Below are 57671 nucleotides of genomic sequence, written 5' to 3'. Positions count from 1 at the left end.
GCACATCCTGGCGCTCTCCGACGCCGAGCCGGGGTTCGGCCCGCGCATCGGCGAGTCGATCCTGCGCGACTCCTTCGTCGACGGCTGGGAATTCGAGGACCTGAGCACCACCACCTATCGAGGCAGGGTCACCGATCTCGTGGCGCGGGAGGCCGAGCGCTACCACCTGCCCACCGAGGGGCTGATCGATACCGCCGCATGGCCGGCCCGCATCCGCCGCCGTTGAGCTCCACCGGTCTCTGCAGGTCGACACATCGACCGGCACACCGCGGCCCGGCGACCGCCGGAAAACCCGAGCGGATAACGATTCGACAACGAGGCAGGCGCTTCGCAACCTGTTCGTTATCCGATAGCGATGGCACATCATCCGTAGTCACAGGTCCTGGGCTCGGCGCGTGTACGGACAGATGCATGGTTCGCTCGCAAGTGCAGCAGCGAGGGCGCCGGGATGCCTGCGCCGTCCGGCTGTGGCAGCATCCTCGTCGAGGCCGGGGTCCGAGAAATCAGGCGGGCATCGGTTGGTTGGGCCGGCGGCGGCTCCGGGTTCGCCCGGAGCCGCCCCACCGATACCGACCATCACCGCGACGGACCGGCCGACCGCCCCGTCAAGCGAGCGTGGCCTTCTCCGAGTCGTCGTTCCCGGTTCGCAGCCGCACGGCTGCCCGTTCACCGGCACTCGCCTCATCCGCGGGCGATTCGCTGTCGGGCGCGACTACGTCGGGCCGGATGCCGACCGTCACAGCGTTCCGGCCGGGCGCCCAGACACCGAGCAGGACAGCGGCCGTCAGTGTCACGACGCCGAGCGCGAGAGCGGCGTTGCCCGCACCGTGCATGAAGGCGGACTGGGCGGCGTCGACGAGTGGATCGGCCTGCGGCCCGGCCTCCTCGGCCACTTGCATGGCGGCGGCCAACGATCCTCCGACAGGTTCGCGGGCCTGCTCGGGGAGCTGCGGCAGAATCGGGGCGATCCGGTCGGTGTAGCCGGCGGCCAGCACGCTGCCCGCGATGGCGATGCCGACCGCAGCGCCCACTTCGCGAGCGGCGTCGTTGACCGCCGAGGCGACACCGTGTTTGGCGGCGGGGGTGTTGGCGATGATGGCCGCGGTGGCGGGCGGCGAACTCAACCCGAGCCCGCTGCTCATCACCAGCAGCGGCCACAGCAGGTCGGTGTAGCCGCTGTCGGGCGTGAGCCGGGACAGGCCGAGCAGCGCGATGCCGATCATGCCGACGCCGATCAGGGTCGGCAGGCGCAGCCCGAAACGCTCGGCCAGGTACGGGGCGACCATCGCCAGTGCGATCATCGGCACGACCATGGGCGTCAGCGCCACCGCCGATTTCAGCGCGCTGTAGCCGAGGAACAGCTGCATGAACTGCATGATCAGCAGGAAGGTGCCGAACGCGGCCAGGAACTGCATCCCCACGGCCACCGATCCGCTACCGAAGCCGCGCACCGCGAACAACCGCACATCCAGCAACGGACGCCGCACCCGCAGTTCGACGAACACGAAGCCGAGCCCGGCGAGTACGGCGCCCGCCAACGCGAACAGGACGAGCGGGTCGGTCCAGCCCCGGACCGGCCCCTCGATCGCGCCGACCACCAGCAGCCCCACCGCGGCCGCCGAGCACACCGCGCCGAGCGGGTCCATGGCCGGACGGGTGTCGTCGGTGGAATCGATGACCGTGCAACTTGCCACCGCCAGCACCGCGCCGGCCGCGGCCATACCGGCGAAGATCGAGAGCCAGGAGTAGAACTCCAGCAGCAGACCGGAGCCGAGGAAGCCGACCACCGCGCTCACACCGGTGACACCGGCCCAGATCGCGATAGCAGCCGAACGACGGGACTCGGGGAAGTTGGCGGTGAGCAGCGACAACGTCGAGGGCATGACCAGCGCCGCGCCGACGCCCGCGAGCGCCCTGGCGATGATCAGCCAGGTGGGCGAGTCCAGCGCCAGCGGCAGCGCGGAGGCGACCGAGAACACCACCAGCCCCAGAACGAGCACCAGCCTGCGGCCGTAGCGGTCGCCGAGCGCGCCGCACGGCAGCACCAGGCAGGCCAGCATGAGCGTGTATCCGTCGATGATCCAGGTCAGCTGCTGCTGCGTCGCGCCGGTATCGGCGGCGATCTCGGGCAGGGCGGTGTAGAGACCGGCCATCGCGGCGACGACCAGCGCCACCCCCATACAGGCGACGGTCAGCAGCCACCACTGTCTGCCGGACAACCGAACCGCGGTGGTATCCATTTCGCCTCCCCGAGAAACAGTACTATGAGTATCGTTACGCTACCAGCAGTAGCATACGGGGGCCGGTTCGCGACAGGCCCGGGGAGCGGAAAGGACAGCACCGACCATGACCACCGGCGCCGACGACACCGAGGCCGACCCGCGCACCACGCGCTCTCGCCGGCGATTGCTGGACGCGGCCGCCACCCTGCTCGAATCCGGCGGGCCGGAGGCGGTCACGATCGAGGCGGTCACCCGGCTGTCCAAGGTCGCGCGCACCACGCTGTACCGGCACTTCGCCAGCGCGAGGCAGTTGCGGGCCGCCACACTGGAGCGATTGCTGCCGCCGGCCATCGAGACCGCGCCGCCCGCCGGGTTGCGCGAGGGCCTGATCACCTCGCTCGTCCGCCAGGCCGCCATCATCGACGAAGCGCCGCTGCACATGAGCATTCTGGCCTGGCTCGCCACCGCCGACCGGGACTCCGGCGCCGACGGCGCCGCCGCCAACTCACTGCGCGCCCGGCTGATCGAGCAGTACCGCGCGCCCTTCGACCGCGTGCTCGAAACCGCGGAAGCCCAGGCCAGATTGGGCGATTTCGACCGCACCCGAGCCCTGGCGCAACTCCTGGGCCCCGTCGTCTTCGCCAAGCTCGTCGGTTTGGAGACCACCACCCCGCAGGACTGCGCCCGGCTCGTCGACGACTTCCTCACCGCCCGCGACGCCGAACGCGAGCGAGAGCGCCGGTCCTCGGCCTCGTGAGGGTGCTCTCGGTGCACAGATGCCGCGGCCTCTACCGCGCAGAGCGACAGGCTCGGCGCGATCGCCCGGATCGACGGCGGGCGGCGCGGCACGACGGGCTCGCTCAGCCCAGTTCGGCCAGATGCGCCGTGATCAGAGCGTTCACCTCGCCCGCCCGTTCGAGCGGAAGCAGATGACCCGCACCGGGCAGCGCGGTGACCGTCCGTAGTTCAGGCACGGACGCGCGCATCACTGCGAGCGGGTCACGTCCGCTGAATCCGGCCATGTCCGGATCGTTCTCGCCGTAGACGAAGTAGGTCGGCACTCGCACAACGGGGTCGAGGTCGGCGCCCAGTTCCCAGTTCCGGTCGAAATTGCGATACCAGTTGAGCCCGCCGGTGAAGCCGGTGCGCTCGAATTCGGCAACCAGGGCGTCGAACTCGGCAACCGACAGCCACGACCACGGCAGCGCGGGCGCCTGCGGAAGCACGTCGAGATATCCGCACCCGGGCGGATGACGCCAGGTGTCCAGGTAGCGGTAGTCGCCGCTGAGCGCGTAGTACACCCGGGCGAGGAATTCGCGCGGAGCGGCGTCGAGTTCGCGGTCGGCGATGCCGGGGCGCTGGAAGTAGTCCAGATGCAGGAAATGCCGTTGCGCCGCCTTGGCCCACAGTTGCGACGGCGGACGCGGCGGACGCGGCGTGTACGGATTGTTCAGCACGATCATGCCGCGCACCCGCTCCGGCGCGCGCTGGGCCAGTTCCCACAGCAGCGCGGCGCCGAAATCCAAACCGACGAAGACCGCCTGCTCGGCGTCGATGTCGTCGAGCAGCGCCAGCAGGTCGCCGATGACCGCGAGATTGGTGTAGTCCGCGGGATCGGCGGGCGCGTCGGTGCGGCCCGCGCCGCGCAGGTCGGGGGCCAGCGCCCGGTAGCCCGCGGTGGCGATCGCCGCGAGCTGCCGGTGCCAGATCAACCCGGTGTGCGGAAAGCCGTGGCAGAAGATCACCGGCCGGCCGGAGCCACGCTCGGTGACGTGCATGCGGATTCCGCCACCGGTCACGAACCAGGACGCAGGGGGTTCGGTCGCCGTCACTGTGCTCGCCTCATCGCCACCTCGTCGTCACGGAGACGCATCTTCGCGAACTCCACCTCGAAACTTAGAACACGTTCTATGTTTCACGGTAATGTCCGACAGTCGTGAGCGGAATACCTGGGCAACTACGTGATCGCGTCGCGGTCGTCACCGGCGCGAGCCGCGGCATCGGCAAGGGCATCGCCCTGGAGCTGGGTGCGGCGGGCGCCACCGTCTACGTCACCGGCCGTTCGGTCACGCCGGGCAGACTGCCGGGCACGGTGCACGAGACGGCCGCGCGCATCACCGAACTCGGCGGCGTCGGCGTGCCGATGGTGTGCGACCACCGCGACGACGACGCGGTGGCCCGACTGTTCGAGCGGATCGCCGAGGAACACGGCCGCCTCGACATCCTGGTCAACAACGTCTACAACTCCCCCGCCGCGGCCCGTTGGCTCGGCAAACCGTTCTGGCAGGTGCCACCCGACGCCTGGGATCAGACCTTCGATGTCGGTGTGCGGTCGCACTACGCCGCGGCGGTGTTCGCCGCGCCGCTGCTGATCAACTCGGACGGTCTGCTGGTCAACATCTCCTCCCCCGGCGCGATCCGCTACATGCACAACGCCGTCTACGGGGTGGCCAAGGCCGCACTGGACCGGCTCACCGCCGACCTCGCGCACGACCTCGCGGAGACCGGTGTCACCGTGGTCTCGCTGTGGCCGGGCATCGTGAACACCGAACTGCTGCAACTGGTTCCGGCGGACGACCAGGGCAGGCGGCTGGTGACCCTGCCCGGCGAGGGCACCTTCGATCTCGGCGACGCCGAATCCCCGCACTTCGCGGGCCGGGCGGTCGTCGCGCTGGCCGTAGCCCCGGACCGGCGCGCGCACACCGGCGCGGCCAGGCGGGTACACGAGCTCGCCGATCGCTACGGATTCACCGACATCGACGGTCGCGTCCCCCGCAACGATTGATCATCGGCGCTGGACAGGGTGTTCCGGGGCCGGGATGATCGGCACCGATGACCACCGTCGGCCCGACCCTGCTCACCCCACGGCTCCGAATGCGCCCGCTGCGCGCTTCCGATGCCGAACGCCTGCACGAGCACTGGAACGATCCCGGCATCCGCCGCAACCTCTTCGACGACGAACCGGTGATCGCGGCGATGGTGGTGGCGCTCACCCAGCGCAGCGACCTCGATTTCGCGATGCGCGGCTACGGTTTCTGGACCCTCGTGCCCCGCTCGTCACGCAACGGCGGCGAACTGCTCGGCGTCTGCGGATTGCGCTGGAGCAGAGACGGCATCCGGATGATCTCGAGTGTCGAAGAGGGCCATCGCGGCGAGGGCCTGGCGCTGGAAGCCTGCCGCGCCGTGCTGGACTACGCGTTCGGCACGCTCGGCCTGGACCGGGTGGTCGCGGCCGCGGACGAGAACGCCGAGTCCTCGATCCAGCTCTGCGAACGGCTGGGCATGGTCCGTACCGGGACCGTCGATCACCTCGCGCACTTCGAAGCCCGGCCGGTCCCACCCGAATAGCGGGCGCGGGGGCCGGGCTGCGCTGGTGCGATCAGGAGAACTTGATCTCCAGGCCGATGCCGAGAATGGCGATGAGCCAGATGAGGCCGGTGAAGATGGTGACGCGGTCGAGGTTCTTCTCGACGACGGTGGAACCCGACAGGCTGGACTGGACGCCGCCGCCGAAAAGGCTGGACAGACCCCCACCCTTGGCGCGATGCAGCAGCACCAGCAGCACCAGCAGCACACTGGTGACGATAAGGAGGATATCCAGGAACATCCGCATGCCGGTCAGTCTATGGGGTGGAGGCTCGTCCACCCCAATCGGGCGCCGGGACGCCGCGTGCGAGGCCGGTCAGCGACGCTGCGGATCGAACGCGACCAGGTGGCTGACGCGCGGCCGGCCCGCCTGGAACTCGCTGACCGCCTGCGTCCGCATCCGATCCAGCGCGGTGAGCCGCACCTGGTGTTGATGCATGTGCTCGGCCCAGGAGCGCACCACGAACGCCTCCACGAAACGATCGACCACCCCCACGTCACGATAGAGCCGCCACTCCATCGCCCCGGTGCGTTGCGTCGATCGGCCGACGAACACCATCGCCGCGAAGAACTCCTCGGTCCGCTCGGCGGGCACATCGTAGTACCGCAACACCAGCACCGGACCGTCGTCGGGATCGGGCTCGATCACGAGTTCGGGCTCCGGCCAGAACGCCGCCGGGGTCAGATCGAGTTCCTCGGCATCGTGCCGGATCGGCAGCCACACACCGACCACCGCACCACAGCCGAGCAGCCCGGCCGCGATCAGCAGCGCCGTCGCCGGCGAGGTGAGCCCGGCCACCAGTCCCCACAGCAGCGAGCCCATGGCCTGGCCGCCCATGAACACCAGCATGTACACCGACAGCCCCCGCGCCCGTACCCATGCCGGCAGCAGCAACTGCATCGTCGCGTTCATCGTCGACAGCGCGAGCAGCCACGCCATGCCCGCGCCGATCAGCAGCACCAGCACCGCCACGACGCCGGGCAGCAAGGCGGCGCCCGTGGCGGCCAGTCCGAACACCACCGAGGCGATGGTGAGCCGCTGCGTCGGGGTGAGCTTCGCCCGGATGCGCGCCAGCGCCAGCGCCCCCGCGACCGCGCCGAGCCCGAGAGCGCCCAACATGAGGCCGTAGCCGGACGAGCCGAGCCCCAATCGGTCGCGCGCGATCACCGGCAGCAGTGCCCAGACCGCGCTCGCCGGACCGACGAACAGCAGGCAGCGCACGAGCACCCGCCGGATCGCGGGCGCGGCGCGAATGAACCGAGTGCCCGCCTGCAGAGCGGCCAGTGGGCGTTCCGAGGGCAACCGGCGATCCTCGGGTACGCGACGCCAGAACAGCAGTACAGCGACGATGCCGACGAAGGACAGCGCGTTCAGGCCGAACACCAGGGTGGGCCCGGACACCGCCACCAGCACACCCGCGATCGCGGGCCCCACCGCGCGGCCGATATTGATGTTCATGCTGCCCAGCGCGGCGGCCGAGGGGATCAGGCGGCGCGGCACCAGTTCCGGCTGGATCGCCTGCCAGGACGGCGCGGTGATCGCCTGGCCGCAGCCGAGCAGGAACAACAGGATCAGCAGCACGCCCGGCGTGGTGTGCCCGGTCGCGGTGGCGATCGCCAGCACGGTGGCCAGCGCGGCCATCGTCGACTGCGCGCCCAGCAGCAGCCTGCGCCGGTCCATCAGATCGGCCAGCACGCCCGAGGGGATCGACAGCAGCATCACCGGCAACGTGATCGCGGTCTGCACCAGCGACACCAGCGTCGCCGCGTTCGGCTCGTCCACCAGCAGCCACTGCGCACCCACCGTCTGCATCCAGGTGCCCAGGTTGGAGACCAGCTGCGCTGTCCACAGCGCCCGATAGATCGGGGAGCGCAGCGGCGCCCAGGTGGACAGTGGTTGCGCGGCATCGACGGTGCTCACCGGGCCGAGCTTATCGGCGTGGCATCGCGGCATGTCGCCCCCGGGTCGTCGACCCGCCACTGCGGCGCGAACGAACGCGAAACGACTCGGTCCGGTACTCCGTTCGCACGGAATACCGGACCGATGTTCGTCGCTCGGCCGATCAGGGCAGCGGGCCGCCCGCGGCGATCGCCGACAGGGTGGCGAACTCGTCACCCTTGAGCGAGGCGCCGCCGACCAGCGCGCCGTCGACGTCGGTCTGGGCGACCAGTTCCCCGACGTTCTTGGCGTTCACCGAGCCGCCGTAGAGGACACGCACCTGTGCGGCCACCTCCGGCGAGGCCAGTTCGGCCAGCTCGGCGCGGATCGCGCCGCAGACTTCCTGCGCGTCGGCCGCACTTGCGACCTTGCCGGTGCCGATCGCCCACACCGGTTCGTAGGCGATGACGACCTTCGAGATCTGCTCGGCCGACAAGCCTTTCAGCGAACCACGCAGCTGCTCGAGGTTGTACTCGACATGCGTGCCCGCCTCGCGGACTCCGAGCCCTTCACCGATGCAGACGATCGGGGTGAGACCGTGCTCGAGGGCCTTCTTGGCCTTGCCGAGCACCGTGGCGTCGTCCTCGTTGTGGTACTGACGACGCTCGGAGTGTCCGACGACCACGAAGGTGCAGCCCAGCTTGGCGAGCATGCTCGCGGCGATCTCACCGGTGTAGGCGCCCGATTCGTGCACCGAGACGTCCTGCGCACCGTAGGTGAGCAGGAGCTTGTCGCCCTCCACCAGTGTCTGCACGCTGCGCAGATCGACGAACGGCGGGATCACCGCCACGTCGACCTTGTCGAAGTACTTCTCCGGCAGCGCGAAAGCGATCTTCTGCACCAGGGCGATGGCCTCGAGGTGGTTGAGGTTCATCTTCCAGTTGCCCGCGATGAGCGGCTTACGTGCCATGGATCAGGCCTCCAGAATGCTGATGCCGGGCAGTTCCTTGCCCTCCAGGTATTCCAGCGACGCGCCGCCGCCGGTGGAGATGTGCGAGAAACCGTCGTCGGGAAGTCCGAGCGCCCGCACGGCGGCGGCGGAATCGCCACCGCCGACGACGGTGAACGCGCCCTTGCCGGTGGCGGTCACGATCGCCTCGGCGACACCGCGGGTGCCCGCGGCGAACTTCTCGAACTCGAACACGCCCATCGGGCCGTTCCAGAACACCGTCTTCGCCTCGGTCAGCAGCGCGGCGAACCGCTTCACCGACTCCGGGCCGATGTCCAAACCGAGCCAGCCGTCCGGGATCTCGTCGGCGGCGACGATCGTCGACTCCGCGTCGGCGGCGAACTTGTCGGCGACCACCACGTCGCGCGGCAGATGGATGACATCGCCGTAGCGCTCGAGCAGTTCCTTGCAGGTGTCGATCATCTCTTCCTGCAGCAGCGAAGCGCCCACCGAAAGACCCTGTGCGGCAAGGAAGGTGAAGCACATGCCGCCGCCGATCACCAGGGTGTCGACCTTGGGGGCCAACGCCTCGATGACGGCCAGCTTGTCGGAGACCTTCGAGCCGCCGAGCACCACGGCGTAGGGCCGCTCGGTGTTCTCGGTCAGTTTCGCCAGCACATCGACTTCGGCGGCGACCAGCGTGCCCGCGTAGTGCGGGAGCAGCTTGGCCACGTCGTACACCGAGGCCTGCGCGCGGTGCACCACGCCGAAGCCGTCGGAGACGAACGCGCCGTCTTCGCCGACCAACTCGACCAGGGCCGCGGCCAGCTTGGCTCGCTCTCCCTCGTCCTTGCTGGTCTCGCGGGGATCGAAGCGCACGTTCTCCAGCAGCAGGACGTCGCCGTCGGTGAGGCCCTCCGAACGCGAGAGCGCGTCGTAGCCCACCACGTCGCCGGCCAGCTGGACATTGCGCCCGAGCAGCTCGGCCAGCTTCACCGCGACCGGGGCGAGCGAGAACTTCGCGTCCGGCTCGCCCTTGGGACGGCCCAGGTGCGCCGTGACGACGACCTTGGCGCCCGCCTCGACCAGCGCCTTCAGCGTCGGGATCGAGGCGATGATGCGACCGGGATCGGTGATCTGCCCGTTGTCGTCGAGAGGGACGTTCAGGTCGGAGCGCACGAGCACGCCCCGACCTTCGACACCCTCGTTCAGCAGATCCTGGAGTGTCTGAACAGTCATGCGATCAGAGGGACTTCGCGACGAGACCGATGAGGTCGGCCAGACGGTTGGAGTAGCCCCACTCGTTGTCGTACCAGGACACGACCTTCACCTGGTCGTCGATGACCTTGGTCAGCGGCGCGTCGTAGATCGACGAGTGCGGGTCGGTGACGATGTCGCTGGAGACGATCGGGTCGGTGTTGTACTTCAGAATGCCCTTCAGCGGCCCCTCGGCGGCGGCCTTCATCGCGGCGTTGATCTCCTCGACGGTGGCGGACTTGGCCAGGTTCGCGGTCAGGTCGGTGACCGAGCCGGTCGGGACCGGAACGCGCAGCGCGTAACCGTCGAGCTTGCCCTGCAGCTCGGGCAGCACCAGGCCGATGGCCTTGGCGGCGCCGGTGCCGGTGGGCACGATGTTCAGCGCGGCGGCGCGGGCGCGACGCAGGTCGCTGTGCGGGCCGTCCTGCAGGTTCTGGTCCTGGGTGTAGGCGTGGATCGTGGTCATCAGGCCCTTGACGATGCCGAACTCGTCGTTGAGGACCTTGGCCAGCGGGCCCAGGCAGTTCGTGGTGCACGAGGCGTTGGAGATGATGTTCTGGCTGCCGTCGTACTTGTCGTCGTTGACGCCCATCACGATGGTGATGTCCTCGCCCTTGGCCGGGGCGGAGATGATGACCTTCTTCGCGCCCGCGGCCAGGTGACCCTTGGCCTTGGTGGCGTCGGTGAAGATGCCGGTCGACTCGACCACGACGTCGACGCCCAGGTCGCCCCACGGCAGCGCGGCGGGGCCTTCCTTGATCGCCAGCGCCTTGATCCGCTGGTCGCCGACCACGATGGTGTCCTCGCCGTCGAGCGAGACGTCCTTGGGCAGCCGGCCCAGGATCGAGTCGTACTTCAGCAGCGTCGCCAGACTCGCGTTGTCGGTGAGGTCGTTGACCGCGACGATCTCGATGTCGGTGGTGCCCAGCGCCTTCTGCGCCTCCACCGCCCGGAAGAAGTTGCGTCCGATACGACCGAAGCCGTTGATGCCTACCCGGACAGTCACGTTATCGCTCCTCAGCTTTCAAGCGGATAAATTCCGATGCGCCACCCACCCTAATCGCAGCGCCGGACCTCTCCGACACGCGCCTTGGATTCGTGAGCCGGGACCGGATCCGTTCAGGCGTCGTCGAGCAGTTCCGCGGTGACCGCCGACTCGGTGTCGGGCACGCCCAGTTCCCTGGCGCGCCGATCGGCCATCGACAGCAACCGCCGGATGCGTCCGGCCACCGCGTCCTTGGTCATCGGTGGATCGGCGAGCTGACCGAGTTCCTCGAGGGAGGACTGCCGGTGCTCCACGCGCAGCTTGCCCGCCGCGGCCAGATGATCGGGCACCTCGTCGCCGAGGATTTCCAGCGCCCGCTCCACCCTGGCCGCCGCCGCGACCGCGGCGCGCGCCGAGCGACGCAGGTTGGCGTCGTCGAAGTTGGCCAGCCGGTTCGCCGTCGCGCGCACCTCGCGGCGCATCCGGCGTTCCTCCCAGGTCAGCCGGGTGTCCTGAGCGCCCATCCTGGTCAGCAGGGCACCGATGGCCTCGCCGTCGCGCACCACCACCCGGTCGGTGCCGCGCACCTCGCGCGCCTTGGCGGTGATACCGAGCCTGCGCGCCGCGCCGACCAGCGCCAGCGCCGCCTCGGGGCCGGGGCAACTGACCTCCAGGGCCGAGGAACGGCCCGGTTCGGTGAGCGAGCCGTGCGCGAGAAACGCTCCGCGCCACGCCGCCTCGGCGTCGGCGATGCTGCCGCCGACCACCTGGGCGGGCAGCCCGCGCACCGGACGGCCGCGCACGTCGAGCAGGCCGGTCTGACGCGCGAGCGCCTCGCCCTCCTTGGACACCCGCACCACGTAGCGCGAGGTCTTGCGCAGCCCGCCGACGCCGAGCACGTGCACGTCGGACCCGTAGCCGTACAGCTCGAAGATCTCCCGGCGTAGCCGCCGGGCGATGGAACCCATGTCCACCTCGGCCTCGACGATCACCCGCCCGCCCACGATGTGCAGGCCGCCCGCGAAACGCAGCAGAGCCGACAGCTCCGCCTTGCGGGAACTGACCTGCGACACCGAGAGCCTGCTCAGCTCGTCCTTCACCTCGGCTGTCATCGCCACGAGACGCGCTCCTTTCCACCCAACCCGGACCGCACATCCGCGCCCATGTGCCGTCCCTCGACTCGAAGTCCTGCCGGCTGCGGCCGAGGTTGCCGGATCAGCTGATCCAGGGCGGCGGCGAGCTTGCCGGGATGATGCCGATCGGTCCCCGTTTCGGCGACATCGGAGAACGTTACCCGCGCGCGCAGTTGTTCGGCGGCTCTTGCGACATGTTCGCGCTCCCGGCCCGGCGGAACCGAGCCGGAGTCCACCAGAACCTCGTCTACGGTGAATTCCGGTGCGTGCTGTGACAATACGTGCAGATGCCGCTCGGCCGAGAAGCCGGCGGTCTCGCCGGGCTGCGCCGCCAGATTCAGCACCAGGATCTTGTGCGCCCTGGTGTAGACCAGCGCGTCGCGCAGTCCGGGGACCAGCACGTGCGGAATCACGCTGGTGAACCACGACCCTGGACCGAGCACCACCACGTCGGCGTGCTCGATCGCCGAGGTGGCTTCCGGACTGGCGGGCGGATCCGACGGGATCAGCCGCACCCGGCGCACCTTGCCGGGTGTGGTGGCCACCGCGACCTGGCCGCGGATGCACCGGCTGACCCGCGGATCGGATTCCAGGCCCGAGACGTCGGCCTCGATGTCCAGCGCGATCGGCGACATGGGCAGCACCCGGCCGGTCGAATCCAGCATCGCGGCGACCTCGTCCAGCGCCGCCACCGGATTGCCGAGCACCTCGGTCAGGCCGGCCAGGATCAGATTGCCCACCGAATGCCCTGCCAGCGCGCCCGAACCGCCGAAGCGATGCTGCAGGGCGCGAGCCCAGACACCGTCCGGGTCGCCGGCGAGCGCGGCCAGCGCCATGCGCAGATCACCCGGTGGCAGCATCCCCAGTTCGGTACGCAACCGGCCCGAGGAACCGCCGTCGTCGGCGACGGTGACAACCGCGCAGATCCGGCGGGTCAGCCTGCGCACCGCGCTCAGGGTCGCGTAGAGGCCGTGCCCGCCGCCGAGCGCGACGACAGCCGGGTTCGTTTCCCACTCCGTCATTCGCGCCCCAGATCCCGATGCACGATCCGCACCTGCTCGGCCGAACCCGCCGCTGTGCCCGCGCTGATCAACTCCCCCAGCGCCTCGGCGATCGCCACGCTGCGATGTCTGCCACCCGTGCAGCCCACTGCCACGGTCATGTATCGCTTCCCCTCTTGGCGGTAGCCACCGGTGGTCAGGTCGACCAGGTGGTGACAGGTGTGCAGGTAGTCCATCGCGCCCGGGCGCGACAGCACGTACTCACTGACCACGGTCTCCTGTCCCGAATGTTCCCGCAGTTCCGGTATCCAATGTGGATTGGGTAGAAAACGCACATCCAACACCATGTCGGCGTCGAGCGGAACCCCGTACTTGAAGCCGAAGGACTGCACCGTCAGCTGCAACGCCGCGGGCGCGCCGTTGCCGTAGGCCTCCTCCAGCTTGCGATGCAGTTGGTGGATCGACAGCTCGGTGGTGTCGATGACCAGATCGGCCGCGGCCTTCACTCCCGACAACCGCACCCTTTCGGCCGCGATACCCGAGGACAGCGTGCCGTCCGCGGTCTCGCTCTGCAGCGGATGCCTGCGCCGGGCGAAGCCGAACCGCCTGATCAGCACGTCGTCGGACGCCTCGAGGAACAGTACCCTGGTGCGCAGGCCGAGGGCGCGCAGTTGTTCGGTGACCACCGAGAGCTCGCCGGTGAAGAACCGGGAACGCACATCCATGACCAGGGCGAGGCGGGTGATCGGGGGGTCGGCGGCGGCGCCGAGCTCGACCATCCGCCCGATCAGTTCGGGCGGCAGGTTGTCGGCGACGTACCAGCCCAGATCCTCGAGGACCCTGGCCGCGGTGCCACGTCCCGCGCCGGAGAGCCCGGTGACGATGACGACCTCGGCCTGCTGTTCGCCCCTGCCGCCGCTCGGCCGACCGGCCGGGCTCGCAGTGGTGTTCGATTCGACGTTGTTCGATTCGACGCGTGTCATGTCCTACCGGGTTCGTGTCAGAGTGCCTCTTTCGATCATCGCGCACCGGAATGAGGATCGGGCGCCGACACTCAACGTACGCGACGCCGAACTCGAGCTCCCACGCAGTTCACGGCTTCTCCCCCGCGGTCCGCCCGCTACGACTCCGTGTGCAGCGCCGCGAGCACGGCCTTCGCCGTTGCCACTCCGATGCCGGGCACCTCGGTGATCTGCTCCACTGTCGCCTCTTTCAGCTTGGCGACCGAACCGAAGTGGGTCACCAGCGCCGTGCGCCGCGCCGCGCCGAGACCGCGCACCGAGTCCAGCGCCGAGGCCGTCATCCGGCGTGAACGTTTGCTGCGGTGGAAGTTGATGGCGAAGCGGTGCGCCTCGTCGCGGATGCGCTGCAGGAGATACAGCGCCTCGCTGTTGCGCGGCAGGATCACCGGATCGGGTTCGCCGGGCACCCACACTTCTTCCAGGCGTTTGGCCAGGCCGATCACCGCGACATCGGTGATCCCCAGTTCGTCGAGTACCTCCGCGGCGGCCGCCACCTGCGGCGCGCCGCCGTCGACGACGTAGAGATTGGGCGGATAGGCGAACTTGCGCGGGCGGCCGGTGCGCGGATCGATCCCGGGGCGCGTGGCCGGCTCCTCCTCGCCGTCGACCAACGGCAGGCCCGGGGCGGTGCCGTCGAGTTCCCCACGCTCGGCCTCGTCACGTTCCTTGCGCAGCCGATGGAAGCGGCGGCGAGTGACCTCGGCGATGCTGCCGACATCGTCGGAGCGGCCCTCGCCCGCGGCCTCCTTGATGGCGTAGTGGCGGTACTCCGAGGAACGCGCCAGCCCGTCTTCGAAAACCACCAGCGAGGCGACCACGTCGGTGCCCTGCACATGGCTGATGTCCACGCACTCGATGCGCAGCGGCGCGGTGTCCAGGTCCAGCGCGTCCTGGATGTCCTGCAGTGCCGCCGAGCGCGCGGTGAGATCGCCCGCGCGCTTGAGCTTGTGCTGGGCCAGTGCCTCTTTCGCATTGCGTTCGACCGTCTCGGCCAGCGCCTTCTTGTCCCCACGCTGGGGAACCCGCAGTCGCACCGCCGAGCCGCGCAGGGTACTCAGCCACTCCTGGACCTGCTCGTGGTCGACGGGCAACGCGGGGACCAGCACCTCACGCGGCACCACCGTCGCGGGCTGTTCGGTGGGGTTCTGATCGGCGTAGGCGACCTGCTCGCCGTAGAACTGGGTGAGGAACTGTTCGACCAGCGCGCCGGTCTCGTCCACCCCGGATGCCGTGCCCGCCTCGGCTGCGCGGTCCGCGCCCGCGCCGGCGGCGGGGAGATCGACCGCGTCGCCGGATTTGTCCACCACCCAGCCGCGCTGGCCGCGCACCCGGCCGTCGCGGACGTGGAAGATCTGGACCGCCACCTCCAATTCGTCGGTGGCGAAGGCGATCACGTCGGCGTCGGTGCCGTCGCCGAGTACCACCGCCTGCTTCTCCAACGCCCGGCGCAGCGCCTGCACATCGTCGCGCAGCCGGGCGGCGTTCTCGAAGTCCAGTTCCTCGGCGGCGGTGTGCATGCGACGTTCCAGCTCACGCACCATGCGGTCGGTGCGACCGGCGAGGAAGTCGCAGAAGTCCTCCACGATCGCGCGGTGCTCGGCCGCGTCGACCCGTCCGACGCACGGCGCCGAACACTTGTCGATGTAGCCGAGCAGGCACGGGCGCCCGATCTGGTTGTGCCGCTTGAAGACCCCGTTCGAGCAGGTGCGCGCGGGGAAGACGCGCAGCAGCAGGTCCAGGGTCTCGCGGATGGCCCAGGCGTGCGCGTACGGGCCGAAGTAGCGCACGCCCTTCTTGCGCGCGCCGCGGTACACGAACAGCCGGGGGTACTCCTCGTTCATGGTGACCGCGAGCACCGGATAGGACTTGTCGTCGCGGTAGCGCACATTGAAGCGCGGATCGAATTCCTTGATCCAGTTGTATTCCAGCTGCAGCGCCTCCACCTCGGTGGAGACGACGGTCCATTCCACGCTCGCCGCGGTGGTCACCATCTGCCTGGTCCGCGGATGCAGCGAGGCGACGTCGGCGAAGTAGGAGTTCAGTCGCGAACGCAGGCTCTTGGCCTTGCCGACGTAGATCACCCGGCGGTGCGAATCCCGGAATTTGTAGACGCCCGGTTCGACGGGGATGGTGCCCGGCGCGGGCCGGTACGTCGCTGGATCTGCCACATCGTCAGCCTATCGACCGGCTCCGACACCCTCCGCCGGCACTCAGCGCGGGACGGCCAGGCCGTGCGCGCGCAGTGCGTCGATCAGCGCGTCGGGGCGCTCAGCCGTGGGCAGCGGGTCGACCAGCGCGAACCGGCAGCCCAGTTCGGTGGCCCCGCCGTCGGTGACGGCGCTGTCGCCCACCATGAGGGCCGCACCCGGGTCGACACCGAGCGCGGCCAGCGCTGCCTGGAAGATGCGCGGGTCCGGCTTCCCCGCGCCGACCTCGTGGGACAGCGCGAACGCGGCGACGCGGGAGTCCCAGCCCTGCCTGGCGAAGGCGGGCCGAGGGTCGAAGGCCAGATTGCTCACCACGCCCACCGGGATGCCGTGCGCGGCAAGGAAGTCCAGGACCGCGCCGACGTCCGGGTACGGCGTCCACCCCGCCGGATCGATCTGCTCGGCGGCCGAGGCGCGACCGTCCGCGCCGACGAGATCCGCACCCCACGGCGGAAGAGCCTCCCACCGGAAGAGCGTGCCGGAGAAGTCGAACAACACCGCTTCGATCGCCACCGGGCCAGCGTACCGATCATCGAGTTCACAACGCGGCGCCGCGTGTCGCGACACGATCGGGCAACATTTCGGTTCACCTCGAGCGAAACTCTGTGACTTATCTGCGAGGGTTGCCTAACGTCTGTGCCCATGACAGTTGATCCGGCCGAGCAGGCCCGCGAGTGGAGCTTCGAAACCAAGCAGATCCATGTCGGTCAGGTGCCCGACGGCACCACCAACGCGCGAGCGCTGCCGATCTACCAGACCACCTCCTACACCTTCCGCGACACTGCGCACGCGGCGGCGCTGTTCGGTCTGGCCGAGCCGGGCAACATCTACACCCGCATCATGAACCCCACCCAGGACGCCGTCGAGCAGCGCATCGCGGCCCTCGAGGGTGGTGTCGCCGCACTGCTGCTGGCTTCCGGCCAGGCCGCGGAGACCTTCGCGATCCTGAACATCGCCGGCGCCGGTGACCACATCGTCTCCAGCCCGCGGCTCTACGGCGGCACCTACAACCTGTTCCACTACACCCTGCCCAAGCTGGGTATCGAGGTCTCCTTCGTGGAGGACCCCGACGACCTCGAACAGTGGCGCGCGGCGATCCGCCCGAACACCAAGGCGTTCTACGGCGAGACCATCTCCAACCCGCAGAACCACATCCTCGACATCCCCGGCATCGCCGCGGTGGCGCACGCCGAGGGCATCCCGGTCATCGTGGACAACACCGTGGCCACCCCGTATCTGATCCAGCCGTTGAAGCACGGCGCCGACGTCATCGTGCACTCGGCGACGAAGTATCTCGGCGGCCACGGCGCGGCCATCGCGGGCGTGATCGTCGACGGCGGCGGCTTCGACTGGACCCAGGGCCGTTTCCCCGGCTTCACCGAGCCGGACCCGAGCTACCACGGCGTGAAGTATGCCGACCTGGGCGCGCCCGCCTTCGCGCTCAAGGCCCGGGTACAGCTGCTGCGCGATCTGGGCGCGGCGCTCTCGCCGTTCAACGCCTTCCTCATCAGCCAGGGCCTGGAGACGCTGAGCCTGCGCATCGAGCGGCACGTACAGAACGCGCAGGCGGTGGCGGAGTTCCTGGCGGCGCGCCCGGAGGTCACCGCGGTGTTCTACGCCGGTCTGGAGTCCTCGCCGTGGCACGAGCGCGGCCGCGAGCTGGCACCCAAGGGCACCGGCGCGGTCATCGGCTTCGAACTGTCCGGCGGGGTCGACGCGGGTAAGCGCTTCGTGGAGGCGCTGACCCTGCACAGCCATGTCGCCAACATCGGTGACGTGCGCTCGCTGGTGATCCACCCGGCCTCGACGACGCACTCCCAGCTGACCCCCGAGGAGCAGCTGAACGCCGGTGTCACGCCGGGTCTGGTGCGCCTCGCCGTGGGCATCGAGCACATCGACGACATCATCGCCGATCTCGAAACCGGTTTCGCCGCCGTCAATTCCTGACGCTCCGACGACACACCCGAAACGGGCTGCCGCGCACTGCGGCAGCCCGTTTCGCGTTTCCGCGGCCGCCATCGGGGTTACTTTCTTGTGATGGTGGCGCACAGGGGACGGCTCTGGAGTGGGGTGGCCGCGGCCGCACTGCTCGCTCTCGGTTCGGTGACCGGATGTACGACCTCGACACGGGACGACGCGGGACCCACCGCGAACGCCTGCGCGGTGGCCGACGACGCCGCAGCACTCACCGGAACACCGTCGGGCGCCCCGGACCCACAGCGCACCTCCGCGCCGCGTGATCTCAGCCTGAACCCCGAGATCGCCTCCGGCTACCGCAGCGGCATGACCCCGGTTTCCACCAGCTCCTACGCGGTGTCGACCGCCAATCCGATCGCCACCGAGGCGGCCTGCGCGGTGCTGCGCGAGGGCGGCACCGCGGCCGACGCGCTGGTCACCGCTCAGCTCGTGCTCGGCTTGGTGGAGCCGCAGGCCTCGGGCATCGGGGGCGGCGCCTTCCTTCTGTACTACGACGCCGCATCCGGCGCCGTCGAGGCCTACGACGGCCGCGAGACCGCGCCCGCCGCCGCGACCGAGAACTCTCTGCGCTGGATCAGCGATACCGACCGCACCCCACCGCAGCCCGACGCCCGCGCCAGCGGCCGGTCCATCGGCGTCCCCGGAGTGCTGCGCATGCTCGAGCTGGCCCACCGTGAGCACGGGAAGACCGAGTGGCGGGAGTTGTTCGATCCGGCCATCGCCCTGGCCGACCGCGGTTTCGCCATCAGCCCCCGGCTGGCGGGCCAGATCGCCGAGTCCGCGGCCGAACTCGCACTCGACGAGAACGCGCGAGCATATTTTCTGCAACCGGACAGCACACCCAAACCGGCGGGCACCGTCCTGACCAATCCGGCACTGGCCAAGACCATGAGCACCCTGGCGACCGACGGCGCGGACGCCTTCTATACCGGGGTTGTCGCCGAGAACATCGTCGCCGCAGCGGGTTCCACCACCGGTGGACGTACCCCCTCGCTGCTGAGCACCGCCGACCTCGCGGGATACGAACCGGTTAAACGCACCACGCTGTGCGACGGGTATCGCGCCTACGAGGTCTGCGGGATGCCCGCACCGTCCTCGGGCGGCAGTACGGTCGCCGCGACGCTGGGCATACTGGAGAACTTCGACCTGGCCGCGCTCGCACCGCAGCAGACCGACCTCGACGGCGGCACACCGCGCGCCGAAGCGGTGCACCTGATCGCCGAAGCCGAGCGACTCGCCTACGCCGATCGCAACAAGTATGTCGCCGATCCCGAATTCGTTGCGCTGCCGGGCGGTTCGCCCCAGGCCATGATCGCCCCGGACTACCTGCGCGAGCGCTCCGCGCTGATCGATCCGGGCCGCAGCATGGGAGAGGCGCGGCCGGGCGATCTGGGTCCGATCCCGCTCGGGCTCGGCCCACAGCCGCCCGAACACGGCACCAGTCACATCAGCGTGGTCGACCGCCACGGCAATGCCGCTGCCATGACGACCACCATCGAATCCGCCTTCGGCTCGTTCCACATGGTCGACGGCTTCCTGCTCAACAACCAGCTCACCGACTTCGCCGCCGAACCCGCCGCACCCGACGGGACACCGGTGGCCAACCGCCTCGAGCCGGGCAAACGCCCGCGCAGTTCGATGGCGCCCACTCTGGTGTTCGACCGCGCCGCAGACGGCGAGCGCGGCGCCCTGGCTTATGTGACCGGATCACCGGGCGGCGCGGTCATCATCCAGTTCGTCGTGAAAACCCTGATCGGCATGCTGGACTGGGGCCTGGACCCGCAGCAGGCGGTCTCGGCGGTCTCCTTCGGCGCGGGCAACAGCCCGGTCACCGGCGTCGGCGGCGAGCATCCGGCGATCGACACCACCGACGACGGCGCGCACGATCCGCTGGTGCGGCGACTGCGCGAACTGGGCCACCAGGTCTCGGTCGCACCCCAGACCAGCGGACTCAGCGTGCTGCGCCGCGACGGTGACGAGGGCTGGACCGGCGGCGCCGACCCCCGCCGGGAGGGCGTGGTGCTCGGCGACACCCGCTGAGCCGACGCCGACCCGTTGGGGCGGGAACTACTTCTTGTCGGACGCGGTGTACCGGGCGCCCAGCTCGCGCAGGCCCTCCACGGCCAGCGCGGCGTGCTCCTTGTCGTTGGCACGGACGGCCAGCAGCGGCACGTAATCGTCGTCGACGAGTTCCAGGCGCGCCCACGACTTGCGGTCGGGGAAGCTCACCCCGCGCACCTGATCCCAGCCGAACAGGGTCTCCCCCAGCACGCCGCGCACCTGGACGCCCTCGGCGCCCGCACGTACCCGGGGCCGGGTGAGCAGCAGCACGCCGCTCGCGATGAGCGCGCCGATGGCCACCATCGCGACCTGATCCACCACCCGGAAGTTCACCCCGGTCGATCCGCTCCGCAGGAACACTCCGCCGACGGTGAACACCGCGAGGATGATCACCGCGACGATCCACGCGGTGCGCACCGCGCGCCTCGGCCTGACCTCCAGCTCCCACTCCGCCACGACGTCAGCCCTCGGCGCGCAACGCGCGCAGGGTCAGCGCCGCGTCCAGCGCGGCCGCACACGCCTGTTCGCCCTTGTCCTCGGCCGAGCCGGGCAGGCCGGCTCGATCCAGCGCCTGCTCTTCGGTGTTCGTGGTGAGTACGCCGTTGGCCACCGGAGTGGACTCGTCCAGCGAGACCCGGGTCAGCCCGGCCGTCACCGCGTCACACACGTACTCGAAATGCGGTGTGCCGCCGCGGATCACGACACCGAGCGCGACCACCGCGTCGTGCGTGCGAGCCAACTGCTGCGCCACCACGGGCAGCTCCATCGCGCCCGCGCAGCGCACCACCCGCACATGCCGCACGCCCGCTTCCTTCGCGACCCGCTCGGCATTGGCGACCAGGGTGTCGCAGATCTGCGTGTGCCAGCGCGAGGCGACGATCGCCAGGCGCAGATCCTTCGCGTCGGACAGTTCGAAAGTGGGGACTCCGGTGCCGCTCATCTCCGAGATACCTTTCTCACGACCGCCGCAATACCTTTCCCGTGACCGCCGCTCACTGCGCGGTCTCTCCCAGATCCAGATCGTCGAGACCGACCAGGTCGTGGCCCATCCGGTCGCGCTTGGTGCGCAGATAGCGCAGATTCTCGGCATTGGCGCGCAGGGGCATCTGCACCCGGTCGGTGATGGTCAGGCCGTAGCCGTCCAGGCCGACACGCTTGGCCGGATTGTTGGTCAGCAGGCGCATGGAACGGATGCCGAGGTCGACCAGGATCTGCGCGCCGGTGCCGTAGTCACGCGCGTCGGCGGGCAGCCCGAGGTCCAGGTTGGCGTCCACGGTGTCGCGACCGGAGTCCTGCAGCTGGTAGGCCTGCAGCTTGTGCATCAGCCCGATGCCGCGACCTTCGTGACCGCGCATGTACAGCACGACGCCACGGCCTTCCTGGTCCACCATCTCCAGGGCGGCGTCGAGCTGGGGGCCGCAGTCGCAGCGCAGCGAGCCGAACACATCGCCGGTCAGGCATTCGGAGTGCACGCGCACCAGCACGTCCTCGCCGTTGCCGATGTCGCCACGCACCAGGGCGACGTGTTCGACATCGTCGTAGAGGCTGGTGTAGCCGACCGCGGTGAACGAGCCGTGTGCGGTGGGGATCCGCGCCTCGGCGACCCGGACGACCTGCTTCTCGTGTTTGCGCCGCCAGGCGATCATGTCCGCGATGGAGATCAGCGCCAGATCGTGGTCGTCGGCGAAGACGCGCAACTCCTCGGTGCGCGCCATGTGACCCTCGTCCTTCTGGCTGACGATCTCGCAGATCACGCCCGCCGGTGCCAGACCGGCCATCCGCGCCAGATCCACCGCGGCCTCGGTGTGGCCGGGCCTGCGCAGCACGCCGCCCTCCTTGGCGCGCAGCGGGACGACGTGACCGGGACGGGTCAGGTCGTCGGCCTTCGCGTCGGGCGAGGCGAGCAGGCGCATGGTCGTGGCGCGGTCCGCGGCGGAGATACCGGTGGTGATGCCCTCGCGCGCGTCCACCGACACCGTGTAGGCGGTGCCGTGCTTGTCCTGGTTCGTGGCATACATCGGCGGCAGGCCGAGCCGGTCGCAGTCGTCGCCGACCAACGGCACACAGATGTAACCGGAGGTGTATCGGATCATGAAGGCGACGAGTTCGGGGGTCGCCTTCTCCGCCGCGAAGATGAGATCGCCTTCGTTCTCGCGGTCCTCGTCGTCGACGACGACAACCGCCTTACCGGCGGCGATGTCGGCGACTGCGCGCTCGATGGTGTCGAACCTGGTCACGTCTGCTGCGCTCCATCTATGAAGAGGTCTAAACAGTATCGCCGCTGTCCGCCCGGCCGCGGCTCGCGGCCCCTGCCACGGGGCAGGCCCGCAACGGGGACACCGGCTCTACCGTTCGAAGAGTCCGGGGACGAGCCGGCCGTCCTCGGGGTGGGTCCGGGGCGATCAGCCCCGCTGCTGAAGGCGCTCGACGTACTTGGCGATCACGTCGACCTCCAGGTTCACCCGGGTGCCGACAGCCGCGGTGCCGAGATTGGTCATCGCGAGCGTGGTGGGGATCAGCGAGATCTCGAACCAGTCGTGATGGCCGTCGGCGGCGGGCGTGTCGTCGCGGCCGAGACCGGAGACGGTCAGCGAGATGCCGTCCACGGTGATCGAACCCTTCTCCACCACATACCGGGCGATGGCGTCGGGCAACGAGATCCGCACCACCTCCCAGTTCTGCGACGGTGTGCGGGCGAGCACGGTACCGGTGCCGTCCACGTGTCCCTGGACCAGATGCCCGCCCAGCCGGCTGTCGATCGCGGCGGCACGCTCGAGGTTCACCCGGGAGCCCTCGGTCAGTCCGCCGATGCTGGAGCGATCGAGGGTCTCCTGCATCACGTCGACGGTGAAGGAGTCGCCGTCGATCACATCGTCGACGACGGTCAGGCAGACGCCGTTGACCGCGATGGAATCGCCGTGCCCGGCATCGGAGGTCACGAGCTTTCCTCGAATCGTCAGCCGGGCGGCGTCGTCCAGCCGTTCCACGGCGACGACCTCGCCCAGTTCCTCGACGATGCCTGTGAACATCCCTGACTCCTTGTCCGTCCTGATACCAGCGGGAACAGCGCGTCTTCGGACGCTATTCCCCACCACCGGTCCCCCACCACCGGTCTAGCGGTCAGCCTAACGACGCACCTCACCACCCACGGCGGCACCGTCGCATTCAGCGGGAGAACCGGACCGGAAAGCCGGACGAAAACAGGGCGAGGGGTTTCTTTACCGTATTCGCTGCGGGTGAGTCCAGTACGGATGCAGAATCGTTACCGAGTCGTCGCCACACCTCGGCGAACCACGTCGTCATCGGACCGGAGAACCGGATGAGCACCCTGCTGGAAACGAGATCCCCCCACCCGAGCGAGCCCCCGGCGGCCGCGCTGGCCACCCGGTGCGATCGCTATCGGCGCGAGCACGACCTGCGCGCCGAGGTCGACGATCGCGCCCGCCATATCGTCCTGCCGATCGGCGCCGAATACCGCGCCGTCACCATGCCCGCCCCACTCGGCGAACAGGTACGCGAACGGCTCGCGAGCAGCGGGATCGCCACGCCCGTCGTCGAGCATCGGCGCTCGCAGCGCTGGACCTTCCTCACCGGCTCGGCGGGCGCGGGTTCGCTCGGAACCGCCGAGTCCGCGCACCTGTTCCGGATGTTCGCGACGGTGGCCTCGACCGGCAGCGATGTCGTGCTGCCCTCACCCGAGGACGAACGCACCGGCTATCGGACCTGGGTCGAACCGCCGGCCGAACGCGTCGCGCTCCCTCCGCTGAAAGCGGTCGTCGATGCCACGCTGGCCCTCGGAACGCCGGGGCCGCGCCGAGCGCGATGAGCGGGTCAGCCGCGGGCGGCGGCGGCCTGCCTGCGGAGTTTCTCGACGGTGGCGCCGGGATCGTCGGTGTTGTAGACGGCCGATCCGGCGACGAAGCAGTCGATGCCCGCCGCGGCCGCCTGCTCGATGGTGTCGGCGTTGATGCCGCCGTCGATCTCCACCACCAGTCGCAATTCACCGGAATCGACCAGTCTGCGCACCGTGCGGGCCTTGTCGAGCACCTGTGGGATGAACGACTGGCCGCCGAAGCCGGGTTCCACGCTCATCACCAGCAGCGTGTCGAAATTCTTCAGGATCTCCAGGTACGGCTCGATCGGGGTGTTCGGCTTCACCGACAGCCCGGCCTTGGCGCCCGCCGCCCGGATGTCGCGCGCGACCGCGACAGGATCGTCGGTGGCCTCGGCGTGGAAGGTGACGTTGTACGCGCCGGCCTCCGCGTACGGCGGGGCCCAGCGGCCCGGATCCTCGATCATGAGGTGGCAGTCCAGCGGGATGTCGGTGGCCTTGAGCAGGCTCTGCACCACCGGCAGGCCGAGTGTGAGATTCGGCACGAAATGGGCGTCCATCACGTCGACGTGCAGCCAGTCCGAACCCTCGACCCGGCGCGCTTCGTCGGCCAGGTGCGCGAAGTCGGCGGATAGGATGGACGGTGCGATCATCGGCTCGGCGGGCCGGGAATACGTGGACACAAGGCGCGAGTGTAGGCGAGTGGACCTGATCCGATTGGCAGGGGGCGGGAATGGGTAGCCTGGGCAGGGTGATCAACATTTCGGCGGAACAGGGGTTGTTCAGCACCCCGGTGGAGATTCGGGTGGCCGCATCGGTCACACAACTGCCCATCGTGCGTGGGCTCGCCGAAACATTGGTCCTTCTCAGTGATTTCACTCTGGACGAGGTGGCCGACATCCGGCTGGCCGTCGACGAGGTGTGCTCGACGCTGATCGCGGTCGCCGCGCCCGGCAGCAACCTGGATTGCTGGTTCAGCATCGGGGACCGCGAGTTGCTGGTGCGCGTCACCGGCCTCGCGTCGACGGAAGGTCTGCCCGATCAGCACAGCTTCGGCTGGCATGTGCTGCGCACCCTCACCGATTCGGTGGAGGTGACACAGGATTCGCACGACCCGGCACTCTCCGGATATCCCACGACGGTCACCTTCCGTCGGGTCCGGGGGAAAGCGTAGTGGTGGCCGCTGAACACTCCTCCGGCCCGAAATACCACCGCACCACTACCGCCGATGCCGATGGCGCGGACGATCCGGTGAACCCCGCGGACGACGCCCTGGAGCCCGGCACCGACGTGGACGCCGACGCGGAAGCCGAGGCCGACGCCGAGGTAGCCGCGGAAACGGTCGCCGAGGCCGGCTCCGCGGGCGGCTACGACGATCTGACCGAGCTGTTCGAGCGCATGGCCGTCGCCGCGGCGGGCACACCGGAACGCCTCGCCCTGCGCGAGGAACTGATCCGCAGGTGCGTGCCGCTGGCCGATCACATCGCCCGCAAGTTCAGCGGCCGCGGCGAACCCTTCGACGACCTCACCCAGGTCGCCCGGGTCGGGCTCGTGCACGCCGTCGACCGTTTCGATCCGGCGCGCGGCTCCAACTTCCTGTCCTTCGCGGTTCCGACCATCATGGGCGAGGTCCGTCGCTACTTCCGCGACCACACCTGGGCCATGCGGGTGCCGCGGCGGGTCAAGGAGACACACCTGCGCATCGGCGCCGCGATCGACACCCTCTCGCAGTCGCTGGGCCGCTCCCCCACCGCCAAGGAGATCGCCGCCGAACTCGGCGTGGATCCCGACGAGGTCACCCAGGCGGTCATCGCGGGCAACGCCTACCAGCCCAGTTCCATCGATGCCGCCTCACTCGGCCGCGAATCCGACGCCTCGCTGCTGGACACCCTCGGTGAGGAGGAGGCCCAGTTCGAGCGGGTCGAGGAGTACGTCGCGATCCGCCCGCTGCTCGCGGGCCTGCCCGAACGCGAGCGCCGCATCCTGACCATGCGGTTCTTCGAGTCCATGACCCAGACCCAGATCGCCAAGCAGATGGGCATCTCCCAGATGCACGTCTCGCGCATCCTCGCCAAGACCCTCGCGCGCCTGCGCGAACTCTCCGCCCGCGACTAGCGCCCGCGCTCCTCGTGCTCCCTGCGCCGCCGAACCGCAGCGGGCGCGCTTTGCCACCACGCGGCGTCGAGCAGCTCTATCAGCCGGCAGGCGTCGATGCGGTCCAGATCGACCAGGATATAGGGATGGCCGTCGTAGTGCGGCGTCGAGTAGAAGGCCGGATCACCGGAGGCCAGCAGGTACTCCTTCTCCGCCATCGGACAGCGCAGCGCCAGCCCGCCCTCGGCTTCCACCCGCAGCCGCGCGAACCCCTTGCCCGCCACCTTCAGCGCCGGGCTGCGCCACCAGGTCGATTCCTCGACCTCCGGGAGGCCGGTCGCCATCGTCACCACGTCTTGCCAGGTCACAGCCATCAGACCAGTGTGCCTGCGCGTACTCGTCCTGGATTGGACGAACGGAACCAAGGGGCTGTCTCGGACCCAGCCCGTGCCCGGTCGGCCGTGCCCCAGCACACGTCACCACCGGCGGCGAGCGTGCTCACCCGACCGGCTCGACCCACCGGCACGGCCACTGCGCCCGCGATCCACTCGGACGCGCCAGTAAGACGCCGAACAGGGCGGTCCAGCAGGCGGTCGGGGGTTTGTGCCGGTGAAGCGTCGCCCACCCCGACCGATTCGGTCGGGGTCGGCGGGTGTTCGGGGTCAGCTCGGCTTGCGCAGAGCCGCCAGGAACATGGCGTCGGTACCGTGCCGGTGCGGCCACAGCTGCGCGGCCGGGCCGTCGCCGACATCGGTGACACCCGGCAGCAGGTCGCGGGTGTCGAGCTGTTCGGCGTCGGTGCGGCGCACGAGGTCGGCGACCACCGACACCGTCTCGGACAGGTGCGGCGAGCAGGTCGAGTAGACGACCACGCCGCCGGGGCGAAGCAGTTCCCAAGCCGCGGTGAGCAATTCGCGCTGCAAGCGCACGAGATCGCGGAGGTCGTCGGGGCTGCGGCGCCAGCGCGCTTCCGGCCTGCGGCGCAGAGCGCCGAGCCCGGTACAGGGGGCGTCGACCAGGATGCGGTCGTAGCCGGGGGACAGGCCACTGTCGCGTCCGTCGGCGAGGTGTACACGCACCGGCAGGTCCTTGGTGGACTTGCGGACCAGCTCGGCACGGTGCTCAGCCGGTTCGACGGCGTCGACCTCGAAACCGTCGATGGCAGCCAGCGCACCGAGCAGGGCGGCCTTGCCGCCGGGGCCCGCGCACAGATCGAGCCATCGGCCACCGTCCGGGCCGCCCAGCGGCGCGCGGGTGAGAGCCAGCGCGACCAGCTGACTGCCCTCGTCCTGCACCGCCGCCATGCCTTCGCGCACCGGCTCGAGCTGGGCGGGATCACCGCCGTCGAGGTACACCGCGTAGGGCGACCAGCGGCCCTCCTCGCCACCGGTCACCAGCGCCAGTTCCTCGGCGGTGATGTCACCCGGGCGCGCCACCAGGTGCACGATCGGACGTTCGTCGTCGGCGGCCAGCAACTGCGCCAATTCCGTGGCACGGGCGCCGAGTGCGTCGGCGAACGCCTGTGCGATCCACACCGGATGCGCGAATTCGAAGGCCAGCTTGCCGACCGGATCCGCGGGCGCCAGTTCGTGGACCCACTCCTCGACCGACCGTTGCGACGCCTTGCGCAGCACGGCATTCACGAACCCCGACTTGCCCGTGCCGAATTCGGCTCGGGCGAGCTCGACCGAGGTGTCCACCGCCGCGTGCGCGCCGATCCTGGTGCGCAGCAATTGGTAGACGCCCAGCCGGAGCACATCAAGCAGCGGACCGTCGATCTCCTCGATCGGCCGACCGGCGCAATGCGCGATCACCGCGTCCAGCAGTCCCTGCGCTCGGCAGGCCCCATAGGTCAGCTCGGTTGCCAGCGCGGCGTCCCTGCCTTCGATCCTGCGTTCCCGCAGCAGGCCGGGCAGCACGAGATTGGCGTAGGCGTCGCGCTCGCGCACGGCGCGCAACACCTCGAGCGCTACCTCGCGCGGACCGTCCCCACCGCCGCGGTTCGTGCGACCGGCAGATCTTCCGCCCGCCATCTTCCCACCGCCGGACTTCCCGGCAGCCGTCCCGCGCTCGGCCCTGCCGCCGAATGAGCGCGAATCGGGCTGCGCCCCTTGCCTTCCCGCGGCGCCGGATCGGCCGGTCGCGCGCTCACGTTTTCCGCTGGGCCCGCCCTGAGTGCCACTACCCGCCGCACCCGGCCGGTTCGACCTCCTGGTACGACCTTCCGCCGGCCCTTCGGATCGACGCCCCGCGGACGAACCACGGCGCGCCTCGTCGTCGCGCGCCGACGATTGTCCGGAATCCCACCGACGCCCCTCGGAGGATCCGCCGCCCTGTGACCGATCCTCCCACTGGCGCCGGCCGTCCGAACCACCGCGAGTGTTCCGGCCAGGGGCCTGCGACCGAGCGGAGTCCCCCCGTCGTCCTTCGCCCGAGCCGCCGCGCCCGGAACCGTATCGATCGCGACCGGAGTCGAACTCGCCTCCGCGTTCCCGAGCGCCGCCGGCCCCACCACCGGGCCGGCGAGAAGCCCCGCCGGAAGGACGATCCCCCTCGCCGGAGCGACGCCGCGACGGTGGGGTGTCGCCGCGCGCACCGGCGTCACGTGACTCCCAGGATCCCCCGGGCCTGCCGCCACCGGAACCGGTTGCGCGACCGCCGCTTCCACCGCGATTCGGGGATCGACGCTCATCGGACTCACCCTGGTCAGCACGATTCGGATTGCGGCCTTCCTTGCGCGCCTCCTGATCGCGCGCGGCGCGGCGGGCCCAACCGCCGTCGACGTCGCGATCGGTGACCTTCTTCGCGCGCGGGTCCTCGCGATCCGGGCGTCCGTGTGCGGGGCTCACTCGACCACCGCGCCCGGCTCGAGGCGCGCGCCGCGGGCCCAGTCCAGCGCGGGCATCATCTTCTTGCCCGGGGGCTGCACCATGCCCAGGCGCAAGGCGGTGGTGACGGTGCCGACGAACACGCCGGACTTGCGGACCTCGATGACCCGTTCCGGCAACTCCTCCTGCACCATCTCCACCGGCCCGAGCTTGATCCGGTCGCCGCCGACCAACGTCCAGGCGCCCGGCGCGGGCGTGACCGATCGGATTCTCCGGTCGATGGCGAGCGCGGGCTGATCCCAGCGCACCCGCGCGTCCTCCGGAGTCACCTTGGGCGCATAGGACAGACCCTCGGCCGGCTGCGGCACGGCGTGCAGCGTCGCGTCCTCGATGCCGTCCATGGTGGTCTCGAGCAGGTGCGCACCGGTCTCGGCGAGCCTGGCCAGCAGGTCGCCCGCCGTGTCGCTCGCATCGATCTTCTCGGTGATCACGCCGTAGACGGGCCCGCTGTCGAGCCCCTTCTCGATCTGGAAAGTGCTCGCGCCGGTGATCTCGTCTCCTGCGTTGATCGCGGCCTGGACCGGCGCCGCGCCGCGCCAAGCGGGCAGCAGGGAGAAGTGCAGGTTGACCCAGCCGTGGCGCGGGATGTCCAGGGCGGCCTGCGGCAGCAACGCGCCGTAGGCGACGACCGGGCAGCAGTCCGGTGCCAATTCGGTGAGCCTGCTCAGGAACGCGGGGTCCGACGGCTTGGCAGGCGTGAGCACCGGGATGCCGTGTTCGTCGGCCAGCGCGCCGATCGGCGACCTGGTCACCTTCCGGCCGCGTCCGGCGACGGCATCGGGACGGGTCACCACGGCGACCACCTCGTGCCTCGGCGAGGCGATCAGCCTGCGCAGCGAAGGGACAGCGGGTGCGGGCGTGCCCGCGAAAACCAGGCGCATCAGCGGGTCCGCCCGAAAGGTCCGGTCTGCCCGGCCCCGTGGCCGGTGCGCACGGTGATTCCTGCTTCGAACCAATCGGATTCGCGGATCGCGCGCATCGCTTCCTTTCGGGCGGCGGGGTCGAGCCGGTCGATGAACAGCACCCCGTCGAGATGGTCGGTTTCGTGCTGCACGCAGCGGGCGAGCAGTTCTTCGGCGTCGAACGCGACGGGCGCACCGTCGTAGTCGACACCGGACACCCGGACCCGCAACGCACGACGGGTGTCGTAGCGCAGGCCGGGAATCGACAGGCAGCCCTCGGGGCCGACCTGCTCTTCGTCGCCGATCACCGTATAGGCCGGATTGACCAGGTGACCCGCCGAGTCGCCGGTGTCGTAGACGAACACGCGCAGGCCGACGCCGATCTGCGGGGCGGCCATACCGACACCGCCGTCGTCGTGCATGGTGTCGACGAGGTCGGTGACGAGCTGGCGCAACTCCCGATCGAACTCGGTGACCTCCGACGCACGCGCGCGCAGGATGGGATCGCCGAACAGGCGAACGGGCTGGATGGTCACGATGGCTCCCGGCAGAACGACGGATACGGTCGATTCATTCTAGTGACCGGCGCCGAGCGCTCCCGGAGCGCGTGAGCCGATCCGCTCAGGAGTTGCCCGCGATGATCACCTGCGGGATACCGGTGCCCAGCGCTACCGGCACGCAGACCGGCTCGGGAGCGTGGCCGGGATCGAGCACCGTCAGGAGCAGATCCCGGACGAACGGGTCGTAGACCATGTGGAAGTGGCCGGTGAGGTTCTGCGGGCACAGATCCTGGATGGCGATATTGCGAGCGCCTGCGCCCCGCAGCGCGATGTTCTCGAACGGCTGGATCATCTCGTCGACCCGGCTGCCGACGGTCACGTATTCGACACCGGGCACCGTGTCACCGCCATCGTTGAGCGCGAGCATGGTCGGCGACCCCTGCGCCTGCTGTACCGCGGCCAGCGAGGTGACCGTCGCGAAGACGTCGAGCGCGCCGGGGATGGCTTGCGCGATGGGGACCAGCCCGTACATGACCCCGCCGTAGGTGGGCGAGGCCAGCCCTACCCAGCGGCCCACCTTCGTCGCACCACCGAGTTTGTTGACGTAGTAACGGGTCACGTTGGCGCCCTGGGAGAAACCGACGAGATCGACCTGTTGCGCACCGGTCTCGGCGAGAACACGGTCGACGAAAGCACCGACCTGCGCGGCACTGTCGCGCAGATCCTCGGTGCCGTAGGTGTCCGCGCCGGGGGCACCGCCGTAGTTCGGGGCGAACACGCAGAATCCGGCGGCCACCAGGCTCGGTCCGATCGCCGACCAGTCGGAGTAGGCGGTGGAATCGGTGCCGTGCGCGAGTACCACGGGCCTGGGATGTTCGGCGCCGGGGCGGCAGCCGAAATCATTGGTCCCCGAAGGGGTCACGCTCCCATGCTGCTTCTGATAGAAGGCGGCGCCGAGATGGTCGGATTGGATCGGGCCCGCGGCGGTCGGAACTGCGGCGGGCTCGCCGGATGCGGTAGCCGTGGCGATGACGACCGCCACGACTGTCAGGATGCCGATTGCCGTGGCGCGCACCGATTGTGACACCCCCCGGCCCCGACCACGGGCCATTTGTTGCATATCCCAATGATCCCCCGAGAGCGCTACACGGCGCATTTCGAGGAGGTATCAGGAACGTCTCATGATGGTGGGGTGTCGTCCTCGGCGAGGATGCGGTAGAGCGACTTCCGCGATTCGTTGAGCACCTCGGCGGCCTTGGCCGCCTGTTCGGGGGTGCCGACCGCCGCGACCTGCGCCACCGCTCCCATCAGCTGTCCGACCAACGCGCGCAGATCGATCGCCTGGGCGCCGACGTCGTTCTTCACATCGGCCCACGGGTCGCCCAGTTCGTCCCGGTTCTCGGCGACGTAGGCGGTGCCCTCCTCGGTCAGCTGGGCAGTCTTGCGGCCGGCGACCTTGTCGATGATCACCAGACCCTCGTCCTCGAGTTGAGAGAGGGCGGGGTAGATCGAGCCGGGGCTGGGGCGCCAGATGTCGTCGCTGCGTTCCCTGATCTGCTGAATGAGTTCGTAGCCGTGCATGGGCCGCTCGGTGAGCAGCAGCAGGACAGCCGCCCGGACGTCACCGCGCCTGCCACGTCCGCCGCGACCCCGGCCGCGTCCGACGTGCGGCCCGAAGCCCGGACCGAAGTTCGCGCCGGGTCCGAAGTCGGGACCGAAGCCGTGCCTGGGGCCGCGCCGGTGGGCGCGATGCTCGAATTCCTTCGGACCCCGCCGGGATCCGTGCGGGTGGCGGTGGTTCCCGTAGATGTTCTCCATTGTTCAGCCTCCTCGGGCGGATTGATTTCTTATGCAGTCGACGATATATCGGCAATGCATCCGAAGCAAGGGGTTTGTAGATGTGTTCCACGACTCGCCGTCTCGAACCCGAGGCACCGCGATGTCCGGTGCTCGACCGGTACGGGGAAGGTCGCAGGTCGAAGTCGGGCCTGCGGTCGTGCAGCCGGCACGCCCGACGGACATCTCCGGAGCCGAACGATTTCCGTGGGCTCTCGGTGGCCCATGAGGTCGGAGCGCTCGGCCTGCGTCGGGTCAGGTAGCCGTAGTGCGCGACGTCTGCTGATCAGCCGATATCGACAGGATCGATCTGGACCCGAAGCGGCGCGTCCGATCGGTGCGTACTGCGCACCGCCTGTGCGGCGACCAGCGAACGCGCCAACGCCGCACCTCCTCGGCGGTCGACCCGGAGCAACACGCGCTCGATCTCGGCGTCGGAATCGCCGGAGAACGGCGAGCGAGCGCCCGGCGGCAGCGGCACCGGGCCGAGCACCTCCACCCCGGCAGGCAGGGTCGCGGCGGCGAGCAGCTCGGTGATGGCCTCGGACGCGCCGTCGACGGCGGCCAGTCGCACGGCCGGCGGGAACCCCACCTCGGCTCGCGCGTCCACCTCGGACCGGGCGTGGCCGATCGGGTCCCAGCGCACCAGCGCCTGCACCGTCGGCAACGCGGGTTCGGCCATGACCAGGACCTGCCCGTGCGCACGCACCAGCGCGGCCGCGTTCAGCCAGCGCCGCAGCGCGTCCTCGGCGGCGCGCAGGTCCGCGCGGCCCAGCAACGCCCAGCCATCCAGCAACAGCGCGACACCGTAACCGCCGCGAACCACCGGCTCCGCGCCGACCGTCGCCACCACCACCTGCGGACCGGGCTCGACCGTGTCGAGCATCGACCCGGCACTCGACCCGCGGACCGGCACACCGGGGAATGCCCGGCCCAGCTCTTCGGCGGTCCGCGCCGCGCCGATGACCACGGCCCGCAACGCCCGCGCCGCACACACCGGGCAGCGATAGGCGGTCTCGGAGATACCGCACCACCGGCAGGCCGGACTGTGCGCCACCGCACCCGCCCCTCCCTCCGGCACCGCGAGCGGACCGTTGCAGCGCCTGCATCGCGCGGGGGTACGGCACTTTCCGCACGCGAGCGCGGGCACATAGCCGCGCCGGGGGACTTGGACCAAGACCGCGGCCCCTTCTTTCAGCGCAGCGCGGGCAGCGGCGAACGCCGCCGCGGGAATACGGACCGCACGAGCGATCGGATCGCGCTCGAGCGCGATGTCACTGTCACCCGGCGCGCTGATCCGTGGCGCGGCCTTGCGCAGCACCGCCCGATCGGCGATCAGATCGTGCGCCCACCCGCTGTCGACGGCGGCTTGGATCTCGGCCGTGCGGGCGAAACCGGCGGCCACGAACGCGGCCCCCGTCTCGTGCGCGCGCAGCATCGCCACCTCGCGCGCATGCGGGTACGGCGCGCGCGGCTCGGCATAGGTATCGTCCCCGTCGTCCCAGATCGCCAGCAGGCCGAGCTCGGCGACCGGCGCGAACACCGCACTGCGCGTTCCCACCACCAGCCGCGCCTGCCCACGCAACACCGCCAGCCAGCGCCGATACCGCGCCGCGGGACCCAGCCCCGCCGACAGGCCCACCACCCGGTCCCCCACCAGCGCTTCGCATTCCACGAGCACCCGATCGAGATCCCGCTGATCCGGGACCATGATGATCGCCCCGCGCCCCGCCGCCACCACCGTCGCCGCCAGTTCGGCCAGCCTGCGCGCCCAATCCTCCCCCGGCAACGCCTGCCACGCCGCGCGCACGCCCTTGCCCGCCGCCAGCGCGCCGACGAAGGACTCTCCGTGCACGTAGCGCGCCCACGGGGTGGGGCCGGCCGTTCGCCGCGCCACCGAGACGCCTTCGCCGCGCTCGGCCCGAACATTCCCGGACGGCTGTCCGGCAGCGGTCCCGCGCAGGGTCCCGACCTTCGGAGCGTCCGCGGTGCCACCCCTCAGCGCCGCCTCGGCATCGGGACCGGCATCGGCATCGGCATCGGCATCGGCATCGGCATCGGCATCGGCATCGGCATCGGCATCGGCATCGGCATCGGCATCGGCATCGGAGGCAGCATTCTCCATACCGGAGGCCGCATCCGACGCGGGCAACGACGACGCCCGGGCAGCATCCGCGCCGCCATCGCGCGGGTCGGCGGACGGCGAAAACCCTTCGGCCACAGCTTTTTGCGCGTCACGCCCCACAACCGATCCGAGGCTCGGGCTCACGTCGACGTCATCGTCTTTCGCACCCGAATCCTCAGCTGATCGCGAGGCGGACATCGGTGCCGAGCCTGATTCCGTTCCCGAAGATCCGGGGGCGGAGCCGGTGCGCGTCGCCTGCTGCGACGCAGCGCCTTTCGCCTTCTGCGGTCCGCCGTTCTCGGTGCGCGCGTGCCGGGGCGGGATGGCCAGGCGCAGAACATCCGCGCGGGTGCCCGCGTACCTGGCCGCGACAGTGGTTGCCAGGCGCAGGATTTCGGGGGTGAGCACCTGCTCGCCGGAGACGACGCGCTCCAGCGCGATGAGTTTCCCGACGTGCTCGCTGCGCTCCAGGCGCTCGAGGAGATAGCCGTCGACCAGGCGGCCCGCGAAACGGACGCGCACCCGCACGCCCGGGCGCGCGATGTCGTCGAACTCGGCCGGGACGAGATAGTCGAAGTCGCGGTCGAGGTGCGCGGGGGTGAGCAGCGGCAGTACCCGCGCGATCGGCAGATTCGCGGCGGGAGCTTTGGCCGCGGCACGGCGGGCCGCGGACACGGCCGCCCCCACGGACTTCTTGTCCGCGGGGGCAGCTGGTTCGCCGGCGGTGGGTCGGCTCACGCGGACCCGGGCGACCTAGAGACCGACAGCAGCGCGCAGCTTGTCGGCGCGATCGGTGTGCTCCCAAGGCAGGTCGACATCGGTGCGACCGAAGTGACCGTAGGCGGCGGTCGGCGCGTAGATCGGGCGCAGCAGATCCAGGTCGCGGATGATCGCGCCCGGACGCAGGTCGAACACCTCGGTGATCGCGGTCGAGATGCGAGCCGGATCGACCTTCTCGGTGCCGAAGGTCTCCACGAACAGGCCGACCGGGGCCGCCTTGCCGATGGCGTAGGCGACCTGCACCTCGACGCGCTCGGCCAGATCGGCCGCGACGACGTTCTTGGCGACCCAGCGCATGGCGTAGGCAGCCGAGCGGTCCACCTTCGACGGGTCCTTGCCGGAGAAGGCGCCGCCGCCGTGGCGGGCCATGCCGCCGTAGGTATCGACGATGATCTTGCGGCCGGTCAGGCCGGCGTCACCCATCGGGCCGCCGAGCACGAACTTGCCGGTCGGATTGACCAGCAGCCTGATGTCGGAGATGTCCAGGGTGGGCAGGTCCAGGTCGGCGAGCACCGCGTCGAGGACCTTCTCCCGGATGTCGGGGGCGAGCAGGTTGTCCAAGTCGATGTCGGCGGCGTGCTGGGTCGAGATGACCACGGTGTCCAGCCGGACCGGACGGTCGCCGTCGTATTCGATGGTGACCTGGGTCTTGCCGTCGGGGCGCAGGTACGGCAGCACGCCGGTCTTGCGGACCTCGGTGAGCTTGCGCGAGAGCCGGTGCGCCAGCGCGATCGGCAGCGGCATCAACTCGGGGGTGTCGCGGGTGGCGTAGCCGAACATCAGGCCCTGGTCGCCGGCGCCCTGCTTGGCGATCTCGTCGTCGGTGCCGCCGACGCGCGCCTCGTGCGAGGTGTCCACGCCTTGGGCGATGTCGGGCGACTGGGCGCCGATCGCGATGTTGACGCCGCAGGAGTTGCCGTCGAAGCCCTTGGCGGAGGAGTCGTAGCCGATGTCGAGGACCTTCTCGCGGACGATACGCGGGATGTCGGCCCAGGCCGAGGTGGTGACCTCACCGGCGACGTGCACCTGACCGGTGGTCACGAGGGTTTCCACGGCGACCCGGCTGTGCGGGTCCTCGGCGAGCAACGCGTCGAGGACGGAATCGCTGATCGCGTCACAGATCTTGTCCGGATGACCTTCGGTCACGGACTCACTGGTGAATAGGCGGCTGCCAGTCGTGCGCACAGTTCTTCCCTCTCCCTGACGGGTTCGTCGTATCGGATCGCGACAGCGACAGTACGTCACGTCACTGCCGAGTGGCCCTTCCCCTGCAGACTATTCCAGATCCTGGACATCGATGGTCGCGGCAACACCGAGGTTCACCGTCCATTCGTCTTCCCACGCCCACCGGGCCGGCACCTTCGGCGGCGCCTGCGGCGACGAGCGGGCCGAAGCGCTCCGCGCACAAGATCTTTCGGCGCGCCCGCCGAAGTCAGGAACGCAACAGCGGCACCAGCGCGTCGAGCACCCGGCTGGCCAGCAATGCCTTGGACCCGTGGTCGAGCGCCTGTTCGGCGCCGTCGGCGCCGAGCAGCCAGCCGTCGTTGGTGTCGACCTCGAACGCCTTGCCCTCGCCCACGGCATTGACCACGAGCAGATCGCAGCCCTTGCGAGCGAGCTTGGCGCGCGCGTGGGTGAGCACGTCGCCGTCCTCGTCGCCGGTCTCCGCGGCGAAGCCGACGATGGCGGTGCCGGGCAACTGCCCGTCACGGCGGGACTGCACGAGGCCGGCGAGGATGTCGTCGTTCTTGGTCAGCGGGATGACATCGGGTTCGCCCGCGCCCTTCTTGATCTTGACGGCGGCCACGTTGGTCGGCCGGAAATCGGCCACCGCCGCCGCCATGATCACCGCGTCGGCACCGACGGCATGCTTGTCGACGGCGGTCTTGAGCTGGTCGGCGGTGGTGATGTGCACCAGATCGACCGCGGCGGGCGCGGCCATCTCGATGGTGTTGCCCGCGATGAGCGTCACCTGCGCGCCGCGCTGGGCGGCGACCCTGGCCAGGGCGTAACCCTGCTTGCCGGAACTCCGATTGCCCAGGAAGCGCACCGGGTCCAGCGGCTCACGGGTGCCACCGGCGGTGATCACGATGCGCTTGCCGACCAGATCGCGCGGCACGGCGTCCTGACGTTCCTGCAGCAGCGAGGCCAAGCCGAAGATCTCCTCCGGCTCGGGCAGCCGGCCCGGCCCGGTATCGGTGCCGGTGAGCCGGCCCGAGGCCGGTTCCATGACGACCGCGCCGTGCGCGCGCAGGGTGGCCACGTTCGCCTGGGTGGCCGGATGCTCCCACATCTCGGTGTGCATCGCGGGCGCGAACAGCACCGGACATCGGGCGGTGAGCAGAGTGGCGGTGAGCAGGTCGTCCGCGCGGCCGTGTGCGGCGCGGGCCATCAGGTCGGCGGTCGCGGGGGCGATGACGACGAGATCGGCTTCCTGGCCGAGCCGCACGTGCGGCACCTCGGGAACGTCGGTGAACACATCGGTGTGCACCGGATTCCCGGACAGTGCCTCGAAGGTGGCCTTGCCGACGAACTGCAGAGCCGACTCGGTGGGGATCACCCGGACCTGGTGCCCGGTCTCGGTGAACCGCCGGATCAACGCGCAGGCCTTGTAGGCGGCGATCCCGCCGCCGACGCCGACGACGATGCGTGTGCTCACTACGCCTCCGTGTTTTTACTTGATCTCGGCGTGCCGACTGCTCTCGGCGGCTACCGAGGTGGAGTCACTCGCCTTCGGTGTGCTCGAGCAGGTCGGCGTGGATCTCGCGCATGGCGACCGACAGCGGCTTCTCCTGCAGACCCGGCTCGACCAGGGGGCCCACGTACTCGAGGATGCCGTCGCCGAGCTGGTTGTAGTAGTCGTTGATCTGGCGAGCCCGCTTGGCCGCGTAGATGACCAGCGCGTACTTCGACGACGTGCGCTCGAGCAGCTCGTCGATCGGGGGGTTGGTCAGACCGATCGGGGTGTCGTACGCGGGCACGGTCTTGGTATCGCTCACTGGGGAGGCTCCTGCGGTCTTGTGGGGCGGGTGTGTCGTGCGAGACGAAATCGAGCCGGCGACCGGACAAGGCGGTCGCCGGTCCACCGTCGCCTCGAAGCCACTACCTCGAATTTGTGCTGATGAACAACGATACCAACTGCTCACAGGCGTCGGTCACGTCGTCGTTCACGATGATGTTGTCGAACTCGTCACAGGCAGCCAGTTCGACCTTGGCGGTAGCCAGCCTGCGTTCGATCACCTCGGGCGTCTCGGTGCCGCGGGAGGTGAGCCGGGCGACCAGTTCCTCCCAGCTCGGCGGGGCCAGGAAGACCAACCGCGCCTCCGGCATGACCGCGCGCACCGAGCGCGCGCCCTCGAGATCGACCTCGAGCAATACGTTCCTGCCTTCGGCCAGCGCTTCGCGCACCGGCCCGGCCGGGGTACCCGACCGTTGCAGCCCACCGTGGATCTCTGCCCATTCGAGCAGGTCACCGGCCTCCACCATGGCGTCGAACTCGGCCCGGGTGACGAACCGGTAGTCCCGGCCGTCGACCTCCCCGGGCCGGGGGGCCCGGGTCGTCGCCGACACACTGAAGACCAGTTCGGGCAGGCGTTCCCGCACGCACCGCACGACCGTCGACTTGCCGACGGCCGAGGGGCCGACCAGAACTACCAGTCGGCCCTTCCGCGTGTGTTCGACCACCTCGATGTCAGGCGTCGAAGTCGAATCGGGCCAGCAGCGCCTTGCGCTGCCGATCGCCGAGTCCGCGCAGGCGGCGGGTGGGGGCGATCTCCAGCTCGCTCATGATCTCGGCCGCCTTGACCTTGCCGACCTTCGGCAGGGCCTCGAGCAGCGCCGACACCTTCATCTTGCCGAGGATCTCGTCGGTTTCGGCATCGGCGAGCACGCTCTTCAGGTCGGTGCCGCCACGCTTCAAGCGCTCCTTGAGCTCCGCCCGAGCGCGGCGAGCAGCAGCCGCCTTCTCCAGAGCAGCGGCGCGCTGCTCGTCAGTCAGCTGGGGAAGGGCCACGGTTCCTCCGTCTCATCGTTCATTGCTAATCCAGCCGTCGAAGAGCCGACGGCTCCAGCGACCGTACCCACGACGTCCGCCGATTGCGAACCCACCCCCCAGGTCAGCGCATGATTCCGCATGCCGTAAGGGCGAGCGGCGCGGGATGCGCACCGCGCTCCGGCTATAGCCGTGATCGTACTCCGAATTCTGCCGAAAACGCCTCGACCTGCGTTTTTCCCGTGCGGAGGCGAGTTAGCCGACAGATAGCGACACGACCGGACACCCGGCCGGCAACCCTGAGCCCTCCGACCAGGAACTTTCTGGATTTCGCCCGCGTGTCGCGCTTTTCTTGCGCGTGTCGCATCGAACACATGTCTTATCGGGGCCCGGCCTGCCACCCTGACGCGACGAGCCCCGGGCGGTCACCCGCCCGGGGCTCGTCGAAAACACTGTCGCGCGCGAGGCCCGCCCGCTCCTGCGCCCCCGAGACGACAGGGGTCACCGGGAGGTCACCGCGGACCCGAAACCGCTGGAGAAACGAATCCAGCGGCCAGCACGGGCCATGCGTACCCATTCCGAGGCGGTGCTAAACCTCGCGTATCACCTTCGGAGAAAACCGAATTCGCCCTGCAGCGCGTCGAGCCGGGCACGCAGTCCCGAGACCGACGGCCCCTCGCGCAGCACTTCCCGTGAGACGTTCGGCACCACGGCCCGCAGCACGGCCTCGGGAACCAGCTCACGCACCGACTCCGGTCCCCCGCCCTGCGCGCCGACACCCGGCATCAGGATCGGCCCGTTGAGCGCGGACAGGTCAGGGGCCGCGGCCAGCGTGGCGCCCACGACGACGCCGACCGAGCCGAACTCCGCGCCCGCATTGCGTGCCGCCGCCTCGTCGACCATCGTCTGCGCGATGGTGCGCCCGTCGGCCGCGACGGCGGTCTGCACCTGCGCGCCCTCCGGGTTCGAGGTGGCCGCGAGCACGAACACCCCGCGTCCACCGGCTTCGGCCAGCTCCAGCGCCGGGGCGAGGGAGCCGAACCCGAGATACGGCGACACTGTGACAGCGTCCGAACCGAGCGGTCCGTCGCCCAGCCAGGTCCGCGCGTAGGCGTCCATCGTGGAACCGATGTCACCGCGCTTGGCGTCGGCGAGCACCAGGGTGCCCGAGGCGCGCAGCACCTCGACGGTGCGTTCGAGCACCGCGATGCCCGCCGAGCCGTAGGCCTCGAAGAACGCGACCTGCGGCTTGACCAGCGCCACCGTGCCGTCGAACGCCTCGACGCAGATCTCGGCGAAACGCTCGAGCCCTTCGGGGTCCTCGGTAAGGCCCCACTCCCGCAGCAGGTGCGGGTGCGGGTCGATGCCGACGCACAGCGGGCCGAAGCGATCCATCGCCTCGCGTAATCGGGTGCCGAAGCTGCTCACCCGACTCCTCCCGATGCGTTCCGCATGGTGGCTCACCCGCGCAGCGCCGAGTGCAGTTCCTGCAGGGAACGCACCCCGATGCCGCCGTTGATGCCCGCCTCGATGCCCTGCACCGCGGCCGCCGCGCCCTGCACGGTGGTGATGCACGGGATGTTCGCGCCCACCGCGGCGGTGCGGATCTCGTAGCCGTCCACGCGCGGGCCGGAGTTGCCGTACGGGGTGTTGAACACCATGTCGACCTCGCCGTCGCGGATCTGCTCCACGATGGTCGGCTCGTCGGCGGGCCCGGCTTCGGAGTGCTTGCGCACCCGCTCGCACGGAATGCCGTTGCGGCGCAACATCTCCGCGGTTCCCTCGGTGGCCAGCACCCGGAAGCCCAGGTCGTGCAGGCGCTTGACCGGGAACACCATTGCCCGCTTGTCGCGGTTGGCGATGGAGACGAACACCGTGCCCTCGGTGGGCAGCGAGCCGTAGGAGGCGGTCTGGCTCTTGGCGAAGGCGGTGCCGAAGTCGGCGTCGATGCCCATCACCTCACCGGTGGACTTCATCTCCGGCGAGAGCAGCGAGTCGACCCCGCTGCCGTCGGCGCGGCGGAACCGATGGAACGGCAGTACAGCTTCCTTGACCGCGACCGGCGCGTCCATCGGGACGTGCCCGCCGTCGCCCTCGGCGGGCAGCATGCCCTCCTTGCGGAGTTCGGCGATCGTGGCGCCGAGCATGATCCGCGCCGCGGCCTTCGCCAGCGGCACCGCGGTGGCCTTGGAGACGAACGGCACGGTGCGGCTGGCGCGCGGGTTGGCCTCGAGCACGTAGAGCACGTCGTCCTTGAGCGCGTACTGCACGTTGAGCAGGCCCTTCACGCCGATGCCCTTGGCCAGGGCGACGGTCGAGCGGCGCACCGCTTCGATGTCGCTGCGGCCGAGAGTGATCGGCGGGAGCGCGCAGGCGGAGTCGCCGGAGTGGATGCCCGCCTCTTCGATGTGCTCCATCACACCGCCGAGGTAGACCTCCTCGCCGTCGCACAGCGCGTCCACGTCGATCTCGATGGCGTCTTCCAGGAAGCGGTCGACCAGCACCGGATGATCGGGGTTGAGCTCGGTCGCGCGGGAGATGTAGCCCTCGAGGGACTTCTCGTCGTAGACGATCTCCATGCCACGCCCGCCGAGCACGTAGGACGGACGCACCAGCACCGGGTAACCGATACCGGCGGCGATCTTCTTGGCCTGCTCGACCGTGGTGGCGGTGCCGTACTTCGGCGCGGGCAGCCCGGCCGCGACCAGCACGTCACCGAACTCGCCGCGGTCCTCGGCCAGGTCGATGGCAGCGGCGCTGGTGCCGACCACCGGCACGCCCGCGTCGGTCAGGCGCTGCGCCAGACCGAGCGGAGTCTGCCCGCCCAACTGCACGATGACTCCGGCGACGGTGCCCGACTCGCACTCGGCGTGGTACACCTCGAGCACGTCCTCGAAGGTCAGCGGCTCGAAGTAGAGGCGGTCGGCGGTGTCGTAGTCGGTCGAGACGGTCTCCGGATTGCAGTTGACCATGACCGTCTCGTACCCGGCCTCCGACAGCGTCAGCGCCGCGTGCACACACGAGTAGTCGAACTCGATGCCCTGACCGATGCGGTTCGGTCCCGAGCCCAGGATGATGACCTTCTCGCGTTCGCGCTGCGGAGCGACCTCGCTCTCGGCGGCCGGGTCCAGTTCGTAGGTCGAGTAGTGGTACGGCGTCTTGGCCTCGAACTCCGCGGCACAGGTGTCGACCGTCTTGTAGACCGGCCGGATGCCCAGACGATGGCGCAGCGACCGCACCCCGGCCTCGCCGGCGAGCTCGGGACGCAGCGCGGCCAGTTGCCGGTCGGACAGCCCGTAGTACTTGGCGCGACGCAGCAGCGGCTCGTCGAGGACGGGGGCGTCGAGGACCGCGGAGCGCAGTTCCACCAGCCCGGCGACCTCGGCCACGAACCACGGGTCGATGCCGGACGCGGTGGCCACGTCCTCGATGCTCGCGCCGTAGCGCAGGGCGCGTTCCACCTGATAGATGCGACCTTCGGTGGGCACGCGCAGATCGGCGAGGATCTTGTCGATCGCCCCGGCGACGTCACCGTCGACCGGCGCCCACGGGCCGTCCTCCTGGGTCCAGAAACCGGCAGCCTTGGTCTCCAGCGAACGCAGCACCTTGCCGAGCGCCTCGGAGAAGTTGCGGCCAAGCGACATCGCCTCGCCCACCGACTTCATGGTGGTGGTCAGCGTCGCGTCGGCGCCGGGGAACTTCTCGAACGCGAACCGCGGCGCCTTGACGACGACGTAGTCCAGCGTCGGCTCGAAGCAGGCCGGGGTCTCCTTGGTGATGTCGTTGACGATCTCGTCGAGGGTATAGCCGATGGCCAGCTTCGCGGCAATCTTGGCGATCGGGAAGCCGGTCGCCTTGGAGGCCAGCGCCGAGGACCGCGAGACGCGCGGGTTCATCTCGATGACGATCAGACGGCCGTCGACCGGGTTCACCGCGAACTGGATGTTGCAGCCGCCGGTGTCGACGCCGACCGCGCGCAGAATGGCGATGCCCAGGTCGCGCAGCTTCTGGTACTCACGGTCGGTGAGCGTCATCGCGGGCGCGACGGTCACCGAGTCACCGGTGTGCACGCCCATCGGGTCGACGTTCTCGATCGAGCAGACCACCACGACGTTGTCGCGGCTGTCGCGCATGAGCTCGAGCTCGTATTCCTTCCACCCGAGGATGGATTCCTCGATCAGGACGTTGGCTGTCGGCGAGGCGGCGAGGCCGCCGCCGGCGATCCGGTCCAGGTCCTCGTCGTTGTAGGCCATGCCAGAACCGAGGCCGCCCATGGTGAAGGAGGGCCGCACGACGACCGGGAAGCCCAGGTCGGCGACGGTCTCGCGCACCTCGTCCATGGTGTAGCAGACCCGCGAGCGGGCGCTCTCTCCGCCGACGGAGGCGACGATGTCCTTGAACTTCTGCCGGTCCTCACCGCGTTGGATGGCCTCGAAGTCGGCGCCGATCAGCTCGACGTCGTACTTCTCCAGCACCCCGCGCTCGTGCAGCGCGACGGCGGTGTTGAGCGCGGTCTGCCCGCCGAGGGTCGCCAGGATCGCGTCCGGGCGCTCCTTGGCGATGACCATCTCGACGTACTCCGGGGTGATCGGCTCCACGTAGGTGGCGTCGGCGAACTCCGGGTCGGTCATGATCGTGGCCGGGTTCGAGTTGACCAGCGACACGCGCAGGCCCTCGGACTCGAGCACCCGGCAGGCCTGGGTTCCCGAATAGTCGAACTCGCAGGCCTGGCCGATGACGATCGGGCCCGAGCCGATCACCAGGATGTGGCGTAGATCCTCGCGGCGTGGCATCAGGCTCCTTCCATGAGACCGGCGAAGCGGTCGAACAGATATGCGGCGTCGTGCGGGCCCGCGGCGGCCTCGGGGTGGTACTGCACCGAGAACGCGCGGCCGTCGAGCAGGCGCACGCCCTCCACGGTTCCGTCGTTGGCGCACACGTGGCTGACCTCGGCACGCCCGAACGGGGTGTCGAACTGCTCGCCCTTCTCGCCTTCGAGCGCGAACCCGTGGTTCTGCGCGGTGATCGAGATGCGACCGGTCTCGTGCTCGACGACCGGGATGTTGATGCCGCGGTGGCCGAACTTCATCTTGTAGGTCTCGCGGCCCAGCGCCCGGCCCAGGATCTGGTTGCCGAAGCAGATGCCGAACAGCGGCACCCCGCGTTCGAGCACGCCCTGGGTGATCGCGACCGCGCTGTCCTGGGTGGCCGGGTCGCCCGGGCCGTTGGACAGGAACACGCCGTCCGGCTTCAGCTCGAGCAGCTGATCCAGCGAGGTGGTCGACGGCACGACGTGCACCCGCAGACCACGCTCGGCGAACATGCGCGGAGTGTTGGTCTTGATACCGAGGTCGACAGCGACCACCGTGAAGCGCGGCTCACCGGTCGGCTCGATCGTGTAGAGCGAATCGGTCGAGACCTCTCCGGCCAGATCCGCGCCGAGCATCGAGGGCTGGCCGGTGACCCTGGCCACCAGTTCCTCGGTGCCTGCGAGCGCGTCACCGGAGAAGATGCCCGCCTTCATCGACCCGCGGGTGCGCAGGTGACGCACCAGCGCGCGCGTGTCGATCCCGGCGATACCGACGACGCCCTGGCTGTCCAGCTCGGCGGGCAGCGTGGTGGTGGCCCGCCAGTTGGAGGCCAGCCGCGCCGGGTCGCGGACCGCGTACCCGGCGACCCAGATCTTCGCGGACTCGTCGTCTTCGTCGTTCCACCCGGTGTTGCCGATCTGCGGAGCCGTGGCCACCACGATCTGGCGGTGGTAGCTCGGATCGGTCAGGGTCTCCTGGTACCCCGTCATCGCGGTGCAGAACACCGCCTCGCCGAGGGTCTGTCCCACCGCGCCATAGGCCGTTCCCCGGAACACCCGGCCGTCCTCGAGCACGAGGGCAGCTGCAGTATCTGCGCTCATCTGTCGTCTTCCTTCGTCATCGACGCGGCCCACGCCGGGTACACCGTCTTGTCGTCTCCCCGGAAACCGGTATCGATCTCGGTTCCGGTCGGCAGCTTCCAGCGAATTACCAGCACACCATCTTCCGTCATCACCTTGCCCGCGTGCCCGCGTTCGGTGCGGATCGCCGTCACAGATTCACCGGGAATCCAGATGGTCGCCGCCCCGTCGCGTTCGAGCAGAATCCCCCGGTCGAACTTCGTCAGCTCCGCGGTGGCGCGGAACCCCAGATCCCCCACCGCGATACGGTCCTGCCAGCTGGGCGCCATGGTGCTGCCCAGGTACAGGCCGGTCGTCGGTTCCAGTACCTGCGCGCCCAGGTCCTCGGGCACCGGCGGCAGTTCGCCGATGCGCTCGGCCTGACGTGCGGCCCGGTTCATCCAGCCTCGGTACATCCCCCACACACCGAGCGCGAACAGGATCAGGCAGCCGATCACCCACAGCGTTCTCTCCAGCTCCACTATGCGCCCCCCACACTCTGGGGTCGCGCCGCGACGCCGTCGCGCGCGGTGATCCGCCCGCGCAGCATGGTGGCTGTCACCTTCGCGGGCAACGTCATCTCCGCGTAGGGGGTGTTGCCGGAGATGCTGGCGAGTTCCTTCGCCCGCACCGTCCAGGTGACCTCCGGATCCACCAAGGTCAGGTTGGCCGGCTCGCCGACCTCGATGGGCCTACCCTGATCGTCGAGACCGACGATCTGCGCGGGTCGCTCGCTCATCACCCGCGCCACCCCCCGCCAATCCAGCAGACCCGGCCGCACCAGCGTCTCCACGATGATCGACAGCGCGGTCTCCAACCCCAGCATGCCGGGGCGGGCGGCCGCGAACTCGCAGCACTTGTCCTGTTCGGCGTGCGGTGCGTGGTCGGTGGCGACACAGTCGATGACGCCCTCGGCGAGCGCGCGGCGCAGCGCCTCCACATCGGAGATCTCACGCAGCGGCGGATTGACCCTGTTCACCGCGTCGTAGGTCTCCAACCGGGAGTCGTCGAGCAGCAGGTGATGCGGTGTGACCTCGGCAGTGATCGAGATGCCCTGGGACTTCGCCCACCGCACCAGCTCCACGGTGCCCTCGGTGGAGGCGTGGCAGATGTGCACACGAGCCCCGGCGTCACGAGCCAGCAGCGCGTCACGCGCGACGATCGACTCCTCGGCCGCGCGCGGCCAGCCGGCCAGACCCAGCCGAGCCGCCGTCGGGCCCTCGTGCGCGACCGCGCCCTCGGTCAGCCGCGGCTCCTCCGCGTGCTGGGCGATCAGCACGCCCAGCGAGTTCGAGTACTCCAGCGCGCGCCGCATGATCAGCGGGTCGTAGACGCAGTGGCCGTCGTCGGAGAACATCCGCACGCCGCCGACACCCGCGGCCATCGTGCCCATCTCGGCGAGCTGCTTACCTGCCAGCCCCACCGTCACCGCACCCACCGGGTGCACGTCGACCAAGCCGACTTCCTGCCCCCGCCGCCACACGTGATCGGTGACCACCACGGAGTCGGCGACAGGATTGGTATTGGCCATCGCGAACACCGCGGTGTAGCCGCCCAGCGCCGCGGCGGCCGAGCCGGACTCGATGGTCTCGGTGTCCTCGCGGCCGGGTTCGCGCAGGTGGGTGTGCAGATCGACGAATCCGGGCAGCAATACCTGCCCGTCGGCCTCGACGATCTCGGCGTCCACCACACCCAGGTCGGTCCCGATCGCGCGGATCTCGCCCTCGTCGATGAAGACGTCGACCGGTTCGCCCTCGCCGTAGATCAGGGCGCCTGTGATCAGCAGCCCGCTCATACCGTCTCCTCCCGATCGAACTCGTTCACGCGATCGCCTCCTGGGCGCCCACCAGCAGCCGGAACAGCACCGCCATCCGCAGGTGCACACCGTTGGTGACCTGCTGCAGCACCGCCGCCTGCGGCGAATCCGCCACGGCGGAGGCGATTTCCATACCGCGCAGCATCGGCCCCGGATGCATGACGACGGCGTGCTCCTCGAGCATCGCCAGCCGCCGCTCCGACAGTCCGTAGTTCACCGCGTACTCGCGGGCCGACGGGAAGAACCCGCCGTTCATGCGTTCGGCCTGCACCCGCAGCATCAGCACCGCGTCGGCGCCGGGCAGTTCCGCGTCGAGATGGTGCGAGACCCGGGCGGGCCAGCTCTGCACGCCCACCGGCAGCAACGTGCGCGGCGCGACGAGCACCACCTCCGCACCCAGGGTGTGCAGCAGGAAGACATTCGAGCGCGCCACCCGGCTGTGCAGGATGTCGCCGACGATCAGTACCCGCTTGCCCTCGATGTCGCCGAGCCGTTGGCGCAGCGTGAGCGCGTCCAGCAATGCCTGGGTGGGATGTTCGTGGGTGCCGTCGCCTGCGTTGATGATCGCCGGTCCGGTGGTGCGGCCGGACTCGCGTGCCCAGCCGTCCATCCAGCGCGCGATCTGATGCGCCGCGCCCGAGGCGGGATGGCGCACGATCAGCGCGTCGGCGCCCGCCGCGTGCAGGGTCAGCGCGGTGTCACGTAACGATTCGCCCTTGGATACCGAGGACGAGCTCGCGCTCACGTTGATCACGTCCGCGCTCATCCACTTACCCGCCACCTCGAAGGAGACCCGGGTGCGGGTGGAGTTCTCGTAGAAGACCGTCATGACGGTGCGACCGCGCAGCGTGGGCAACTTGTGCACCTCGCGGCCCAGCAACGCCTGCTCGAAACGCTCGGCTTCGTCGAGGAGTTCGGTGGCCGTGACCCGGTCCAGATCGGTCACGCTCAACAGGTGTCGCATGCTCACGCCTCCTCGTGGTGGAGGTACACGCCGTCGCGACCGTCGTGTTCGGTCAGCAACACGGAGATGTCCTCGCTGCGCGAGGTCGGCACGTTCTTGCCCACGTAGTCGGCGCGGATCGGCAGTTCCCGGTGGCCGCGGTCGACCAGCACCGCCAACTGCACCGCGCGGGGACGACCGAGGTCACGCAGGCCGTCCAGGGCCGAGCGCACGGTCCGTCCGGAGAAGAGCACGTCGTCGACGAGCACCACCAGCGCGTCCTCGATGCCGCCCGGGGGAACGGAGGTCCGTTCCAGCGGTCGGTGCGGGCGGGTGCGCAGATCGTCGCGATAGAGCGTGATGTCGAGGGAGCCGAGCGCGGGACGCACGCCGGAGAACTCCTCGATCTTGTCGGCGAGCCGCGCGGCCAGGGTGGTACCGCGAGTCGGGATGCCGATCAGCACCACGCGCGGCGCGTCCGCCTCGCCCGCGTCCAGCGCGGTCTTCTCGATGATCTGGTGCGCGATGCGCGCGACGGTCCTGCCGACATCGGAAGCGGACAACAGCTCCCGGCCTGCGGCCACCCAATCGGGCGTGTGCCGTTGCGACTGCTCAGTGGACTTGGCAGTCTCGGCAGACTTGGCCGCCCGATCTCCGGGCACAGGCATGCCGACCTCCTTCCCCGCCTCACCGGACGGTCCGTTAAAGGATGTCTTACGGCTTGCAGCCTAACAGCGGCCCGGACCGCCCTTTCAGCAGGTGCAGCCGGGTGTGAGCCGCCCCACGGCCCGGGAGTGAGCCAGGCCACGGCGGCGTGTTCGTGACGCGGAGCGCTATTGCCGTAGCGCGAGCACGATGCCCGCGTCGGCTTCCCCGACAGGCGCATCGCGGCCGAGCGGGGCGATCAGTTCGTCCCAGGGGCGGAAGCTCGTGCGCCAGCCCCGCTGTTCGAGCCCCGCACGCACCTGCGTGCCGAGTCCGTGCGCGCCACCGGCCGGTCTGCCGCCGCGGACCAGCGCGCCCAACGCCGCGTATCTCGGCTGCGCCGCGGAAACCGCGAACTGGCCGACCTCGAAGGTGCTGCCGGACGCCGACAGTGCGGTGATCGTGTCGACGACCGCCCATGCCGCGTCGGAGGCGAGATAGCCGAGCACGCCCTCGTCGATCCAATGCGTCGGCATGTCCGAGCGGAAACCGCTGTCGCGCAGTATCTTTCCCCAGTCGCCGCGCAGATCGGCGGACAGCGTGATCCGTTCGCACACCGGATGCGCCGCGGCGCGGTCGAGCACCGATTCCTTGAAGGCGAACAGCTCGCGCAGGTCGATTTCGTAGAACCGCGTACGCGGGGTCAAAGGCATACGGAACGCGCGAGTGTCCAGCCCGGCACCGAGCAGGACGAACTGTTCACAGCTCGCGGCGGCCGCGGCGGATACGCCGTCATCGACCAGCCGGACGGCGAGGGTGCGGCCTTCGTAGAAGGCGTCGGCCAGTTCGAGCATGCTCGTCCACCGGTCCTCACCGTCGGGTGTGCCCGCGAACTGGGCCCGCGCGGCGTCGACGAACAGGCGCGCGAACGGGTCGTCGTAGAGGCGGTCGGGCCGGGCCGATTCGCGCGCGCGGATCACCGCCACGCCGATCGCCGTCATCGCCACCCCCACCATCGGCGCCCTGCCGTATTCGACCATCACGACTCTCCCCGCCGATCCCACCGCGACCGTCGCCGGTCCGACCCACTTCCCTTCGACGCTAAGCGAACCGGCCTCGTCCAGTCCGGAGAACGGCCGCGATGTCCGATTCTCGCCGATCGAGCCACTAGCACACATGTTCGAGCACGTGTAACGTCGCGCAGGTGACGGCATGGTTGCAGGGCTCCCTGCTCGACGGATTCGGCGAGGCCGGCCTCGGCTCGCTCGCGACTGTCCGCCGCACGGAACTCGGCGACGGCGCGTGGGTCGACCTGCGTCCCGGCTGGCTCTCCGGCGCCGACACACTCTTCGACCGGCTGGCACGCGAGGTGCCGTGGCAGGCCGAACGACGGCCGATGTACGACCGCGTCGTCGATGTGCCGCGACTGCTCTGCTTCTACCCCGAGCAGGCCGAGTTGCCCGATCCGATCCTGGCCGAGGCACGTACAGCGCTCAGCGATCACTACGGCGACGAACTCGGCGAACGCTTCCGCACCGCGGGGCTGTGCTTCTACCGCGACGGCCGCGACAGCGTCGCCTGGCACGGCGACACGATCGGCCGGGGCGCCACCCACGACACGATGGTCGCCATCGTGTCCCTCGGTGCGCCGCGCGCACTCCTGCTACGCCCACGCCGGGGCGGTGCGAGCCTCCGATACGAAGTCGGTCACGGCGACCTGCTGGTGATGGGCGGCTCGTGCCAGCGGACCTGGGAGCACGCCGTCCCGAAGACCCGCAAACCGGTCGGCCCGCGCATCAGCGTCCAGTTCCGCCCGCGCGGGGTGCGCTGAACGTCCCGCAACAGGATTGAAACCCGCGGAGGACACCGGGCCACTGTCGCCGGTCAGCCGGCCCGGGCGACCGACGACACCAGATCACGGACACCGGCCCGCACTCGATCTGCCAGCCCGGCTCGCACCATGCCTGCCACCGCCTCACCACCCAGCATCCCGAAGAGCAGCGTGGCGACCGTTTCGGCATCGACGTCGGGGCGCGCCTCCCGGAGCAAGCCGGTGATGTGGTCCACCCAGAACCGATGGAATTGCGCACGGTCCGGGTGCGGCGGTACGGCGCTGTAGGCCGCGACCAGTTCGGCGTTGTCGAGCACGATATCGGTCATGGCGGCGAAGAACGCGACCAGCCGATCGGCGGCGGGAGCGCCCGGCCCCAGCGGAGGCGGACCGGAGGCGACCGCTTCCTTCAGCGCGAGGGCCGGCTCGGCGATCAACTCTTGCAGCAGACCCGCCCGGCTGCCGAAGCGATGGAAGATGGTGCCCTTCCCCACCCCGGCGGCCGCCGCCACCCGATCCATTGTGACGCCTTCGGCGCCGTGCTCGGCGAGCAACGACCTGGTGGCATCCAGGATCGCGCGCCTGTTACGCGCGGCGTCGGCGCGTTCCCGTGCGCGGCCCTCTGACATCACACCCACTCCCTGTTCGCCGGTTGACAACTTGACCGACGGTCCATATTTTCTACGAGGACACAACTGGACCGACAGTCAACTTATGGAGCTATCGATGCGAGCAATCGTAATGACGGCGCCCGGCAGCCCCGATGTCCTGGTCGCCAAGGAAGCCGCCGTACCCAGGGCAGGCGAGGGCGAGATCGTCGTGCGCACCGAGGCGATCCCGGTGCTGTGGCCCGAACTGATGCTGCGCTCCGGCGCGTTCCCGACTCCCGTCGCGCCGCCCCTGGTCTTCGGCTTCCAGGCCGCCGGGACGGTGGTCGAAACGGGACCGGGAGTGGACGCGGCACTGGCGGGCACGCGCGTGGTCGCCAAGACGACCGGCTCGGGAGCGTACGCCGAATTCGTCGCAGCGCCCGCGGCAACGGCCACGCCGATTCCCGACGGTCTCGACACCTTCGCCGCCGCGGCGATCCTCATGCCCGGATCGGTCGGCTCGGCGCTGCTCGCCACCGCAGCGCTGACCGGTTCGGAGACAGTGCTCGTACAAGCGGGCGCGACCGGAATCGGCGCCTATCTCGTAGGAGCAGCGAAGGCCGCCGGCGCGAAGCGGATCATCGCGACGGCGGGCGGGACGATCAAGACGGCGCGCGCCGCCGAACTCGGTGCGGATCTGGTCATCGATCACAACGAGCCGCGGTGGCCTGATCGACTGCGCGCTCTGCTCGACGGCGCGACCGTCGACGTCGTCTTCGACTCGATCGGCGGACCGACCTCCCGCGCCCTGCTCGAGGTGATGACGCCACTGCACGGTCGCATGCTCGTCTACGGGCTCCTCTCCGGTGCGCCCGCCCAGGTCGGCGCCGCCGATCTTCTCGCCCGCGGCCTCACCGTGATCGGTTGTTCCGGCCCGCAGTGGTCGGCGCTGGTACAGCGAGAAGGTGACGGTGTCCTGGAGCGCGCGGCGAGCACGGGCGTGGTCCCGCACATCGATACGGTCCTACCGCTCGGCGATGCCGCCGCGGCGCATCGGCTACTGGAATCCCGGCGCCCGCTCGGGGCAGTGCTCTTGCAGCCCGAGAATCGTTCTCGCGTCTGAGAATTCGAGCGCGCCTCGATCGGGTGTCCACTCGGCGATCGGGTGTCCACTGTCGGCCCGGCCCGGCCGACAGTGGACCGCCCGGACACGCCGCCGGTCGATCACGTGAAGCGCTACATCCTGGCTCAGCTGGACTATGCCGAGGAACGGTTCGACGCAATCCTGCTCAGTAACCGCTCGCTTGACCTCGAGTGCACTCGAGGTCGCAGAATCGGTGTCGCGTCCACTCTCTCCCCGGACGCACCCGGCGCGGTTCACCGACCGGCGGCTCCCACCGGTCCCGTACACCCACGGTGGGAGCCGGACCGGCGGCGCGTCACGCGGAGATCGTGATCTCCCACTCGTACACGGTGAGCTCGGACGCGCCGGTGGTGTGCAGCGGATCCGCGAAGGCGAGTTCGCGTGCGACATCGAGGCTTTCAGCCCGAATCACATAGGCGCCACCGCTGCTGTCGCCGAACTTTCCGCTCTCCACCAGCAGGCCGCGCTCGAGCAGATCTGCGAGGAAGTCACGGTGCGGCTGGATCACCGCGTCGTCGTAGCGTGGCGTACGCATCGCCATGACCAGGTACTTGGTCACGCTTCGGGCTCCTGACGCGGAGCGCGCGTCGCGGCGGCGGCGGCGCGCACCTGCGGCGCGACCTGTACGACCTGGCCGAGCACACCGTTGACGAACGAGGGGGAATCGTCGGTGGACAGTTCCTTGGCCAGCTCCACGGCTTCGTCGACGGCCACCACCGGCGGCACATCGGTCGCGTGGAACAGCTCCCACACCGCGACCCGCAGGATCGCGCGGTCCACGGCGGGCAGCCGCGACAACGTCCAGTCCTGCAGATACGACTCGATGGTGCCGTCGACGCGCTCGAGCTCGTCGGCCACGCCTTCCACCAGGGTGCGGGTGTAGGCGTGCAGCGGCGCGACCGACTGGTCACGGGTGGCCAGCTCGCCGCGTTCGGTCAGCAGGTCCGCGGCGTCGACGTCGCGGGCCTCCGCCTCGAACAACAGATCCACCGCACGCCGCCGGGCCTTGTGCCGGGCGCCGAGCTTCTTGTACGTGGACTTCTTGTCCGCAGGCTGTTCGGCCACAGTCACATCATCCCGTCTGTACACATGGCAGCGGTAGCCGGTCCCGCCTCGCAGCGAATCCGGCTACCGCCGTGGAAGTTGTCGATCAGGCGTTGACCCGGCCGAGGTAGCTGCCGTCGCGCGAGTCGATACGCAGCTTGTCGCCGGTGTTGATGAACAGCGGCACCTGGACCTCGGCGCCGGTCTCCAGGGTGGCGGGCTTGGTGCCGCCGGTGGAACGGTCGCCCTGCAGGCCGATGTCGGTGTGCTGGACGACCAGCTCGATCGACACCGGGAGTTCGACGTAGAGCGGGGCGCCTTCGTGCATGGCGACCTGCACGGCCATGTTCTCCAGCAGGAAGCGGGCGCCGTCGCCGATGGTCGCCTCCGGGATGGAGATCTGATCGAAGGTCTCGCCGTCCATGAAGACGTAGTCCGTGCCGTCGTGGTACAGGTAGGTCATGTCGCGACGGTCGACGGTCGCGGTCTCGACCTTGACGCCGGCGTTGAAAGTCTTGTCGACGGTCTTGCCGGACACGACGTTCTTCAACTTGGTCCGCACGAAGGCAGGGCCCTTGCCCGGCTTGACGTGCTGGAATTCGATGATCTGCTGGAGCTGACCGTCGATCTTCAGCACGAGGCCGTTCTTGAAGTCGCTGGTGTCCGCCACTGTCTTCGGATCTCCTAGTTCTCGGCTACCGTCGTCAGTCGACGACGGTCAGGTCTTTGCTGGTGTGGGTGAGCAGTTCGGGGCCCCCTTCACGAACCACGAGCGTGTCCTCGATCCGGACGCCGCCGCGGCCTGGAAAGTACACACCTGGTTCGACGGTCACCGCCACGCCGGTCAGAAGTGTACCGGGCGCGTTCTTCGCGATTCCGGGCGCTTCGTGAATGCGCAGTCCGACCCCGTGGCCGAGGCCGTGCACGAACAGATGTCCGTGACCGGCCGCCTCGATCACCGACCGGGACGCGGCGTCCACCTCGGCGGCGTGCACGCCCGGACGCAGGGCCTTGCTGCCCGCCCGCTGCGCCTCGGCGACCAGCTCGTACACCTCGCGCTGCCAGTCCGAGGCCGAGTCCAGCACGAAGGTGCGCGTCATGTCGGAGTGGTAGCCGCCGACCACCGCGCCGAAATCGATCTTCACGAAGTCACCAGAGGCGAGCACCGCGTCGGTGGGGCGGTGATGCGGCACCGCCGAATTGGCGCCGGTGGCCACGATCGTCTCGAACGAGACAGCCTCGGCGCCGTGCTCGAACATCGCCCACTCCAGATCGCGGGCGACCTCGCGTTCGGTGCGCCCCGGTCGCAGCCCGCCACGCTCGAGCAGGCTCGACAGCCCGGCGTCGCCTGCCGCGCACGCCAGTCGCAACTGTTCGATCTCGTACTCGTCCTTGACCGTTCGCAACTGTTCGACGAGACCGGGCGTGGCGACGAGATCCAGACCGGTGCGCTGCTCGACCAGACCGCGATGCTGGTCCACGGTCACCACGTGGCTCTCGAAGCCGACCCGGCCGAGTTGCCATTCCCCGGCCAGTTCCACGATCCGGCGGGCGGTGGCGCGCGCGATTTCGCCGTGCAGATCGGGCACCTGCGCGGCGATCTGGTCACGGTAGCGGCCGTCGGTACCGATCACGGTGCGATCCTCGGCCTCGCTCATGTCCCAGGAGTGCACCAGCAGCGCGGCATTGGAACCGGTGAATCCGGTCAGGTATCTGATGTTCACCAGGTCGGTGACCAGCAGTGCGTCGACTCCGGTCTCCACCAGCAGGCTGCGCAACGCACCTCGGCGCGCGGCGTAGTCGGGCCCCAGACCCGCGCGATCAGCAGACATGTTTTCCACGCTACCGCCAGATCCCGCCGCCACGAACACCTGAGGCTTCGCGTCCGGGCCAACGATCAGCGCCCTGACCTCGCGAGCGCTGCCGCGGCTCCCGACATTCGGACCACTGATTGTCCACAACCCGTTCCTTGTCCACATCCGCCGTTTCGGAGGTACCGCGCCCCCACCGCGCCCGGCACGCTGATGCCATGACCGCCATCGCCTTCGCTCTGTTCACGCTCTGGTGCGCGACGCTCGCCGTCATCGACGTCCGCGTCCGCAGGCTGCCCAACGTGCTCACCTCCGCGGGCGCGATCGCGGTGCTCGGCTACGCGTTCACCGTCGGCAGACCGGGTACGGCTGTGATGGGCGCGGTCGTGCTCGCGCTGCCGTATCTTCTGGTGCATCTCGCCGCGCCCGCCGCGTGCGGGGCCGGCGACGCCAAGCTCGCGGTAGGCGTGGGCGCGGCCGCGGGGCTCGGGGGCGCACAAGCGTGGTTGATCGCTGCGCTCGGTGCGCCGGTGCTCACCGCTATCGCCGGGGTGGTGACGCTGATACTGAGCCGCCCGCCGGTGCGGGCCGCGCCCCCGGGCCGGGCCCTGCCGCACGGTCCGGCCATGTGCGGGGCCACGGTGCTCGCGCTCGCCCTCACCGCCGGGTGAGCGGGGCCGAGCGACTCGTGAGCACCCGCCGGTGGCAGCCACCCGATCGTCCGGCGACGTGCCGGTGATCACCACGGACCGGATATCACCGCTTTCGCGCGGACATGAAAGGATAGAAACTGTGCTGCGCTGGATAACTGCCGGAGAATCCCACGGTCCCGCTCTCGTCGCCATCCTGGAGGGAATGGTGGCGGGTGTCGAGGTGACCTCCGAGGACATCTCCGCTCAGCTCGCGCGCCGCAGGCTCGGCTACGGGCGCGGCGCCCGGATGAAGTTCGAGGCCGACAAGGTGACCATCGTCGGCGGCGTGCGCCACGGTCGCACCATGGGCGGCCCGGTCGCCATCGAGGTGGCCAACTCCGAGTGGCCCAAGTGGACGACGGTCATGTCCGCCGACCCGGTCGACGAGGCCGAACTCGCCGACCTGGCCCGAAACGCCCCGCTGACCCGGCCCCGCCCCGGACACGCCGATTACTCCGGCATGCTCAAGTACGGCTTCGACGACGCCAGGAATGTGCTCGAGCGCGCCAGCGCCCGTGAGACCGCCGCGCGCGTCGCGGCGGGCACTGTCGCCCGTAACTTCCTGCGTCAGGCGCTCGGCGTCGAGGTCGTCTCGCACGTCGTCTCCATCGGCGCGGCCGCCAACACCACCGGTGTCACCCCGACCGCGGCCGATCTGGCCGCCGTGGACGAGAGCCCGGTGCGCGCGTTCGACGCCGAGGCCGAGGCCGCGATGATCGCCGAGATCGAGGCCGCGAAGAAGGACGGCGACACCCTCGGAGGCGTCGTCGAGGTGATCGTCGAGGGCCTGCCCGTCGGGCTCGGTTCGTTCACCAGCGGTGAGAATCGCCTCGACTCGCGTCTCGCGGCCGCGCTCATGGGCATCCAGGCCATCAAGGGCGTCGAGGTCGGCGACGGTTTCGAGACCGCGCGCAGGCGCGGTAGCCAGGCCCACGACGAGATGCGTCCCGGTCCCGACGGCGTGCTGCGCTCGACCAATCGGGCGGGCGGCCTCGAGGGCGGCATGACCAACGGCGAGGCGCTGCGGGTGCGTGCGGCGATGAAGCCGATCTCCACCGTGCCGCGCGCGCTGTCCACCGTCGATATGACCACCGGTGACGAGGCCGTGGCCATCCACCAGCGCTCCGACGTGTGCGCGGTGCCCGCCGCGGGCGTCGTCGCCGAGACCATGGTGGCTCTCGTCGTCGCTCAGGCCGTACTGGAGAAGTTCGGCGGCGATTCGCTCGCCGAGACCGTCGACAACATCAGCAGCTACGTCAAGCGGATCAGCACCCGCCCGCATGTCTCGGCGGACAGTCGGGCGCGATGATCGCACCGACCGACCCGCGCACGCCGCGAGTGGTGCTGGTCGGACCGCCCGGGGCGGGGAAGTCCACGATCGGTCGCAAGCTCGCCAAGGAGCTGGGCGTCGACCTCTACGACACCGACGCCGGGATCGAACGCGAGACCGGCCGCACCATTCCGGAGATTTTCGCCGAGGACGGCGAGCCGGAATTCCGGCGGATCGAGGAGCGAGTGGTGCGCCGGGCGATCCTGGCCGAACGCGGCGTCGTCTCCCTCGGCGGCGGCGCGGTGCTGTCGGCGAACACCCGCTCGCTGCTGCGCAATCGCACCGTGGTGTACCTGGAGATCAGCGTCGCCGAAGGGCTGCGCCGTACCGGCGCGAGCAATCAGCGTCCGCTGCTCAACGGTGACGACCCCGGCGCGAAGTACCGCGAACTCATGCGCACCCGCCGCCCGCTCTACCGTGAGGTCGCGACCGTGCGGGTCCGCACCGACGGCCGCAGCCCGAGCCGCGTCGTCCGGATGATCCTCTCCCGCCTGGGCATCGACCCCGGCACCCCGGAGCCCGAACCGGGCACGACCACCGAGGCCACCCCGCGCTCGCAGGGCAACAGCCGATCCCGGGCGCGGCGACGAGCCCGTGCGCGTGCCGCTGCCCGGCGACGAGCGGCGGCGGGGACCGGCGGCGAGACCGGGTCGGTCTCTGGCGCGGGCGACGCGACCGTCACGCGCGAGCCGAGCATTGCGCCTGCGGCCGGCCACACCGCCACCGGCGGTGCGACTCCTGTCCCCATGGGCGGCTCGACGACAACCACGAGCGCTTCATCAGCAGATGCGCAGCCGGGCTCCGCGGCGCCGAGGTCCGCGTCGGCCGATACGTCAGCAGGCGCATCGACTCCGGGCGAGGGCACCGCGACCGGCAGGCGCAGGCGTCC

At 69.8% G+C, this 57671-nt stretch carries 55 protein-coding genes and 1 pseudogene (1 of these 56 running past the window's edge); 14 read left to right on the top strand and 42 right to left on the bottom strand.

Annotated features, from left to right (window positions below; all coding sequences use genetic code 11):
* Nucleotides 1–226: the 3' portion of a class I SAM-dependent methyltransferase gene (locus tag NS3_RS05775; RefSeq protein ID WP_067854775.1), read on the top strand. The gene continues 197 nt to the left of window position 1, outside the view; the window shows 226 of its 423 coding nt (coding positions 198–423); the start codon falls outside the window, past its left edge; its stop codon occupies nucleotides 224–226.
* A gap of 379 nt (nucleotides 227–605) precedes the next feature.
* Here the strand turns inward: NS3_RS05775 and NS3_RS05770 are convergent, their stop codons facing one another.
* Nucleotides 606–2240: an MFS transporter gene (locus NS3_RS05770; RefSeq protein ID WP_084495082.1), complete on the bottom strand. Its 1635-nt coding sequence runs from the start codon at nucleotides 2238–2240 to the stop codon at nucleotides 606–608.
* Between the two features lie 106 nt (nucleotides 2241–2346).
* On the opposite strand from NS3_RS05770, the gene NS3_RS05765 reads away from it, so the two are divergent.
* Nucleotides 2347–2979: a TetR/AcrR family transcriptional regulator gene (locus NS3_RS05765; RefSeq protein WP_067854773.1), complete on the top strand. Its 633-nt coding sequence runs from the start codon at nucleotides 2347–2349 to the stop codon at nucleotides 2977–2979.
* Between the two features lie 103 nt (nucleotides 2980–3082).
* Here the strand turns inward: NS3_RS05765 and NS3_RS05760 are convergent, their stop codons facing one another.
* Nucleotides 3083–4054 carry an alpha/beta fold hydrolase gene (locus tag NS3_RS05760; RefSeq protein WP_245649476.1) on the bottom strand — a complete coding sequence of 324 codons (972 nt, stop codon included), beginning with the start codon at nucleotides 4052–4054 and terminating at the stop codon, nucleotides 3083–3085.
* A 104-nt stretch (nucleotides 4055–4158) separates the two neighbouring features.
* Between NS3_RS05760 and NS3_RS05755 the strand changes: the two genes are divergently transcribed.
* Both NS3_RS05755 and NS3_RS05750 read left to right on the top strand, forming a co-directional pair.
* A complete protein-coding gene (locus NS3_RS05755; protein ID WP_067854766.1) occupies nucleotides 4159–5007 on the top strand; it encodes an SDR family NAD(P)-dependent oxidoreductase in 849 nt (282 codons plus the stop codon).
* 47 nt (nucleotides 5008–5054) lie between these two features.
* Complete coding sequence (locus tag NS3_RS05750) at nucleotides 5055–5570, top strand: GNAT family N-acetyltransferase (RefSeq protein WP_067854764.1); 516 nt, start codon at nucleotides 5055–5057, stop codon at nucleotides 5568–5570.
* Between the two features lie 31 nt (nucleotides 5571–5601).
* Here the strand turns inward: NS3_RS05750 and secG are convergent, their stop codons facing one another.
* The 10 genes from secG to NS3_RS05700 all read right to left on the bottom strand — a co-directional run bounded on the left by secG (nucleotide 5602) and on the right by NS3_RS05700 (nucleotide 16534).
* Nucleotides 5602–5835: a preprotein translocase subunit SecG gene (gene secG / locus NS3_RS05745; protein WP_067854754.1), complete on the bottom strand. Its 234-nt coding sequence runs from the start codon at nucleotides 5833–5835 to the stop codon at nucleotides 5602–5604.
* A gap of 69 nt (nucleotides 5836–5904) precedes the next feature.
* Nucleotides 5905–7542: an MFS transporter gene (locus NS3_RS05740; protein ID WP_084495081.1), complete on the bottom strand. Its 1638-nt coding sequence runs from the start codon at nucleotides 7540–7542 to the stop codon at nucleotides 5905–5907.
* 109 nt (nucleotides 7543–7651) lie between these two features.
* On the bottom strand, nucleotides 7652–8437 hold the full coding sequence (gene tpiA, locus NS3_RS05735; RefSeq protein WP_067854751.1) for a triose-phosphate isomerase: 786 nt from the start codon (nucleotides 8435–8437) through the stop codon (nucleotides 7652–7654).
* A gap of 3 nt (nucleotides 8438–8440) precedes the next feature.
* Nucleotides 8441–9655 carry a phosphoglycerate kinase gene (locus NS3_RS05730; RefSeq protein ID WP_067854748.1) on the bottom strand — a complete coding sequence of 405 codons (1215 nt, stop codon included), beginning with the start codon at nucleotides 9653–9655 and terminating at the stop codon, nucleotides 8441–8443.
* A 4-nt stretch (nucleotides 9656–9659) separates the two neighbouring features.
* Complete coding sequence (gap, locus tag NS3_RS05725; protein ID WP_067854745.1) at nucleotides 9660–10679, bottom strand: type I glyceraldehyde-3-phosphate dehydrogenase; 1020 nt, start codon at nucleotides 10677–10679, stop codon at nucleotides 9660–9662.
* Between the two features lie 113 nt (nucleotides 10680–10792).
* Nucleotides 10793–11776, bottom strand: a complete 984-nt coding sequence (gene whiA / locus NS3_RS05720) for a DNA-binding protein WhiA (RefSeq protein WP_040797052.1) — start codon at nucleotides 11774–11776, stop codon at nucleotides 10793–10795.
* Entirely contained in the window at nucleotides 11767–12813 is a 1047-nt protein-coding gene (locus NS3_RS05715) for a gluconeogenesis factor YvcK family protein (RefSeq protein ID WP_067854743.1), read from the bottom strand. The genes whiA and NS3_RS05715 overlap by 10 nt, the downstream gene beginning before the upstream one ends.
* Nucleotides 12810–13775 carry an RNase adapter RapZ gene (rapZ, locus tag NS3_RS05710; RefSeq protein ID WP_067854741.1) on the bottom strand — a complete coding sequence of 322 codons (966 nt, stop codon included), beginning with the start codon at nucleotides 13773–13775 and terminating at the stop codon, nucleotides 12810–12812. Before rapZ ends, NS3_RS05715 begins: the two co-directional genes overlap by 4 nt.
* Before the next feature lie 137 nt (nucleotides 13776–13912).
* Nucleotides 13913–15982 (bottom strand): excinuclease ABC subunit UvrC, encoded by a 2070-nt coding sequence (uvrC, locus tag NS3_RS05705; protein ID WP_067854738.1) that lies wholly within the window; start codon nucleotides 15980–15982, stop codon nucleotides 13913–13915.
* Nucleotides 15983–16024: 42 nt separating this feature from the next.
* Nucleotides 16025–16534 carry an HAD family hydrolase gene (locus NS3_RS05700; protein ID WP_067854736.1) on the bottom strand — a complete coding sequence of 170 codons (510 nt, stop codon included), beginning with the start codon at nucleotides 16532–16534 and terminating at the stop codon, nucleotides 16025–16027.
* Nucleotides 16535–16663: 129 nt separating this feature from the next.
* On the opposite strand from NS3_RS05700, the gene NS3_RS05695 reads away from it, so the two are divergent.
* Both NS3_RS05695 and NS3_RS05690 read left to right on the top strand, forming a co-directional pair.
* Nucleotides 16664–17968: a bifunctional o-acetylhomoserine/o-acetylserine sulfhydrylase gene (locus NS3_RS05695; protein WP_067854734.1), complete on the top strand. Its 1305-nt coding sequence runs from the start codon at nucleotides 16664–16666 to the stop codon at nucleotides 17966–17968.
* A gap of 90 nt (nucleotides 17969–18058) precedes the next feature.
* Nucleotides 18059–20038, top strand: a complete 1980-nt coding sequence (locus tag NS3_RS05690; RefSeq protein WP_067854732.1) for a gamma-glutamyltransferase family protein — start codon at nucleotides 18059–18061, stop codon at nucleotides 20036–20038.
* Nucleotides 20039–20065: 27 nt separating this feature from the next.
* On the opposite strand, the gene NS3_RS05685 is transcribed toward NS3_RS05690, so the two are convergent.
* From NS3_RS05685 to NS3_RS05670, 4 genes are all read right to left on the bottom strand, one after another.
* Complete coding sequence (locus tag NS3_RS05685; RefSeq protein WP_067854730.1) at nucleotides 20066–20515, bottom strand: PH domain-containing protein; 450 nt, start codon at nucleotides 20513–20515, stop codon at nucleotides 20066–20068.
* 4 nt (nucleotides 20516–20519) lie between these two features.
* Nucleotides 20520–20999 (bottom strand): 6,7-dimethyl-8-ribityllumazine synthase, encoded by a 480-nt coding sequence (ribH, locus tag NS3_RS05680; protein WP_067854728.1) that lies wholly within the window; start codon nucleotides 20997–20999, stop codon nucleotides 20520–20522.
* Between the two features lie 52 nt (nucleotides 21000–21051).
* A complete protein-coding gene (locus tag NS3_RS05675) occupies nucleotides 21052–22296 on the bottom strand; it encodes a bifunctional 3,4-dihydroxy-2-butanone-4-phosphate synthase/GTP cyclohydrolase II (RefSeq protein WP_067854723.1) in 1245 nt (414 codons plus the stop codon).
* Between the two features lie 165 nt (nucleotides 22297–22461).
* On the bottom strand, nucleotides 22462–23088 hold the full coding sequence (locus NS3_RS05670; RefSeq protein ID WP_067854720.1) for a riboflavin synthase: 627 nt from the start codon (nucleotides 23086–23088) through the stop codon (nucleotides 22462–22464).
* Between the two features lie 290 nt (nucleotides 23089–23378).
* On the opposite strand from NS3_RS05670, the gene NS3_RS05665 reads away from it, so the two are divergent.
* On the top strand, nucleotides 23379–23885 hold the full coding sequence (locus NS3_RS05665) for a hypothetical protein (RefSeq protein ID WP_067854717.1): 507 nt from the start codon (nucleotides 23379–23381) through the stop codon (nucleotides 23883–23885).
* Nucleotides 23886–23890: 5 nt separating this feature from the next.
* Here NS3_RS05665 and rpe read toward each other — a convergent pair whose 3' ends face one another.
* The gene (gene rpe / locus NS3_RS05660; protein WP_067855335.1) at nucleotides 23891–24544 is read right to left on the bottom strand and encodes a ribulose-phosphate 3-epimerase; all 654 of its coding nucleotides are present in this window, start codon (nucleotides 24542–24544) and stop codon (nucleotides 23891–23893) included.
* 98 nt (nucleotides 24545–24642) lie between these two features.
* Here rpe and NS3_RS05655 point away from each other — a divergent pair, with 98 nt between their 5' ends.
* Together NS3_RS05655 and NS3_RS05650 are read left to right on the top strand one after the other, a co-directional pair.
* A complete protein-coding gene (locus NS3_RS05655; RefSeq protein ID WP_051027159.1) occupies nucleotides 24643–25065 on the top strand; it encodes an ATP-binding protein in 423 nt (140 codons plus the stop codon).
* Nucleotides 25065–26006 (top strand): RNA polymerase sigma factor SigF, encoded by a 942-nt coding sequence (locus NS3_RS05650; RefSeq protein WP_373865283.1) that lies wholly within the window; start codon nucleotides 25065–25067, stop codon nucleotides 26004–26006. The genes NS3_RS05655 and NS3_RS05650 overlap by 1 nt, the downstream gene beginning before the upstream one ends.
* On the opposite strand, the gene NS3_RS05645 is transcribed toward NS3_RS05650, so the two are convergent.
* From NS3_RS05645 to NS3_RS05545, 20 genes are all read right to left on the bottom strand, one after another.
* Nucleotides 26003–26359, bottom strand: coding sequence for an MmcQ/YjbR family DNA-binding protein (locus NS3_RS05645; protein WP_067854714.1), 357 nt, complete (start codon nucleotides 26357–26359; stop codon nucleotides 26003–26005). The two genes, NS3_RS05650 and NS3_RS05645, sit on opposite strands and share 4 nt — an antisense overlap.
* Before the next feature lie 288 nt (nucleotides 26360–26647).
* Nucleotides 26648–28018 (bottom strand): RsmB/NOP family class I SAM-dependent RNA methyltransferase, encoded by a 1371-nt coding sequence (locus NS3_RS05640; RefSeq protein ID WP_084495078.1) that lies wholly within the window; start codon nucleotides 28016–28018, stop codon nucleotides 26648–26650.
* A gap of 812 nt (nucleotides 28019–28830) precedes the next feature.
* A complete protein-coding gene (fmt, locus tag NS3_RS05635) occupies nucleotides 28831–29754 on the bottom strand; it encodes a methionyl-tRNA formyltransferase (protein WP_067854708.1) in 924 nt (307 codons plus the stop codon).
* Nucleotides 29754–30311 (bottom strand): peptide deformylase, encoded by a 558-nt coding sequence (gene def, locus NS3_RS05630; protein WP_067854705.1) that lies wholly within the window; start codon nucleotides 30309–30311, stop codon nucleotides 29754–29756. Before def ends, fmt begins: the two co-directional genes overlap by 1 nt.
* 85 nt (nucleotides 30312–30396) lie before the next feature.
* Nucleotides 30397–31386 (bottom strand): esterase/lipase family protein, encoded by a 990-nt coding sequence (locus tag NS3_RS05625; protein ID WP_067854702.1) that lies wholly within the window; start codon nucleotides 31384–31386, stop codon nucleotides 30397–30399.
* Nucleotides 31387–31454: 68 nt separating this feature from the next.
* Nucleotides 31455–32093, bottom strand: coding sequence for a PadR family transcriptional regulator (locus tag NS3_RS05620; RefSeq protein WP_067854700.1), 639 nt, complete (start codon nucleotides 32091–32093; stop codon nucleotides 31455–31457).
* Between the two features lie 304 nt (nucleotides 32094–32397).
* Nucleotides 32398–34911 (bottom strand): primosomal protein N', encoded by a 2514-nt coding sequence (locus tag NS3_RS29920; RefSeq protein WP_245649494.1) that lies wholly within the window; start codon nucleotides 34909–34911, stop codon nucleotides 32398–32400.
* 78 nt (nucleotides 34912–34989) lie between these two features.
* Nucleotides 34990–36201 carry a methionine adenosyltransferase gene (gene metK, locus NS3_RS05610; protein ID WP_084495076.1) on the bottom strand — a complete coding sequence of 404 codons (1212 nt, stop codon included), beginning with the start codon at nucleotides 36199–36201 and terminating at the stop codon, nucleotides 34990–34992.
* A gap of 247 nt (nucleotides 36202–36448) precedes the next feature.
* Nucleotides 36449–37675 (bottom strand): bifunctional phosphopantothenoylcysteine decarboxylase/phosphopantothenate--cysteine ligase CoaBC, encoded by a 1227-nt coding sequence (gene coaBC / locus NS3_RS05605; protein ID WP_067854695.1) that lies wholly within the window; start codon nucleotides 37673–37675, stop codon nucleotides 36449–36451.
* A 64-nt stretch (nucleotides 37676–37739) separates the two neighbouring features.
* Nucleotides 37740–38015 (bottom strand): DNA-directed RNA polymerase subunit omega, encoded by a 276-nt coding sequence (gene rpoZ / locus NS3_RS05600; protein WP_067854693.1) that lies wholly within the window; start codon nucleotides 38013–38015, stop codon nucleotides 37740–37742.
* A 103-nt stretch (nucleotides 38016–38118) separates the two neighbouring features.
* A complete protein-coding gene (gene gmk / locus NS3_RS05595) occupies nucleotides 38119–38700 on the bottom strand; it encodes a guanylate kinase (protein ID WP_067854689.1) in 582 nt (193 codons plus the stop codon).
* 7 nt (nucleotides 38701–38707) lie between these two features.
* The gene (gene mihF, locus NS3_RS05590; RefSeq protein WP_011210150.1) at nucleotides 38708–39028 is read right to left on the bottom strand and encodes an integration host factor, actinobacterial type; all 321 of its coding nucleotides are present in this window, start codon (nucleotides 39026–39028) and stop codon (nucleotides 38708–38710) included.
* A 582-nt stretch (nucleotides 39029–39610) separates the two neighbouring features.
* Nucleotides 39611–40435, bottom strand: coding sequence for an orotidine-5'-phosphate decarboxylase (gene pyrF / locus NS3_RS05580; protein WP_067854681.1), 825 nt, complete (start codon nucleotides 40433–40435; stop codon nucleotides 39611–39613).
* 32 nt (nucleotides 40436–40467) lie between these two features.
* A complete protein-coding gene (gene carB / locus NS3_RS05575; protein WP_067854678.1) occupies nucleotides 40468–43800 on the bottom strand; it encodes a carbamoyl-phosphate synthase large subunit in 3333 nt (1110 codons plus the stop codon).
* Entirely contained in the window at nucleotides 43800–44918 is a 1119-nt protein-coding gene (carA, locus tag NS3_RS05570; protein WP_067854676.1) for a glutamine-hydrolyzing carbamoyl-phosphate synthase small subunit, read from the bottom strand. Before carA ends, carB begins: the two co-directional genes overlap by 1 nt.
* Nucleotides 44915–45412: a PH-like domain-containing protein gene (locus NS3_RS05565; protein WP_067855327.1), complete on the bottom strand. Its 498-nt coding sequence runs from the start codon at nucleotides 45410–45412 to the stop codon at nucleotides 44915–44917. Before NS3_RS05565 ends, carA begins: the two co-directional genes overlap by 4 nt.
* A 5-nt stretch (nucleotides 45413–45417) precedes the next feature.
* On the bottom strand, nucleotides 45418–46731 hold the full coding sequence (locus NS3_RS05560) for a dihydroorotase (RefSeq protein WP_067854673.1): 1314 nt from the start codon (nucleotides 46729–46731) through the stop codon (nucleotides 45418–45420).
* A gap of 25 nt (nucleotides 46732–46756) precedes the next feature.
* Entirely contained in the window at nucleotides 46757–47716 is a 960-nt protein-coding gene (locus NS3_RS05555; protein WP_067854670.1) for an aspartate carbamoyltransferase catalytic subunit, read from the bottom strand.
* A 2-nt stretch (nucleotides 47717–47718) separates the two neighbouring features.
* Nucleotides 47719–48363, bottom strand: coding sequence for a bifunctional pyr operon transcriptional regulator/uracil phosphoribosyltransferase PyrR (gene pyrR, locus NS3_RS05550; RefSeq protein WP_067854667.1), 645 nt, complete (start codon nucleotides 48361–48363; stop codon nucleotides 47719–47721).
* Nucleotides 48364–48528: 165 nt separating this feature from the next.
* Entirely contained in the window at nucleotides 48529–49380 is an 852-nt protein-coding gene (locus NS3_RS05545) for an SAM-dependent methyltransferase (RefSeq protein WP_067854665.1), read from the bottom strand.
* A 164-nt stretch (nucleotides 49381–49544) separates the two neighbouring features.
* Here NS3_RS05545 and NS3_RS05540 point away from each other — a divergent pair, with 164 nt between their 5' ends.
* Entirely contained in the window at nucleotides 49545–50171 is a 627-nt protein-coding gene (locus NS3_RS05540) for an alpha-ketoglutarate-dependent dioxygenase AlkB (protein ID WP_067854663.1), read from the top strand.
* Nucleotides 50172–50224: 53 nt separating this feature from the next.
* On the opposite strand, the gene NS3_RS05535 is transcribed toward NS3_RS05540, so the two are convergent.
* Nucleotides 50225–50800 carry a TetR/AcrR family transcriptional regulator gene (locus NS3_RS05535; protein WP_067855324.1) on the bottom strand — a complete coding sequence of 192 codons (576 nt, stop codon included), beginning with the start codon at nucleotides 50798–50800 and terminating at the stop codon, nucleotides 50225–50227.
* 97 nt (nucleotides 50801–50897) lie between these two features.
* On the opposite strand from NS3_RS05535, the gene NS3_RS05530 reads away from it, so the two are divergent.
* Nucleotides 50898–51884, top strand: a complete 987-nt coding sequence (locus NS3_RS05530) for a quinone oxidoreductase family protein (protein WP_067854661.1) — start codon at nucleotides 50898–50900, stop codon at nucleotides 51882–51884.
* 316 nt (nucleotides 51885–52200) lie between these two features.
* Here the strand turns inward: NS3_RS05530 and NS3_RS05525 are convergent, their stop codons facing one another.
* The 4 genes from NS3_RS05525 to NS3_RS05510 all read right to left on the bottom strand — a co-directional run bounded on the left by NS3_RS05525 (nucleotide 52201) and on the right by NS3_RS05510 (nucleotide 54781).
* Nucleotides 52201–52464 (bottom strand): YciI family protein, encoded by a 264-nt coding sequence (locus tag NS3_RS05525; RefSeq protein WP_067854659.1) that lies wholly within the window; start codon nucleotides 52462–52464, stop codon nucleotides 52201–52203.
* Nucleotides 52461–52970, bottom strand: a complete 510-nt coding sequence (gene nusB, locus NS3_RS05520) for a transcription antitermination factor NusB (protein ID WP_067855322.1) — start codon at nucleotides 52968–52970, stop codon at nucleotides 52461–52463. The genes NS3_RS05525 and nusB overlap by 4 nt, the downstream gene beginning before the upstream one ends.
* An 85-nt stretch (nucleotides 52971–53055) precedes the next feature.
* Nucleotides 53056–53619, bottom strand: coding sequence for an elongation factor P (gene efp / locus NS3_RS05515; protein WP_067854657.1), 564 nt, complete (start codon nucleotides 53617–53619; stop codon nucleotides 53056–53058).
* Between the two features lie 34 nt (nucleotides 53620–53653).
* A complete protein-coding gene (locus tag NS3_RS05510; RefSeq protein WP_067854654.1) occupies nucleotides 53654–54781 on the bottom strand; it encodes a M24 family metallopeptidase in 1128 nt (375 codons plus the stop codon).
* A gap of 197 nt (nucleotides 54782–54978) precedes the next feature.
* On the opposite strand from NS3_RS05510, the gene NS3_RS05505 reads away from it, so the two are divergent.
* The 3 genes and pseudogenes from NS3_RS05505 to NS3_RS29915 form a co-directional block, all read left to right on the top strand.
* Entirely contained in the window at nucleotides 54979–55431 is a 453-nt protein-coding gene (locus NS3_RS05505; protein ID WP_067854651.1) for a prepilin peptidase, read from the top strand.
* A 121-nt stretch (nucleotides 55432–55552) separates the two neighbouring features.
* Nucleotides 55553–56761, top strand: a complete 1209-nt coding sequence (gene aroC / locus NS3_RS05500; RefSeq protein ID WP_067854648.1) for a chorismate synthase — start codon at nucleotides 55553–55555, stop codon at nucleotides 56759–56761.
* Nucleotides 56758–57276 (top strand): annotated as a pseudogene (locus NS3_RS29915) (shikimate kinase); the annotation flags it as partial. The gene aroC and the pseudogene NS3_RS29915, both read left to right, overlap by 4 nt.
* Between the last annotated feature and the right edge of the window lie 395 nt (nucleotides 57277–57671).

Origin of the sequence: Nocardia shimofusensis NBRC 100134, from assembly GCF_001613125.1 — a bacterium.
GTDB classification, from domain to species: domain Bacteria; phylum Actinomycetota; class Actinomycetes; order Mycobacteriales; family Mycobacteriaceae; genus Nocardia; species Nocardia shimofusensis.
Note: the sequence above shows the minus strand (reverse complement) of the source record. Positions and strands in the feature narration are given on the sequence as shown.

Coding starts and splice junctions, on each gene's coding strand:
- NS3_RS05770 (WP_084495082.1), bottom strand. CDS start 2,240: ATGGATACCACCGCGGTTCGGTTGTCCGGCAGACAGTGGTGGCTGCTG.
- NS3_RS05765 (WP_067854773.1), top strand. CDS start 2,347: ATGACCACCGGCGCCGACGACACCGAGGCCGACCCGCGCACCACGCGC.
- NS3_RS05750 (WP_067854764.1), top strand. CDS start 5,055: ATGACCACCGTCGGCCCGACCCTGCTCACCCCACGGCTCCGAATGCGC.
- secG (WP_067854754.1), bottom strand. CDS start 5,835: ATGCGGATGTTCCTGGATATCCTCCTTATCGTCACCAGTGTGCTGCTG.
- NS3_RS05740 (WP_084495081.1), bottom strand. CDS start 7,542: ATGCCGCGATGCCACGCCGATAAGCTCGGCCCGGTGAGCACCGTCGAT.
- tpiA (WP_067854751.1), bottom strand. CDS start 8,437: ATGGCACGTAAGCCGCTCATCGCGGGCAACTGGAAGATGAACCTCAAC.
- NS3_RS05730 (WP_067854748.1), bottom strand. CDS start 9,655: ATGACTGTTCAGACACTCCAGGATCTGCTGAACGAGGGTGTCGAAGGT.
- NS3_RS05715 (WP_067854743.1), bottom strand. CDS start 12,813: ATGACGGAGTGGGAAACGAACCCGGCTGTCGTCGCGCTCGGCGGCGGG.
- rapZ (WP_067854741.1), bottom strand. CDS start 13,775: ATGACACGCGTCGAATCGAACAACGTCGAATCGAACACCACTGCGAGC.
- NS3_RS05695 (WP_067854734.1), top strand. CDS start 16,664: ATGACAGTTGATCCGGCCGAGCAGGCCCGCGAGTGGAGCTTCGAAACC.
- NS3_RS05690 (WP_067854732.1), top strand. CDS start 18,059: ATGGTGGCGCACAGGGGACGGCTCTGGAGTGGGGTGGCCGCGGCCGCA.
- ribH (WP_067854728.1), bottom strand. CDS start 20,999: ATGAGCGGCACCGGAGTCCCCACTTTCGAACTGTCCGACGCGAAGGAT.
- NS3_RS05670 (WP_067854720.1), bottom strand. CDS start 23,088: ATGTTCACAGGCATCGTCGAGGAACTGGGCGAGGTCGTCGCCGTGGAA.
- NS3_RS05665 (WP_067854717.1), top strand. CDS start 23,379: ATGAGCACCCTGCTGGAAACGAGATCCCCCCACCCGAGCGAGCCCCCG.
- rpe (WP_067855335.1), bottom strand. CDS start 24,544: ATGATCGCACCGTCCATCCTATCCGCCGACTTCGCGCACCTGGCCGAC.
- NS3_RS05645 (WP_067854714.1), bottom strand. CDS start 26,359: ATGGCTGTGACCTGGCAAGACGTGGTGACGATGGCGACCGGCCTCCCG.
- NS3_RS05640 (WP_084495078.1), bottom strand. CDS start 28,018: ATGGCGGGCGGAAGATCTGCCGGTCGCACGAACCGCGGCGGTGGGGAC.
- fmt (WP_067854708.1), bottom strand. CDS start 29,754: ATGCGCCTGGTTTTCGCGGGCACGCCCGCACCCGCTGTCCCTTCGCTG.
- NS3_RS05625 (WP_067854702.1), bottom strand. CDS start 31,386: ATGGCCCGTGGTCGGGGCCGGGGGGTGTCACAATCGGTGCGCGCCACG.
- NS3_RS05620 (WP_067854700.1), bottom strand. CDS start 32,093: ATGGAGAACATCTACGGGAACCACCGCCACCCGCACGGATCCCGGCGG.
- carB (WP_067854678.1), bottom strand. CDS start 43,800: ATGCCACGCCGCGAGGATCTACGCCACATCCTGGTGATCGGCTCGGGC.
- carA (WP_067854676.1), bottom strand. CDS start 44,918: ATGAGCGCAGATACTGCAGCTGCCCTCGTGCTCGAGGACGGCCGGGTG.
- NS3_RS05560 (WP_067854673.1), bottom strand. CDS start 46,731: ATGAGCGGGCTGCTGATCACAGGCGCCCTGATCTACGGCGAGGGCGAA.
- NS3_RS05555 (WP_067854670.1), bottom strand. CDS start 47,716: ATGCGACACCTGTTGAGCGTGACCGATCTGGACCGGGTCACGGCCACC.
- pyrR (WP_067854667.1), bottom strand. CDS start 48,363: ATGCCTGTGCCCGGAGATCGGGCGGCCAAGTCTGCCGAGACTGCCAAG.
- NS3_RS05545 (WP_067854665.1), bottom strand. CDS start 49,380: ATGGTCGAATACGGCAGGGCGCCGATGGTGGGGGTGGCGATGACGGCG.
- NS3_RS05535 (WP_067855324.1), bottom strand. CDS start 50,800: ATGTCAGAGGGCCGCGCACGGGAACGCGCCGACGCCGCGCGTAACAGG.
- NS3_RS05530 (WP_067854661.1), top strand. CDS start 50,898: ATGCGAGCAATCGTAATGACGGCGCCCGGCAGCCCCGATGTCCTGGTC.
- NS3_RS05510 (WP_067854654.1), bottom strand. CDS start 54,781: ATGTCTGCTGATCGCGCGGGTCTGGGGCCCGACTACGCCGCGCGCCGA.
- NS3_RS05505 (WP_067854651.1), top strand. CDS start 54,979: ATGACCGCCATCGCCTTCGCTCTGTTCACGCTCTGGTGCGCGACGCTC.